Origin of the sequence: Pseudoalteromonas 'SMAR', assembly GCF_048515945.1 — a bacterium.
Lineage (GTDB): Bacteria > Pseudomonadota > Gammaproteobacteria > Enterobacterales > Alteromonadaceae > Pseudoalteromonas.
Window position 1 is genome coordinate 14,360 of record NZ_JBLWMW010000029.1, and the last position, 43,635, is coordinate 57,994.

The 43,635-nt window shown below is 44.9% G+C and carries 39 protein-coding genes and 1 other annotated feature; of the genes, 18 read left to right on the plus strand and 21 right to left on the minus strand.

Going from position 1 to position 43,635, the window contains the following annotated elements:
* Positions 1 to 500: 500 nt before the first annotated feature.
* Positions 501 to 618: a sequence feature (AL1L pseudoknot), on the minus strand.
* 403 nt (positions 619 to 1,021) lie between these two features.
* The 3 genes from ACNKW2_RS12755 to ACNKW2_RS12765 are packed head-to-tail and all read right to left on the minus strand — an operon-like array spanning position 1,022 to position 3,121.
* Entirely contained in the window at positions 1,022 to 1,453 is a 432-nt protein-coding gene (locus ACNKW2_RS12755; RefSeq protein WP_336566312.1) for an acyl-CoA thioesterase, read from the minus strand.
* A complete protein-coding gene (locus tag ACNKW2_RS12760) occupies positions 1,450 to 2,274 on the minus strand; it encodes a M23 family metallopeptidase (RefSeq protein ID WP_419148927.1) in 825 nt (274 codons plus the stop codon). Before ACNKW2_RS12760 ends, ACNKW2_RS12755 begins: the two co-directional genes overlap by 4 nt.
* On the minus strand, positions 2,267 to 3,121 hold the full coding sequence (locus tag ACNKW2_RS12765; RefSeq protein ID WP_419148928.1) for a 6-carboxytetrahydropterin synthase: 855 nt from the start codon (positions 3,119 to 3,121) through the stop codon (positions 2,267 to 2,269). Before ACNKW2_RS12765 ends, ACNKW2_RS12760 begins: the two co-directional genes overlap by 8 nt.
* Before the next feature lie 239 nt (positions 3,122 to 3,360).
* On the opposite strand from ACNKW2_RS12765, the gene fabA reads away from it, so the two are divergent.
* Entirely contained in the window at positions 3,361 to 3,876 is a 516-nt protein-coding gene (gene fabA, locus ACNKW2_RS12770) for a 3-hydroxyacyl-[acyl-carrier-protein] dehydratase FabA (protein ID WP_336566308.1), read from the plus strand.
* 66 nt (positions 3,877 to 3,942) lie between these two features.
* Here fabA and rmf read toward each other — a convergent pair whose 3' ends face one another.
* The 7 genes from rmf to lrp form a co-directional block, all read right to left on the minus strand.
* A complete protein-coding gene (gene rmf, locus ACNKW2_RS12775; RefSeq protein ID WP_336566307.1) occupies positions 3,943 to 4,113 on the minus strand; it encodes a ribosome modulation factor in 171 nt (56 codons plus the stop codon).
* A gap of 459 nt (positions 4,114 to 4,572) precedes the next feature.
* A complete protein-coding gene (gene serS, locus ACNKW2_RS12780) occupies positions 4,573 to 5,868 on the minus strand; it encodes a serine--tRNA ligase (RefSeq protein ID WP_419148929.1) in 1,296 nt (431 codons plus the stop codon).
* A gap of 7 nt (positions 5,869 to 5,875) precedes the next feature.
* On the minus strand, positions 5,876 to 6,256 hold the full coding sequence (crcB, locus tag ACNKW2_RS12785; RefSeq protein ID WP_419148930.1) for a fluoride efflux transporter CrcB: 381 nt from the start codon (positions 6,254 to 6,256) through the stop codon (positions 5,876 to 5,878).
* Positions 6,257 to 7,597 carry a replication-associated recombination protein A gene (locus ACNKW2_RS12790; protein WP_419148931.1) on the minus strand — a complete coding sequence of 447 codons (1,341 nt, stop codon included), beginning with the start codon at positions 7,595 to 7,597 and terminating at the stop codon, positions 6,257 to 6,259.
* Positions 7,590 to 8,228 (minus strand): outer membrane lipoprotein periplasmic chaperone LolA, encoded by a 639-nt coding sequence (lolA, locus tag ACNKW2_RS12795; protein ID WP_419148932.1) that lies wholly within the window; start codon positions 8,226 to 8,228, stop codon positions 7,590 to 7,592. The genes ACNKW2_RS12790 and lolA overlap by 8 nt, the downstream gene beginning before the upstream one ends.
* Positions 8,228 to 10,792: a DNA translocase FtsK gene (locus ACNKW2_RS12800; protein ID WP_419148933.1), complete on the minus strand. Its 2,565-nt coding sequence runs from the start codon at positions 10,790 to 10,792 to the stop codon at positions 8,228 to 8,230. Before ACNKW2_RS12800 ends, lolA begins: the two co-directional genes overlap by 1 nt.
* 115 nt (positions 10,793 to 10,907) lie before the next feature.
* Positions 10,908 to 11,387 (minus strand): leucine-responsive transcriptional regulator Lrp, encoded by a 480-nt coding sequence (gene lrp, locus ACNKW2_RS12805; protein ID WP_336569250.1) that lies wholly within the window; start codon positions 11,385 to 11,387, stop codon positions 10,908 to 10,910.
* Positions 11,388 to 11,526: 139 nt separating this feature from the next.
* Here lrp and ald point away from each other — a divergent pair, with 139 nt between their 5' ends.
* The gene (gene ald, locus ACNKW2_RS12810; protein ID WP_336566300.1) at positions 11,527 to 12,648 is read left to right on the plus strand and encodes an alanine dehydrogenase; all 1,122 of its coding nucleotides are present in this window, start codon (positions 11,527 to 11,529) and stop codon (positions 12,646 to 12,648) included.
* Between the two features lie 63 nt (positions 12,649 to 12,711).
* On the opposite strand, the gene ACNKW2_RS12815 is transcribed toward ald, so the two are convergent.
* A complete protein-coding gene (locus tag ACNKW2_RS12815; RefSeq protein WP_419148934.1) occupies positions 12,712 to 13,677 on the minus strand; it encodes a DUF4382 domain-containing protein in 966 nt (321 codons plus the stop codon).
* Between the two features lie 170 nt (positions 13,678 to 13,847).
* Between ACNKW2_RS12815 and ACNKW2_RS12820 the strand changes: the two genes are divergently transcribed.
* From ACNKW2_RS12820 to ACNKW2_RS12850, 7 genes are all read left to right on the plus strand, one after another.
* Positions 13,848 to 15,722 carry a methyl-accepting chemotaxis protein gene (locus tag ACNKW2_RS12820; RefSeq protein ID WP_419148935.1) on the plus strand — a complete coding sequence of 625 codons (1,875 nt, stop codon included), beginning with the start codon at positions 13,848 to 13,850 and terminating at the stop codon, positions 15,720 to 15,722.
* A gap of 66 nt (positions 15,723 to 15,788) precedes the next feature.
* Positions 15,789 to 16,355: a PilZ domain-containing protein gene (locus ACNKW2_RS12825; RefSeq protein WP_336566296.1), complete on the plus strand. Its 567-nt coding sequence runs from the start codon at positions 15,789 to 15,791 to the stop codon at positions 16,353 to 16,355.
* A gap of 141 nt (positions 16,356 to 16,496) precedes the next feature.
* Positions 16,497 to 17,534 carry an agmatine deiminase family protein gene (locus ACNKW2_RS12830; protein ID WP_419148936.1) on the plus strand — a complete coding sequence of 346 codons (1,038 nt, stop codon included), beginning with the start codon at positions 16,497 to 16,499 and terminating at the stop codon, positions 17,532 to 17,534.
* A 5-nt stretch (positions 17,535 to 17,539) separates the two neighbouring features.
* A complete protein-coding gene (locus ACNKW2_RS12835) occupies positions 17,540 to 18,430 on the plus strand; it encodes a carbon-nitrogen hydrolase (protein ID WP_419148937.1) in 891 nt (296 codons plus the stop codon).
* A 17-nt stretch (positions 18,431 to 18,447) separates the two neighbouring features.
* On the plus strand, positions 18,448 to 21,924 hold the full coding sequence (mfd, locus tag ACNKW2_RS12840; RefSeq protein WP_419148938.1) for a transcription-repair coupling factor: 3,477 nt from the start codon (positions 18,448 to 18,450) through the stop codon (positions 21,922 to 21,924).
* Positions 21,921 to 22,745 (plus strand): CsiV family protein, encoded by an 825-nt coding sequence (locus ACNKW2_RS12845; RefSeq protein WP_419148939.1) that lies wholly within the window; start codon positions 21,921 to 21,923, stop codon positions 22,743 to 22,745. The genes mfd and ACNKW2_RS12845 overlap by 4 nt, the downstream gene beginning before the upstream one ends.
* Positions 22,746 to 22,756: 11 nt before the next feature.
* On the plus strand, positions 22,757 to 23,005 hold the full coding sequence (locus tag ACNKW2_RS12850) for a DUF3862 domain-containing protein (RefSeq protein WP_336566288.1): 249 nt from the start codon (positions 22,757 to 22,759) through the stop codon (positions 23,003 to 23,005).
* Positions 23,006 to 23,123: 118 nt separating this feature from the next.
* Here the strand turns inward: ACNKW2_RS12850 and ACNKW2_RS12855 are convergent, their stop codons facing one another.
* The 6 genes from ACNKW2_RS12855 to seqA form a co-directional block, all read right to left on the minus strand.
* Entirely contained in the window at positions 23,124 to 24,701 is a 1,578-nt protein-coding gene (locus ACNKW2_RS12855; RefSeq protein WP_419148940.1) for a dihydrolipoyllysine-residue acetyltransferase, read from the minus strand.
* Positions 24,702 to 24,710: 9 nt separating this feature from the next.
* Positions 24,711 to 25,688, minus strand: coding sequence for an alpha-ketoacid dehydrogenase subunit beta (locus tag ACNKW2_RS12860; RefSeq protein ID WP_336566282.1), 978 nt, complete (start codon positions 25,686 to 25,688; stop codon positions 24,711 to 24,713).
* Entirely contained in the window at positions 25,688 to 26,905 is a 1,218-nt protein-coding gene (locus ACNKW2_RS12865) for a thiamine pyrophosphate-dependent dehydrogenase E1 component subunit alpha (RefSeq protein ID WP_336566281.1), read from the minus strand. Before ACNKW2_RS12865 ends, ACNKW2_RS12860 begins: the two co-directional genes overlap by 1 nt.
* 264 nt (positions 26,906 to 27,169) lie before the next feature.
* Positions 27,170 to 28,204: a succinylglutamate desuccinylase gene (astE, locus tag ACNKW2_RS12870; RefSeq protein WP_419148941.1), complete on the minus strand. Its 1,035-nt coding sequence runs from the start codon at positions 28,202 to 28,204 to the stop codon at positions 27,170 to 27,172.
* 202 nt (positions 28,205 to 28,406) lie between these two features.
* Entirely contained in the window at positions 28,407 to 30,044 is a 1,638-nt protein-coding gene (pgm, locus tag ACNKW2_RS12875; protein ID WP_419148942.1) for a phosphoglucomutase (alpha-D-glucose-1,6-bisphosphate-dependent), read from the minus strand.
* Positions 30,045 to 30,053: 9 nt separating this feature from the next.
* Positions 30,054 to 30,614, minus strand: coding sequence for a replication initiation negative regulator SeqA (gene seqA, locus ACNKW2_RS12880; RefSeq protein ID WP_336566277.1), 561 nt, complete (start codon positions 30,612 to 30,614; stop codon positions 30,054 to 30,056).
* A 134-nt stretch (positions 30,615 to 30,748) separates the two neighbouring features.
* Between seqA and ACNKW2_RS12885 the strand changes: the two genes are divergently transcribed.
* The 5 genes from ACNKW2_RS12885 to fur all read left to right on the plus strand — a co-directional run bounded on the left by ACNKW2_RS12885 (position 30,749) and on the right by fur (position 33,192).
* Positions 30,749 to 31,516 carry an alpha/beta fold hydrolase gene (locus ACNKW2_RS12885; protein WP_419148943.1) on the plus strand — a complete coding sequence of 256 codons (768 nt, stop codon included), beginning with the start codon at positions 30,749 to 30,751 and terminating at the stop codon, positions 31,514 to 31,516.
* An 87-nt stretch (positions 31,517 to 31,603) separates the two neighbouring features.
* Positions 31,604 to 31,825 carry a DUF2788 domain-containing protein gene (locus tag ACNKW2_RS12890; protein ID WP_336566274.1) on the plus strand — a complete coding sequence of 74 codons (222 nt, stop codon included), beginning with the start codon at positions 31,604 to 31,606 and terminating at the stop codon, positions 31,823 to 31,825.
* Positions 31,825 to 32,103, plus strand: coding sequence for a LexA regulated protein (ybfE, locus tag ACNKW2_RS12895; RefSeq protein WP_010372698.1), 279 nt, complete (start codon positions 31,825 to 31,827; stop codon positions 32,101 to 32,103). The genes ACNKW2_RS12890 and ybfE overlap by 1 nt, the downstream gene beginning before the upstream one ends.
* Before the next feature lie 14 nt (positions 32,104 to 32,117).
* Complete coding sequence (gene fldA, locus ACNKW2_RS12900; RefSeq protein WP_336566262.1) at positions 32,118 to 32,645, plus strand: flavodoxin FldA; 528 nt, start codon at positions 32,118 to 32,120, stop codon at positions 32,643 to 32,645.
* A 100-nt stretch (positions 32,646 to 32,745) separates the two neighbouring features.
* Positions 32,746 to 33,192, plus strand: a complete 447-nt coding sequence (fur, locus tag ACNKW2_RS12905; protein ID WP_336566261.1) for a ferric iron uptake transcriptional regulator — start codon at positions 32,746 to 32,748, stop codon at positions 33,190 to 33,192.
* Between the two features lie 79 nt (positions 33,193 to 33,271).
* Here fur and ACNKW2_RS12910 read toward each other — a convergent pair whose 3' ends face one another.
* Positions 33,272 to 35,098: a protein kinase domain-containing protein gene (locus ACNKW2_RS12910; protein ID WP_419148944.1), complete on the minus strand. Its 1,827-nt coding sequence runs from the start codon at positions 35,096 to 35,098 to the stop codon at positions 33,272 to 33,274.
* 61 nt (positions 35,099 to 35,159) lie between these two features.
* Positions 35,160 to 36,824 (minus strand): glutamine--tRNA ligase, encoded by a 1,665-nt coding sequence (glnS, locus tag ACNKW2_RS12915; protein ID WP_419148945.1) that lies wholly within the window; start codon positions 36,822 to 36,824, stop codon positions 35,160 to 35,162.
* Positions 36,825 to 37,127: 303 nt separating this feature from the next.
* On the opposite strand from glnS, the gene ACNKW2_RS12920 reads away from it, so the two are divergent.
* Together ACNKW2_RS12920 and ACNKW2_RS12925 are read left to right on the plus strand one after the other, a co-directional pair.
* Positions 37,128 to 38,198, plus strand: coding sequence for a DUF3083 family protein (locus tag ACNKW2_RS12920; protein WP_419148946.1), 1,071 nt, complete (start codon positions 37,128 to 37,130; stop codon positions 38,196 to 38,198).
* Positions 38,199 to 38,364: 166 nt separating this feature from the next.
* Positions 38,365 to 39,219, plus strand: a complete 855-nt coding sequence (locus ACNKW2_RS12925) for a hypothetical protein (protein ID WP_419148947.1) — start codon at positions 38,365 to 38,367, stop codon at positions 39,217 to 39,219.
* Positions 39,220 to 39,374: 155 nt separating this feature from the next.
* Here the strand turns inward: ACNKW2_RS12925 and ACNKW2_RS12930 are convergent, their stop codons facing one another.
* Together ACNKW2_RS12930 and ACNKW2_RS12935 are read right to left on the minus strand one after the other, a co-directional pair.
* Positions 39,375 to 40,301, minus strand: a complete 927-nt coding sequence (locus tag ACNKW2_RS12930) for an electron transfer flavoprotein subunit alpha/FixB family protein (RefSeq protein ID WP_419148948.1) — start codon at positions 40,299 to 40,301, stop codon at positions 39,375 to 39,377.
* Complete coding sequence (locus ACNKW2_RS12935; RefSeq protein WP_419148949.1) at positions 40,298 to 41,050, minus strand: electron transfer flavoprotein subunit beta/FixA family protein; 753 nt, start codon at positions 41,048 to 41,050, stop codon at positions 40,298 to 40,300. Before ACNKW2_RS12935 ends, ACNKW2_RS12930 begins: the two co-directional genes overlap by 4 nt.
* A 177-nt stretch (positions 41,051 to 41,227) precedes the next feature.
* On the opposite strand from ACNKW2_RS12935, the gene ACNKW2_RS12940 reads away from it, so the two are divergent.
* Together ACNKW2_RS12940 and ACNKW2_RS12945 are read left to right on the plus strand one after the other, a co-directional pair.
* Positions 41,228 to 42,877 carry an electron transfer flavoprotein-ubiquinone oxidoreductase gene (locus ACNKW2_RS12940; protein WP_419148950.1) on the plus strand — a complete coding sequence of 550 codons (1,650 nt, stop codon included), beginning with the start codon at positions 41,228 to 41,230 and terminating at the stop codon, positions 42,875 to 42,877.
* A 155-nt stretch (positions 42,878 to 43,032) separates the two neighbouring features.
* A complete protein-coding gene (locus tag ACNKW2_RS12945; RefSeq protein ID WP_419148951.1) occupies positions 43,033 to 43,509 on the plus strand; it encodes an acyl-CoA thioesterase in 477 nt (158 codons plus the stop codon).
* Positions 43,510 to 43,635: the final 126 nt, after the last annotated feature.

Genomic DNA, 43,635 nt, shown 5'->3' on the forward strand with positions numbered 1-43,635 from the left:
TTTACATTTTACATTTTACATTTTACATTTTACATTTTACATTTTACATTTTACATTTTACAGGTGAAGCGTGGTTTCAATTTTATGTCAAAAAATAACTCTAACAAATGATCTATGACTAAACCAACGTAAACAAAACCACTCCATATGTCATTGTAGGTGATATCAGCGACCTAAAGTTGATTTTGCTGCTCAGCAATGTTTTAACGATTAACTAAATCCAATATGTTATCTTGTTGCTCATCAGGTATCCTTGTCTTATGTGATTTACTCCGACAAACACCTTGAAATCCCATGACTCACACCAATCTTTCGACTATACAACGGAGGACTTGAGCGTCGTCAAGCTGTAGCTTCTACCATATTTTTCTTGCACCGTAAAATTACATATTATCCTCCCATACTTCGCGAATGAGTATCATTTACTCAGCATCACGTTTTTTGCAGTTGGTCAGTCTCTCAGGCTCTCTCCGAATCTGTTTATGAGAATAATACGTTGATGGTGCAATCGGCAATTCCTTGCAAATTAACTCGACACTATAATGTTCTCGGCAAGCATCAATATAATCAACTATTACTTTTGTTTCGGTCGAGCTCCGCTTGGGCAAAAAAGAAGCGGGTTGTCTCTGGATATCATTCGGTCGCTTGTGCTCTTTATTCTCACGTACTAATGAAGCAAGACGTTGTGCAGTTGATTGAGTGTTAGAAGATAGTTTAGACGGTTGAGCTTGAGACTTCACGACTCAAACTCTAATACCAATTCGCTTAATTAAGTGGTCAATTTGAGGCAAGAAAAAATCTGTCGATAACACCGCTCTCGCGTCCTGCTACCGCCCAGGTCCCTACATCCGTGTAGGCAAGGCGAAAATTTGCTATTTAGTTGTTCTAAATAAGAAAGTTTTAACGCAGTTAGCGTCGAATTTGCTCCCTCAAATTGAGCAAGTATTAATGCGGATTGGTATTAGCAATAGCATTCTCTCTTTGCGGTAATTAAACCCTGAATAATTTAACTGCTAAGCGATCACTTAAAGCCATTGAGCATATTTTCGCACACCACCGGCGTTGGTCTGTGGTTATCATCAACCGCAACAAAAGTGAAGCTGCCGGTAATCGCTAAATGTTTATCGTCTTTATGCATGCGCTCTAGGTAAATCGCTACATCCACTTTTAGACTGGTATTACCGACATGAACCACTTTAGAGACCAGCTCTGCAAAAGTGCCAGCTGGAATAGCTTCTTTAAAATCAACTCGGTCTGATGAAATCGTTACCAAGGGCTTACGACAAAAACGCGTGGCGGCAATAAACGCTACTTCGTCCATCCAAGCTAAGGCATCACCACCAAATAAGGTGTTGTGATGATTCGTTCGACCAGGGAACACGGTTTTAGTAACGTGTGTAATCGAGTCTTGAATTCGTTGCTCTACAATGGCTTGTATTTGTTCGTCTGTCATTTCTTTACTGCTTTATCCGCTAATGTATCAATCATAAGTAAGGCTGGGTCTAAACGCTCCCCAAACCAGTTAAAGCGCCAATCAAGATGCGGGCCGGTGACCCGCCCTGTGGCTCCAATTTCGGCAATTTTATCACCTGTGGTGACCAAGTCTCCTAATGCCACCGTAATTTTACTCAGGTGGATATAAGTGGATGTAATGCCATGGCCGTGATCGAGGATTAAAGTGCCACCGCTGTAATAAAGGTCGTTATCGGCAAACACCACTTTGCCAGATAATGGCGCTAGTACTGGCTCGCCGGTTTTATTCGCAATATCTAAACCATAATGCGGTCGTCTAGGTTCGCCATTAAAATAGCGCTGGCTGCCATATACACCCGAAATGCGACCTACTGCAGGGCGATAAACCGGTTCCTTAAAAAATAGAAAATCGGAATTGTGTTGTCGCGCTTTCGACACCGCTTGGGCTTCCGTTGTTATCCGTTGCAGCACCGCTTTAGGGGGGGAAACGTATTTTTTAGCCACCCCAGTTATTTTGTCAATGTCATATTGGCGCTTGGTGATCACTATGTCTTGGCTGATACGCTCGCCATTTTTATTTTTCCAACTTAAGGTATGGGTAAGCTTGGCATCACGGCCAAAACCAAAAACAAAATCCCCCTGCTCTGACAGCTTTAACGGCTTGTCATTAAAGTGCACAGCAGTAGCGTTTGGTAACTGGCCCATCACTAAGCCGCCTTGGGTCAAATTGCCTTTAAGCTCAAGTGCTTGAGAACAAAAAGACAGGCTAACAAGTAGCGTTGCAGCTAATGTTTTAAGCATAAGCAATGGCTCCTTTCCCCACCCCTTCATACGCTTTTACGGTCACTTTGTCGTTCGGGTGTGATAGTTTGATTTGCCCAGCCAAATACTCCGCAATGCATTCTACGGTGGTATCACATGGCAGAATATCACAACGTGACTTACTTATAGCTAACTCAAAATAACCCTGCGATGAAGTATAGGCAAAGCAATGGTCGTCTGTGTTCGCGGCTACGTATTTAAGCTGGTCTTGTGGGATCAGATCTTCTTCGCTGCCCAAATAGATATCTTGCCACTTGTCAGCCCATTGCTTTTGAAGCCGAGGCATGCTTATATCATTCAACTTAATGCCGATTAAAGAGCGGTGGCCATGAATAATTCGTTGGCAATTGCCGTCGTGTTTTTTCAAGCCATGACTATAGTGATAATAAAAACCATTGGCTTGCTCTGGTCGCAGCGTAATATCAACATCTTTCACATTGCTTGGCATCTTAGGCATGATTTGCGATTTCAGATAAGCAATCACAGTTTGGGTTGTTATTTCTGCCCCTTCAATAACACACACTGCTTGCTCAGGTGCACTCATGGCAATGTGGGTCTGTTGTTGCTGATAGTCAAAACTAAAACGACCTGCTTGGTGTTCACTTTGACAGGCCATTTCACTCGGAATAGCCAGTTTATGATCCAGCGTATCATCAATGATGTGTTTTATCTGTTTTTTTACTTTTGCAAAATCCAACACCATGGACTCATCATTTAAATCGCCATGAAGTTCAATATCAGTGATCCAGCTTTCCCCTACCGCACCACGGCGTGGACAAAGATAAGAAAAGTCAATTACGGTTAACGCGTCAACAAAAAGGATCATAGAGTACCTAACTTAGCCTGCTAAAAAACACTGCTGATTATAAAGTTTTTCACACTATAAATCGCCCCTAACTGGGACTGATTTGCATTTAATTTTGGGAAATCTTTGAATTTTAATTAATTCGACATATCTTTAGCCCATGGTTTACATTTAACCGAGCAGTTTTTAACTGTTCGGAGTTGTTTAGCGTACATCTGTACGCTAAAGTAGCGTCAATTTGCAAGCTAAGAAGAAGAGTTATGGAACCGAAGAACAGCTATACAAAAGAAGAACTTATTCAGTGTGGTCGTGGCGAAATGTTTGGTGAAGGCAATTGCCGCCTACCGAGCGACAATATGTTAATGATGGACCGCATCGTAGAAATCAATGACAACGGTGGCGAGCACGGCAAAGGCCAAATGATAGCTGAGCTCGATATTAACCCTGACCTGTGGTTCTTTGACTGTCACTTTAAAGGCGATCCCGTTATGCCAGGCTGTCTAGGTTTAGATGCTATGTGGCAGCTAGTTGGCTTCTTTTTAGGTTGGTCTGGTGGTCCAGGACTTGGTCGTGCATTAGGCGTTGGTGAAGTGAAATTCACCGGACAGATACTACCAACAGCGAAAAAGGTCACTTATCGCATCGACATGAAGCGCGTGATCAAGCGTAAACTATTTATGGGCTTAGCCGATGGTACGGTTGAGGTGGATGGTCGAGTAATTTATGAAGCGAAAGACTTAAAAGTTGGCCTATTCCAAGATACTAGTGCCTTTTAATCAATACGTTTTTCTTTATAAAACAACAAAGCCCCTAACTGGGGCTTTGCTCTCCTAAATTCGCTATTATGTTTTAAAAACGTTGCGATTATCCATGGCTTCTCGCCATCCGCCTAACCATTCTGATCTGTGTTCTAACTGTTGATAGGGACAATTTTCTTTTGACCGTCCGGCTAATCCTGCCTTAAAACCTTGTGAATGTGCTCTTTCTAAACGGTCTCTCTTCTGTCTCTTCATAGGTAATATCCTCACCTTTTTCTCGATCAGCATTAGTGTAACTAACACGTTGGATTCACTGAGCGAGCCTGAACATGTGCGTCAGCCATTCGCCCTTGCGTCGTTTACTTCGGTTTATTGAGAAAAGTTAAACACCAGCGGTAATTGCACTTAACGTGTACCCGCTTTCCTATGAGATTTGGCCAAACCCATACCTTCAATAAATCACATCTCCTTGAGTCATGCAACGATCAAAAATGTAATTCTTAAATGCAAAGAATCCCAGAACAAAATTTATTTAATGTATTGGCTATAAGTAGAATAACTGATTTGAGTTTGAACTAAGAAGTGTATTGAAACGAGTTTAGAGGCTGTAAAAAAACATTCATCATTTAGTCATAAAAAGAGGCTGGATTAATCCAACCTCTTTTCAATAACTTGCATTTTATTGTGCTGACAAAGGCGAAAACAGCAAAGCAATTAGCTTGCTTTGATTGTCTCGATACCACCCATATACGGTTTTAATGCGTCAGGCACAACAATTGAACCATCTTGTTGCTGATAGTTCTCTAAAATGGCCACCAATGTTCTGCCAACAGCAAGACCTGAGCCATTTAATGTGTGTAATAACTCGGGCTTTTTCTCGCCAGCACGGCGGAATCGAGCTTGCATACGGCGTGCTTGGAAATCCCACATGTTAGAGCAAGAAGAGATTTCGCGGTAGGTGTTCTGCGCCGGTAGCCACACTTCAAGATCGTAGGTTTTGGTTGCGCCAAAACCCATATCGCCGGTACACAGAACGACTTTGCGATACGGTAAATCCAATGCTTGTAAGATCTGCTCAGCATGTCCTGTCAGCTCGTCAAGCGCCGCCATTGAATCTTCTGGCTTTACTAACTGCACAAGCTCAACTTTATCAAATTGGTGCTGACGGATTAAACCACGGGTGTCGCGACCGTAGCTGCCGGCCTCACTTCTAAAACAAGGAGTGTGAGCGGTCATTTTTAATGGCAGTTCTTTTTCATCAAAGATCATGTCGCGTGCACAGTTAGTCAGCGGCACTTCAGCAGTTGGGATTAAGCTAAAGCCATCTTGGTCTTCTGACAACGCCTCAGTATGAAAAAGATCTTCAGCAAACTTGGGTAATTGCCCGGTGCCATACAAGCTGGCTTTGTTGACCAAATAAGGCACATACATTTCGGTGTAGCCGTTTTTCTCAGTGTGGGTGTCTAACATAAACTGCACCAACGCACGGTGCATTCTAGCTATACCACCGCGCATTACGGTAAAGCGCGAGCCGCTTAATTTCACCCCAGTTTCAAAATCCAGACCTTTGTCTAAGGCCTCGCCAAGATCAACATGATCTTTGACTTCAAAATCAAACTGCTTGGGTTCGCCCCAAGTGCTAACTTCAACATTTTGCGCTTCGTCTTCCCCTTCAGGTACGTCTTCAGCCGGTAAGTTAGGTAAAGTCAACGCATAGTCATTCAATTCAGCAAGCACCTTGTCTTGCTCTTCTTTTGCCGCACTCAATTGGTCGCCTAGGTTCGCAACGGCATCCAATAAAGGCTGAACGTCTTCACCCTTGGCTTTCGCTTGGCCAATCGCTTTCGACGAGCTGTTGCGCTCACTTTGCAGTTCCTGAGTTCTTGTTTGTAGCGCTTTGCGCTTTTCTTCTAATTCAGTGATCTTAGCAACATCGAGTTCAAAGCCACGCTTTTTAAGGCGTGCTGCAGCTTCTTCGATGTCTTGACGAAAAAATTTAGAATCTAACATTGTTTAATTAACCTTTTTGCATGATGAGGCAGAGACCAACCCAGGCCATAAAGATACACGTCACCACATTGAGTGTGACGTTAAACGCCATTTTCATATAATGCCCTTGTTGCAACAACAACAAAGAATCCATTGAGAATGTCGAAAAAGTGGTCAGCGCACCTAAAAAGCCAATACCAACAAGGGTTTTGGCCGGTGTCACTGCAATTATTTCTTTTTCAATTAAACCGTAAAGCACACCCATCAATAATGAACCCAGAATATTAACGATCAACGTGCCAAAAGGGAATCCCTTACCTAAGAGTTTTATCGCCATATCGCTGATAAAGTAACGTAACATGGCGCCAATGGCACCTCCTAAGGCCACACTGAGGTAATTTATCACCATTCAGTCATACCTCTTGTGCTTGCTTTGCTGATTAAGGGTGGCTAAATAATTTAACTTTTCGCCAAGCTGCTTTTCTAAACCACGATCACTTGGGAAATAGTACTGTCTTTGCTTAATTTGCTCGGGAAAATAATTTTCACCGGCGGCAAACGCACCGGCTTCATTATGAGCGTAACGATAACCGTCGCCATAACCTAATTCTTTCATTAATTTGGTTGGTGCATTGCGTAAATGTTCAGGTACTGGGTAATTGGGGTCTTCCATGGCGTCTTTTTTAGCCTGATTAAAGGCCATGTACACGGCATTACTTTTTGCCGCACTGGCTAAGTAAATCGTTGCCTGAGCAATGGCACGTTCGCCCTCACTTGGACCCACCCGTTGGTAAATATCCCACGCATTTAACGCCACTTGCATAGCCCGAGGATCGGCATTACCAATGTCTTCTGTGGCAATGGCCAGTAACCTCCTAGCCACATACAGCGGGTCGCCACCGCCGGCAATTATTTTACAATACCAATACAAGGCGGCATTCGGGTCACTACCACGCACCGATTTATGAAATGCAGAGATCAAGTCATAAAATAAATCGCCCTTATTGTCATAACTGGCAAGCTGGCTGGGCAACACTTGTTGCAATACTTGCTCATTTATAACGTGGCGGTTGCTGTCAGCGTCAACGCTTAAATCCACAGCCTGCTCTAGTAAGTTTAACGACTTTCTGGCATCGCCATCGGCCGCTTTTGCCAACAAGCTAATGGCTTCTGTGGAGATTTCAATGGCCAATTCGCTGAGCTGCTTGTCTCGTTTTAGGGCATCCCTTAACACCAACTCAAGCTCATGCTGCTGTAACGGTTTAAGGGTATAAACCCGTGTGCGAGATAAAATGGCGTTATTCAGTGCAAACGAGGGGTTCTCTGTTGTTGCACCAATAAAAATAAATGTTCCGTCTTCAATGTGAGGTAAAAATGCGTCTTGTTGTGACTTATTAAAGCGATGCACTTCATCGACAAACAACAAAGTGCGCCTTTGCTGTTGTGCAAGCCTATTCTTGGCACCTAACACCGCTTCACGCACTTCTTTAATGCCAGCACTGACTGCCGAGAGCTTAATCAGCTCAGCATCGCCATAATGGGCAATAAGCTCAGCAAGGGTGGTTTTGCCAACGCCTGGTGGGCCCCACACAATCAAGCTGTGACAACGACCGCTTGCAATGGCACGGTAAAGCACTGAATCTGGAGCCAGTATGTGGCTTTGGCCGATGTAGTGCTGTAATGAGGTTGGCCGCATTCTTGCGGCCAACGGTCTAACATCTGGTGAAAAATCAAACCCCAAACTAGTCACTGTTACGCTGGTCGTCTACGACCACTCCATCCGGTACAGTAAACTCAAACACACTGTCTTCGACGGGCAGGTTGACTTTGCTGTTATGGAACTCAAAAGTCGACACCTGACCAGAAATATCGTGCACTTGCAGTTGCGATAATCCTTGGTTATTTGCTGCGAATTCTAAAGTGAGTAATTCCACTTGAGAATCCACTTTATTTTTCGGGGCAATGAGGTATTTACCGTCTTTTTGTTCGACCTCATACTTTTGCCACTGCGCCGCAGCTTGGGTCGTCAGTAACACAAATGGCGTAGTATCAATTAGCTTAACGGTATCGAGTAGCGTCACCTGCTCGGCAAATGAATCGTAATAATACGTGGTATCACCACTGGCAATAAACAAGGTTTCATCCGGCATAGATTGTTGCCAACGGATTTTTAACGGTTGCGCTAACGTGATATTGCCCTCGCCACGTTGTAGCTCATTGCCTTGTTGATCCATTACTTGTTGCGAGAATTGCCCTTGGAAAGTTTCTAGGCCTGCTAGCTTGCCTTTTAATTGTTGCAAATCTTCCGGGCTTGCTGCGCTTGGCGCAGCGACCGAGCCAAACAACATGGCTAAAACAGAATACGTAATCAATTTCTTCATTAGTTGGCTCCACCTTTAACTAATACTTCTCGTGCGCCATTATGACCAGGAGCACTCACCACTCCTGACATTTCCATTTGTTCCACCAGTCGTGCTGCACGGTTGTAGCCCACTCGGAGCTTACGTTGCACACTGGATACCGACACCTTGCCAGATTCGATAACAAATGCCACCGCCTCATCATAAAGCGGATCGGACTCATCATCGCCTCCCTCCGAGGCTTCACCTGGCAACAAAATATCTTCTGTGGCCTCACCACAGAGAATTTCTTCTATGTAGTTTGGCTTGCCTCTGGCTTTCCAGTCGCTCACCACAGCGTGAACCTCATGGTCATCAACAAATGCACCGTGAACCCGCACTGGTACACTGGTGCCGGGTGGTAGATAAAGCATGTCACCCATACCTAATAGGTTTTCCGCGCCTTGTTGGTCTAAAATAGTTCGCGAGTCAATTTTGCTCGATACTTGGAACGCCATGCGGGTTGGAATATTGGCTTTAATCAGACCGGTGATCACATCCACCGAGGGTCTTTGTGTAGCCAGCACCAAATGAATGCCGGCTGCCCTCGCCTTCTGTGCGATCCGAGCAATCAGCTCTTCTACCTTTTTACCAACAATCATCATCATGTCAGCAAATTCGTCAATCACCACCACAATACTTGGCAATTTATCCAACTCTTGCGGTTCTTCCGCCATGCCATCGGTGTCTTTAAATAGCGGATCTAAAATTGGATGACCAGCTTCTTTGGCTTCCTTAATTTTTTGGTTATACCCTTTTAGGTTTCGCACTCCCAGTGCTGACATCAGTTTGTATCGCCGCTCCATTTCACCAACACACCAACGTAAGGCGTTGGCAGCTTCTTTCATGTCGGTGACCACTTCACAAAGTAAATGCGGGATCCCCTCGTATACCGATAGCTCCAGCATCTTAGGGTCAATCATGATCATTCGTACGTCCTCAGGGGGCGACTTGTAAAGTAAGCTTAATATCATCACATTAACGCCCACTGACTTACCTGAACCTGTGGTACCGGCCACCAGCAGGTGCGGCATTTTGGCCAAATCAGCCACCACCGCTTGGCCGGCGATATCTTTACCGAGTACCATGGTCAGCGGCGATGGGTTTTGCTCAAATTTAGGCGCATTCATGACTTCTGACAAACGCACAATCTCACGATGTTTATTCGGTAGTTCGAGACCAACATAGGTCTTACCAGGGATCACCTCTACCACTCGCACACTCACCGCGGATAACGACCGTGCCAAGTCTTTTGACAATCCCGTTATCTTCGCCACCTTAATGCCTGGTGCTAGGTCGAGTTCAAAACGGGTAACCACGGGACCGGGATAGACCCCGACGACCTTTGCTTGAACATTAAAATCCAACAATTTGGTTTCAACCAAGCGCGATACTTGCTCCAGCTCTTCTTCTGATATCGGATTTTTTGCTTTATCAGGACGGTCCAGCAAGTCCAAAGAAGGCAATGGATCGCTGGGCGGTTTGGCCTCTAACATGGCCTCAAATTGCTCTTTAGCACTGGGCGGTGGCTGATAACCTGCTTTGGGCTTCTCTTCACCTTTGGCTTTTAATGGTCTTGCCGGTGATACCACTTTGGTCTCGTGCACTGGTGCTTCATCTAACGCATTCAGTGCCGCAACGGTATCCAGAGGTTCATCATCAATGGCAGAAAAATTAATTTCTTGTTCTAGAATGTCATCCAGTTCATCAAATGGCGTTGCGGCTTGCTCAGTGTGCTCTGCACTTGTGGCAACTTCATGCTGTGAAGAGGGCTGCTCTTTTTTGAACAGCTTATCTTTAAGCTTACTGATGTTTGCTTTTTTCTCAGCCGACTGCGCGTCGTCTTCTGCAGCTAGAGGCTGCTGCGGCAGGTTCAGTTCAGGCTCCATTTCTACTGACTCAGAAACTGCTGGTTCAGCTGTAGCATGTGTTTGTATGCTGGCCTCGTCTTGTTGCTCTTTAACGGCAGAGAACTTGGCTATAAGCCATTTAACCCCAGCGACCACCTTTTCACCAAGGTAATCAACAAATTCAACCCAAGAAACACCGGTTAGCAGGGTTAAACCTGCAAAAAAGAAGCACAGTAATAAAATGGAAGTACCAGTGAAGTTAAAGGCAGGCATCATCGCGCTTGCCACAACACTACCGACAACTCCACCAGAGGCAAAGTTATAAATATCATCGAAATTAATATCACTAATGGCGCTGGCCGAGGTGATAAATAACGTCGCGCCAATTAACCTAAGGCCTAAGGTGGTGTAATCAAGTTGCAATAGTTTGTGTGGCTTTTTAAATAGTAAATACCCTAAAAACTGCAAAGCAGCCGGGATTAAAAAAGCTAACCAACCAAAACTTAACAATAATATATCAGCCAGCCAGGCCCCTGCAGCGCCGGTTATATTGTTGACTTTTACGTATTCACCCGATTGCGTCCAAGCAGGATCCGCAGGGTCGAAACTTATCAACGCACACAACATAAATATAGCCGCCGCCGTGCTTACAATCAGACCTGTTTCTAATAGCCGTTGCACACCATTCAAGCGCATTGTAATTAAACCTTTTATCCGTTTTTTATTTGAGCTAGTTTTGCCCAAAACCTCAGCAAATTAGTGATTTGCGTTCGTTTTGCTGTATATAACTACAACCTTACCAAGAAATCCCTCAAGGTGCACAAGGTTTTATTACCTCGCCCTCTTCGCCCTTCACTTCTTCCATAACCACAAAGGTACGACTTTCACTAATATTGGGGAGTTTTAATAGGATGTCGCCTAGCACAGCACGGTATTCAGACATATCGGTTACCCGCGCTGTGAGTAAATAGTCAAAATTACCTGAGACCAAGTGACACTCGATGATTTCATCGTGTTGCTTTACTGCTTGGTTGAATTTATCAAACACATCGGGAGAATTTTTGTTCACCGTCACTTCCACAAACACCAAAAGTCCTTGGCCCAGTTTAGCAGGATCGACTACCGCTTTATAACCGCGAATAAAACCTTCGCGTTCGAGCTTTTTAACCCGCTCAAGGCAAGGCGTGGCGCTTAACCCAATGCGTTTTGCTAATTCAACATTGGAAATTCGACCATCTTTTTGCAGTTCGACTAAAATCTTTCTATCTATTCTGTCTAATTGTTGGTGCATAAGCCAGTTTAACATTCTAAATTTATTCTTATTTTAGTTTATTACACTGGCTTATACCAGCAAAACAGTGAGACACACTGGCTAGTGGCAAATATAATAGTCAAAAATTTTATCCCGTTCTTAAATTGAGGCGAATATTATGATTATTGGTGTACCTAAAGAAATTAAAAACCATGAATACCGTGTAGGTATGGTACCTGCAAGCGTTCGTGAACTAATTAATCACGGCCACGAAGTCGTGGTAGAAACAAATGCGGGTATTGGCATTGGTTTTACCGATGAAGATTACATCCAAGTTGGTGCTAAGGTACTAGACACAGCGGCAGACGTATTCGCAACTGCGGAAATGATCGTTAAAGTAAAAGAGCCTCAAGCAGTTGAACGTGCTATGTTACGTGAAGGTCAGATCCTATTCACTTACCTTCACCTTGCACCGGATTTACCACAAACTGATGACCTAGTAAAAAGCGGCGCAATTGCCATTGCCTATGAAACCGTAACGGATGCTCGTGGCGGTCTTCCTCTACTTGCGCCTATGTCTGAAGTTGCTGGCCGTATGTCTATTCAAGCAGGCGCTCAAGCACTTGAAAAGTCACGTCATGGTCGTGGCATGCTATTAGGCGGTGTGCCTGGTGTTGAGCCAGCTAAAGTAGTCGTTATTGGTGGCGGCATGGTTGGTCGTAACGCAGCGCAAATGGCAGTAGGCCTAGGCGCAGACGTGACGATTCTTGACCGTAACGTTGACGTTCTACGTTCACTTAACGCGCAATTTGGTAGCCAAGCAAAAGTAATTTACTCAACTGCTGATGCCCTTGAAAAGCACGTGTTAGAAGCCGATCTTGTTATTGGTGGCGTACTCATCCCTGGTGCTGCAGCGCCTAAGCTGGTTACCGCTGAACACATCGCAGCAATGAAACCGGGTGCAGCGATTGTTGACGTTGCTATCGACCAAGGTGGTTGTATTGCCACTTCAAAAGCAACAACTCATGACGAACCAACTTACATTGTTGATGAAGTGGTTCACTACTGTGTTGCTAACATGCCAGGTGCCGTACCACGTACGTCTACGTTCGCATTAAATAACGCTACACTACCTTACATCATCAAGCTGGCTAACTTAGGCTATAAAGAAGCATTGCTTTCTGACAAGCACTTCATGGATGGTCTAAACGTATTGAAAGGCCAAATCACGTGTAAAGAAGTGGCAGAAGGTTTTGATATGGAGTTCGTAGACCCACGCGTAGCATTAGAAAACGCGTAAGCTCGCAGAATAACCATTAAAAAAGGGGCGTTATCGCCCCTTTTTAGTTGTTAAGCACTGCCTTTATTCAGCTGTAACGGTAAAACTAACCGTTAAGTCCTGCTCAACAGTAATGTCTTGTTGCTGGTAAAGACTGAAATTCTCGTCCTCACTTTCAGCATCATCAATATGACCAAGACACGAGTAAGCTAATTTATACTCTCCAGTCGCGATGAAAGCCAACTCATAGTTGTTGTCACTATCAACCATCGCTGTTGCCAGTGGTGAATTGCTTTGCTCACTAATATCTCCTGGCTCTGCCACCGAAGCATTGTAAAGATACACGACATGCTTAAATTCTCCTTGCTCTGGCGCCAAGTCAGAATTGTCAGCTATACAAGCTTCTTGCAACTCTGTAGTCACGGTACCAGATACATCAAAGGTAGAAATTACGTTTTCTAGTCGTACCGCTGTTGGTTTTAAATAGACCGTATTACTATTACCACGCTTTAATAGTGCTTTGTTAAGGTCGAACTCTAGCACCAACTCATTGGCGCCCTCATTCAGGCTAAAGTCATTGAGCTGAATTTCGCCTACACCATCGTTTGCTTTTCGAGTCACCGCTAATGGAGCTTGACTGCCATCATTAAAACGAACACTGGAGGTTAAATCAAAGTTTGACCCAGCTTCACCATTGACAATGTCTGCACGGATCCACTCATAATCTCCTGGGTTTATCTGTTGTTCGTCAATTAACTGATAAATAGCATCGCCAGTATAATCCAATAAGTTTACCTTGATCGGATTACCTTGTTCATCAAGGATATCAAACACCACGTCTTCATTATTGGCAGAGCGAAATGTTAGCTGCTCAATCACCAAATTCACTTCGGCTAAGTTGTTCACAGGGGCATCTGAAATGCCAACACTGACCGTGGTCTCAGGGGCAGTAACAGGGGTTTCTGAATTGTTGCTATCATTATTACTAGAGCCACCACACGCTGACAATAATATTGCAGCAGCTAAGGTGGTAAGGGTAAATTTTTTCATACAGGGTTCTCCGTTACTATTTAATATTAACAATAAAACAACCCGCATGAATAGATTATTAATCTGGTAGCAATAATGATGCACTTCATCACTTAACTGTAGAAATTACCACGGCATTTGGCATTTTGCAGTGAAATGGCATAAGTTAAGAGTATGTAATTTATTGGAGTATGGCCGTGAAGTTTAAACACAAAGTCGTTTCCGTGTCGGCGCTAGTACTGTTAATCGCCCTTTTTATTCTGTCAATCATTCAATACTATTCCGTGCAATCGGCGATTAAGACACAAGCTGAGCAAAGCGTTGATGAGATCATTCAAGGGATCAGTAATACCGTTGCCGCACAAATGAATGGCGCTACCGATTTAGCCGCCTTGGCAACCAATTTAGTCGCCGATACCGATACTCTCGACCAAGCCTTCCCTATTTTATCGCAGCCAAAACTCACCGAGTCGTTTATTTTGATTGGTTATGGCGAGCAAAACAGTGGCAAGTACGTTGCTAGTGATCCAAGCTGGAACCCAGGTCCTGATTGGGACCCGCGAAAACGGCCTTGGTATATCGATGCCAAAGCCGCCAATGAAATGATCATCACCGCCCCCTATGCCGACGCCGTCAGTAAAGAGATCCTGGTTTCTATTGGTGCCCCGGTGAAAAAGCAAGGGCAATTTCATGGCGCCATATTCTACGATGTTAGCCTCGCTAAACTTGGCAAAATGATTAACTCATTTAACCTCTTCGATGCCGGTTATGCTTTTATGCTGACCGCAGACGGTACCGTAATATCTCACCCTAACCTCGCGCTAAATGGTGGCAATGCTTCAGAGTTTTTAGGCAATATCCCAATTAAAGAGCAACTACAATACGTTGAACTCGATGGCCAACAGCAAATGGTCTTATTTAAAGAGGTAGAGGGACTTGATTGGTACCTGGGGATTGCCTTAAAACAAGATATTGTGTTCGCAGCATTGTCTGACTTACAGCTGGATGCCATGATTTTTGCTGTGATTGCCGTGATCCTAGCGATTGCCATTCTGTCTATTTTCATCAGTATATTGCTCAGACCACTGGATGAGATCAATGGCGCTATGGCCGCTATTGCCAAAGGCAATGCGGACCTCACAGTGCGCCTGAATACCGGCCATGACCCTGAGTTTTCTCAGCTCGCCACAAACTTCAATGCCTTTACTGCAAGTTTGCAAGGACTGATCGCCAATATACAAGGTTTAGGACACGAGGTGCTCGAGGATGCAGAGCAAACCTCTAGCGTTGCCAACCAAGCAAAACTCTCGATTCAAGAGCAGTTAAATAGCATTAAAGATTTGGACGAGGCCACGACTCATATGTCCAGTACCGAGCAACAAGTAGCGCATTCGGCGCAAGAAGCCGCAGAAGCCATCAAGTCGACAGATAAAGTGGCCATGCAAGGTGAGCAAATCGTCAGTCAAACTACCGCGACCATCGCCTCTTTATCGGAACAAATTAGTTCTGCTATGACGGTTGTGACGGAGTTAGAGAGCTCCTCCACCGCCATTGAACAAATTTTATCTGTTATTAATGGTATTGCCGAACAAACTAACTTACTTGCGCTTAATGCCGCCATTGAAGCGGCTCGAGCCGGAGAGTCAGGCCGTGGCTTTGCCGTGGTGGCCGATGAAGTTCGCTCTTTGGCGCAACGAACCCAAGAAGCCACCACCGAAATTAAAACCATGATCAACCAATTACAGTCGGGATCTGAAAATGCCGTGGTGGTCATGAAGCAAAGTCAGGATTACGTAGAAGAAACGGTCACTAAGGCGGATCAAACCAAGGCTGCGCTTGAAGATATGCGCAGTGCCATCCGCCACATTGTTGAACTGAATTCACGAATTGCCAATATGCTTCATGAGCAAAGTGATATTGTTAGCAACGTAAATAATAGCTCCTCTGCAATCAGGCAAATATCCGAGTCGGTATTCAGTGAAGCCAAGCAAGTTGATAGCACCATGCAATCACAGGTAAAGAAAATAACCAGTCAAGAGCAGCTGTTAGAGCAATTCAAAGTTTGATTCAAGGTGAACTTAGCCGTTACTATAAGGCACTGAGGTAATTGGGCTTGGTGCCAAGAGATTAACATGACAACAAATTTGCAAGAATTATTTACGCAGTACTTTCAAATAGACGAGCAGGTACAAATCAACCTGTATCCAGTTGATGACAACATGGTGCCGCAGAACGAGAACCAACTTGAAGCGGCCATTCCCCCGCTATTTAAGCTGGCTAACGAAATCAATGAACTCGACTTAAAAGCACTTAGGCCCCTGCGTAATCTCGGTGATGTCGCCTCTGAACTGGCAAGCTATTTAGAAGCCCAGTCGCGTAAAGTCGACTTGATAATCAGCCATATTCTTGCCACTGAAGAGCCCGAGGACGATAGCTTATCCTGTGATAGTTATGGTGGTGGGGGGTTAACGGCCACATTAGATGAAGAATTTGCCATCGGTCAGTCTTTTCGCACAAAAATATTTTTACGTAATGAAGCCAGTGCAATCTATTGTTATTCACAGGTCATCGACAAACAAGATAGCCTTTACACTCTAGCGTTCACGGCTATTCGGGCATCGGATCAAGAACTGCTGGTTAGAGCCAGTCTACACGCCCAAACTCGGCAGCTGAAGTTAAAGCAGAAAAGCCAGGATTAATGCTCCTTTTACAACGGCATTTAAGCGAATGAGCCCAGCTGCTCACCTAGCAGCCAATGGCGATGAATTTCTCACAAAATATACTGACACACCAATGGTTAATGATAAACTATAGGCTTATTGTTATATGGCGATAGCTTAATGCGTTTTACTTTACTACCTGAATGGGCACCGCAAGATGCGATAATGCTTACTTGGCCCCACAAAGACACCGACTGGTGCGATAACCTAGCTACTGTAGAGCCTGTGTATGTGACCTTGTGTCAACACATTACTCAAGTGCAACAACTTGTGATAGTTGCCCACGATGCGGCGCTGAAACAGCATATCATCACCCTACTTGAGCATGCTGAAGTGGAGTTAGCCCGATGTCATATTGTTATTGCGCCTTGTAATGACACTTGGGCTCGCGATCATGGGCCACTGTCCACGATGTCAGAGTCTGGTGAGTTAGCAATAAAAGACTTCACCTTCAATGGCTGGGGTAATAAATTTGCTGCGGCGAAAGACAACGCCATTAATCAAGTCCTCGCTGAGCAAGTCATGTCACATCAATGCCATTATCAACGGGTCGACATGGTCCTAGAAGGCGGTGCCATAGAAATTAACGAAGCTGGGGTGTTACTGACCACCTCTGAGTGCTTATTGAACCCCAACCGTAACCCCCATTTGAGTAAAGCTGAGCTAGAGGCTCGTTTAACTGAAGAGCTCGGTGCAACATCTTTCTTATGGCTCGACCATGGCTATTTGTCAGGAGATGACACCGACAGTCACATTGACACCTTAGTCCGGTTTGCACCCGATAATACCCTTGTCTATGTCCAGTGTAACGACAAAACAGATGATCACTATGAAGCCCTTAAGCAGATGGAACAACAGCTCAAACGCTTTACCACTGCAACAGGTGAGCCGTACCGCTTAGTGCCGCTGCCTTGGCCCAGTGCAAAAAAGGATGACCAAGGAGTTAGGCTGCCTGCGACCTATGCAAATTACTTAATTCTTAACAGTACTGTGTTGGTTCCTATTTATGGTGATGAACACGATCAACGTGCACTAGCGCAAGTGGCTGCAGCCTACCCTGATCGCACCATTATAGGGATTGACTGCTTGCCTATTATTCATCAGTTTGGCAGTTTGCACTGTATTACTATGCAACTGCCAAAAGGCTTTTTAAGGTAAACTCCATGGCATCAAAAAATATCAAAGTTGGCATTGTGCAACACAGCAATTGTGAAGACTTAGCTGCCAATTTCGCTAAAACCTGTGAAGAAATTCGAGCTGCTGCGGCGCAAGGTGCACAGCTCATTGTGTTGCAAGAACTTCATCGCAGCCTCTACTTTTGTCAAACTGAAGACACTGAATTGTTCGATTTGGCTGAAACCATCCCAGGGCCAAGTACTGATAGTCTCGGAGCATTAGCCAAAGAATTGCAGGTTGTTATTGTGGCATCATTGTTTGAAAAGCGCGCCACGGGGCTCTATCACAATACCGCGGTAGTACTTGAAAGTGACGGCAGCATCGCCGGAAAATACCGCAAAATGCACATTCCTGATGATCCGGGTTTTTATGAGAAATTTTACTTTACTCCCGGTGACATGGGCTTCACGCCTATTCAAACGTCTGTCGGCAAACTCGGGGTATTAGTGTGTTGGGATCAATGGTTTCCAGAGGGCGCACGATTAATGGCCATGGCCGGAGCCGAGTTTTTAATCTACCCCACCGCCATTGGCTGGGATCCGCGCGATGACCAAGCCGAACAGCTACGCCAACGCGATGCTTGGATCATCTCACAGCGCGCCCACGCAGTGGCCAATGGGGTTCCGGTTATCAGTGTAAACCGTGTTGGTCATGAGACTGACCCCAGTGGCCAAAGCGAGGGCATTCAATTTTGGGGCAATTCATTTGTAGCCGGTCCACAAGGAGAAATGTTGTTGCACGCCTCCGAGCAAGAACAACAAACGGCTGTGGTTGATGTTGATTTAGCTCGCAGTGAATCGGTTCGACGTATTTGGCCGTACTTAAGAGACCGCAGAATCGATCATTATCAAGATCTGTGTAAAATCTATCGCGATTAATTTAATAGGAGTAGTCAATGGCGAATGGGCAGTGGAACAACTTACCATGGGTAAAATCGACAACAGATAAAATAGCATGGGGTAACTTGGTTGGCAGTAGCCTCGCCTTGTGCCTCAGTGAAGCTATTCAACAACACGATAACCTGGTGGTGTTAGTCACTCCCGACACGCCCTCTGCCCTGCGTCTCGAGCAAGAGCTGGGCTTTTTATTGCCAGATATCCCGGTGATGCTGTTTCCAGACTGGGAAACGCTTCCTTACGATCATTTTTCACCGCATCAGGACATTATTTCTCAGCGCTTGGCCAGTTTAAATACCTTAAAGCATGAAAAACAATCCGTGTTGATTGTGCCAGTTGCCACACTGATGCTGCGGACCGCGCCGCCCAGTTTTATTCATGGCATGAGCTTACAAGTGAGTAAGGGCCAAACCATCGATGCCCAAGCGCTGCGGGATAAATTAACCGCAGCGGGATACCGTCACGTGCAACAGGTAATGGAACATGGTGAGTTCGCCGTTAGAGGCTCTATTTTAGATCTCTACCCGATGGGTAGCCCACTGCCGTTCCGACTTGATTTTTTCGACGACGAACTCGACTCTATCCGTCATTTTGATATTGAAACGCAGCGCTCTAGCGACGAAGTCGATGCCATTGACTTACTTCCTGCTCACGAATTCCCAACCAATGCTGAAGACATAGAGCGTTTTCGCATTGGCTATCGAGAAGCGTTTGGTGCCAGCAGTGAAAAAGACAGCGTCTATATGCAAGTCAGTAATGGCAACTGGCCTGCCGGGATAGAATACTATCTGCCGTTGTTCTTCGAGCAGCTTTCCACCATTTATGATTATCTGCCAAGCGATGCCGTAATGATGCCTCTTGGCGACATTGAAGATGCTGCCAAGCAGTTCTGGCAAGATGTCGAAAAACGCTATGAAAGCCGCAAAGTCGATCCCCTACGGCCTTTGTTACCGCCAGGCTCACTATACCAACCAGTGGAGAGTCTGTACGAGGGCTTAAATCAATTTGCTCGGATCAAGCTAAGCCAAGCCCAGCTTGGGACTAAAGCTGGCCATCATAATGTTGCCGCGGAATTAATCACCGATGTGCGCATTGACCATAAACAACAAGCACCGTTTGAGAAAATACTGAACTTTGTGACTGCACGCAAAAAGCAACAATCCAAAGTCCTATTCAGTGTGGAATCGGAAGGTCGCCGTGAGTCGCTGCTAACGCTGTTAAAACCCACCGGTTTAAAGTTACAAGCGTATAAATCCATTCATGACTTTTGCCAAAGTGATGCTGATGTCGGTGTGGTGGTGAGTCCACTGGCTACCAGTGTTGAGCTCCATCAGGGTAAGTCCAGTCTTGCCATTGTCACTGAGCAAGAGTTACTGGGCCTTAAGGTGTCGCAAAAACGCCGCCGCAAACACAAATACGAACAAGGGCAAGACGCTCTTATTCGCAATTTAGCTGAGCTAAAAGAAGGCCAACCCATTGTTCACTTAGATCATGGTGTGGGCCGCTATTTAGGCTTAGAAACCATTGACGCTGCGGGCGTGGCAACCGAGTTTGTCACCATCACTTATGCCAATGATGCCAAGTTGTATGTGCCAGTCTCTTCTTTGCACATGCTAAGTCGTTATTCTGGTGGTGAAGAGGCCAGTGCGCCGCTGCACAAACTCGGTAATGACGCTTGGGAGAAAGCCAAACGTAAGGCGGCTGAAAAAGTCCGCGATGTCGCGGCTGAGCTATTGGACATTTATGCTAAGCGGCAAAGTAAACCAGGCTATGCCTTTAAGCTCGACAGCAACGCCTATCGCGAGTTTTCTGATAGCTTTCCTTTTGAAGAAACCGATGATCAGCGTAATGCCATCACCGCTGTATTGGCAGACATGCAATCGAGCTTAGCCATGGACCGCCTCGTCTGTGGCGATGTCGGCTTTGGTAAAACCGAAGTGGCCATGCGCGCCGCTTTTGTGGCAGTGAATGACAATAAACAGGTAGCCGTGTTAGTGCCCACGACGTTGCTGGCACAACAGCATTTTGAAAATTTTAAAGACCGCTTCGCCGATTTACCCATTGAAGTGGGAGTGTTGTCGCGATTTAACTCGGCAAAAGAACAAAAAGACACCTTAGATAAGTTACAACAAGGTAAAATCGACATTGTCATTGGCACCCATAAACTCATCCAAGAGAACATCAAGTTTGCCGATCTTGGGTTATTAATAGTGGATGAAGAGCACCGTTTTGGTGTCAGACAAAAAGAGAAAATCAAACAGCTGCGTGCCGACGTTGATATTCTTACCCTTACCGCCACCCCTATTCCACGTACCCTGAACATGGCTATGAGTGGCATGCGTGATTTATCGATAATAGCCACGCCGCCCGCGAAGCGCTTGGCGGTGAAAACCTTCGTTCGCGAGCGCAATGATGAGTTGATCCGAGAAGCCATTTTGCGTGAAATTAAGCGTGGTGGCCAAGTTTACTTTTTACACAATAACGTTGAGACCATAGATAAAGTCGCAGCAGACGTCAGTGCCTTAGTACCAGAAGCGAATGTCACCACCGCGCACGGGCAGATGCGTGAAAAAGAACTAGAGCACCTGATGAGTGAATTTTATCATCAGAAATTCAATGTTTTAGTCTGTACCACCATCATAGAAACCGGCATCGATATCCCATCCGCGAACACCATTATTATGGACCGCGCAGATAAACTTGGCCTAGCTCAGCTACACCAGTTACGTGGTCGTGTGGGCCGAAGCCACCATCAGGCGTATGCTTATTTACTTACCCGTAATAGCCAAGCACTAACTAAAGATGCTGTAAAACGTTTGCAAGCCATTGAGCAATTGGAAGATCTGGGTGCAGGTTTTGCTTTGGCAACCCATGACCTGGAGATCCGAGGCGCCGGTGAGCTTTTAGGCGATGACCAAAGTGGTCAGATCCAAACGGTGGGCTTTACACTGTACATGGAAATGCTCGAGCAAGCGGTCGAGGCATTAAAAAATGGCAAAGAACCGACGCTCGATAACCTCTTGCAACAACAAAGCGAAGTGGATCTTAAATTCCCTGCTTTATTGCCGGATGACTTTATTCCTGATGTGAATATTCGTCTAAGTATGTATAAGCGTATCGCCAGTGCCAAAACCTTGGCCGAGCTAGATGATTTGCAAGTGGAGCTGATTGACCGCTTTGGCTTATTGCCAGATGCCAGCAAGAACTTGTTTGCTCTGCAAACGGTCAAATTAAAGGCTACAGAGCTTGGCATCCAAAAAATTGAAGCCAACCCCAAGGGTGGATTCTTTGAGTTTACAAGTCATACTAAAGTTAATCCAACATTCATCATCGGCTTGATACAAAGTAATCCGTCGGTGTACCGTATGGAAGGCGCTAACAAACTTAAGTTTATGATAGAAGAAAAAAATGGCCAAGAGCGACTAAAATTAGTCAATGCCATGATCAGTGACTTCGAGAAAAAGGCAGTAGCATGAGAATAATAAAAAGCCTAGCGTTGTTGAGTGCGGCTGTACTGAGTACATCCGCCCATGCAATTCGCTGGTTTGAAGTGGAAATAATCGCCTTTAAGCAAGCACCTAGTTACAGCATCAAAGAAGATTTTAGCATCGAACCTGAAGCGCTAACTGAGCGTAACCGGCTCAATTTATTGTTAGAGGGCTTTAATCACACCGGTTATGAACTGTGTTTGCAAGGCCGTGCTCGATTTCAGGACCGTTCTTTTATCCGCACGTTAACTCAGGGGAAAAGCTCCCCTTGGTGTGAGCCTAGCCGCGATTATGTCAGCCTATTTGATACTCTGCCTCTGAGCCCAAGTGTTGAGCCGCAAGAGCACATGGACTCCATCTACTTGCTGGATAAAAGCCAATTACAATTTCAAGACAAACTAGCCCAATTGCAACGCAAGGATTTACAGCCGCTGCTTCATACTGGCTGGCGTTTTCCAGAGCAGAGTAAACGTCGTGCACCCAATGTTGTTATTGTTGCAGGTGAGCAATATAAGCAGCCTGCCAGCATCACGGCAGCGATTAATCGCGAGCCACTGGGTTCCCTAGTTTCCCCTTATATCAGCGAGGAAACACGAGCCGCTGCAGAATTTGAACTGCAAGGATTAATTAAAATCCACGTGCGACATTATCTCTATGTCACCACGGATCTCGATTTAAAGTACGAGGATGAAGGTAAGCTTCGTACTGCTCGAATGTCACAGTATACTCGTGTATACAGTGGTGATATTCATTACTTAGATCACCCAAAAATAGGGGTGATTTTCCAAATAAGAAAATATAAGCATTAGGCGAAATCACTATGAAAAAATTAATCACAGCTGCAGCCCTTTTAACTCTTGTTGGTTGTTCAAAAGTAAACTTAGAGAACTACAATAAATTAGAAGTGGGAATGGATAAAACCGAAGTAGAAAAAATCCTTGGCAGTGCAGACAAGTGCGAAGAGAAAACACTTCATACTAACTGCATCTGGGGCAGTGAAGAGAAAAATATCACCGTGACGTTATTATCCAATAAGGTGACGATTTATTCGAAAAAAGGTTTGCAATAATCACCAAGCCACTGAAGTGAATAACTGTAAAACCAAGCTCTAGGGCTTGGTTTTTTATTGCCACAAAAAAGGGCCGTCAAGGCCCTTTACAACAAGTAGAAACTAGCAAAAACAATGGTTAGCGCATGGCCATCATCATTTTAGCCGGTTCCTCTAGGAAGGATTTCCAAAGGTTATTAAAGCGTGCAATGGTGCCACCATCAATAATACGATGATCACCAGACCAACTCACTTGCATGATGGAACGAGAAACCACGTTACCTTGCTCATCAAAACGAGGAAGCTTTTGCACCTTACCTAATGCCACAATGGCCACTTCTGGCTTGTTAATAATTGGCGTTGCTACCGTACCACCTAGTGCCCCAATGTTAGAGATAGAGATTGTGCCCCCTTTCAAAGCATCCGGTGAAACACGGCCTTCTCTTGCGGCATCCGTCAGTTCAGTAACCGATTGCGCAACATCAACAATCGACTTGTTTTGGCACGATTTAATATTCGGCACCAATAAGCCTAATTTACTGTCTACGGCCATGCCAATATTGTGATCGTCATAATACGTCACTTCAGTGCAATCATCATTGACCTTGGCATTAAGAATTGGAAATTCATTAATGGCCAAAGATAACGCCTTAATGAAAAATGGCATCATGGTCAGCTTAATGCCCTGCTTAGCGTACTGCTCTTTCAGTGCTAAACGCAGTTCAATTAACTCAGTCAGGTCAATTTCATCACAATAGGTAAAGTGTGGAATGGTAGAGACAGACGCCACCATTTGTTTGGCCATTGCCGCTTTCATACCGCGCAGAGGTTCAACACGCGTACCGCCTTGCGACACAGGTGTTTGGGTTGCTTGCGCTTCAGCCGCTGCAGGTTGTTCACTGCCTTGAGCTTTGTTGTCACTTTGCAAGAAGTGGTCGATGTCCTCTTTGTACACGCGGCCATTTTTGCCCGAGCCTGGTACTTGCGATAAATCAACGCCGACTTCACGTGCTTTGCGTCTTACTGCCGGCGAAGCAATGGCTTTACCTGACTTAGGTAACTGACGCTGACTGTTATCACTATCATTGTTTTCCGGCTTAGCTTGCGCTTTGCTTTCTTGTGGTTTATGCACATCAGCAATGGGATCGGCGGCTTTGCCACTGTGACTTGAAGCCAGCTTCATCTGGAACAGAGGGCTGTGTACTTCAGCGATTTCGCCTTTTTGATAGTATAATTTTTCTACTACACCATCGTATTTAGCTGGAATTTGCACTAATGCTTTGTCAGTCATTACGTCACAGACTGGCTGATCTTCTTTGATCTCATCGCCTTCTGCAACCAGCCACTCGACAATCTCACATTCCACAATGCCTTCGCCGATATCCGGTAAAATGAAGTCTTCCAATACTGAGCCGGAATTGTCATTAGAGGCGGCAGACTCTTGGCTTGCAGATTGCTCTGCTTCAGCGCTTGCTTCACCTGCGACATCCATCGCAAACAAAGGCTCATGCACCTTGGCTATTTCACCTTTTTGATAATGAAGCTGGGTGATCACGCCGTCATGTACTGCTGGGATCTGTACTAACGCTTTGTCGGTCATGACATCACAAATTGGCTGATCTTCTTTTACTTCATCACCTACTGCAACGAGCCACTCGACTATCTCACATTCAACGATGCCTTCGCCGATATCCGGTAAAATAAATTCTTTTGCCATAACCAGTCCTTAAAACTCCATTGAACGTTTGATTGCTGCAAATACTTTATGGGCATCTGGAACGTATTCTTTTTCCAGTGCCAATGGGTAAGGGGTATCCAAACCACATACTCGCTCAATTGGTGATTCTAAATGTAAGAAACACTCTTTTTGGATGGTGGCAGCAATCTCAGCACCAAAGCCATTGGTGATTGGCGCTTCATGGCTGACCACCAGACGACCGGTTTTAATCACCGATTGTGCAACCGTGTCAACATCCCATGGCAAGATACTACGCAAGTCAATCACTTCACAGCTAATGCCAGCTTCTTCGGCTTTTTTCGCTGCCTGCTCGATGATCTCCATTTGTGCGCCCCAGGCCAGCAAAGTAATGTCTTTACCTTCTGAGATGACCTCGGCTTTGCCTATTTCAATGCTGTAATCTTCTTCTGGCACTTCCCCTACTGAGGCACGGTATAAACGCTTCGGCTCGAAGAATAACACTGGGTTATCGTCTTTGATGCAGGCACGTAATAAGCCTTTTGCTTGATAAGGGTTACGCGGCACCACTATTTTCAGACCAGGGGTGTGAGCAAAGTAAGCTTCTGGTGACTGCGAGTGATATAAACCACCGGCAATACCACCACCGTATGGTGCACGAATAGTCAAATTACCAACATTAAACTCATTACCAGAACGGTAACGGAATTTAGCCGATTCATTCACAATTTGGTCAAAGGCTGGGAAAATGTAATCAGCAAACTGAATTTCTGCCAGCGCTGGCGCACCAAACGCCGCAAGACCGTTAGCAAAACCCAAAATGCCTTGCTCAGTCAATGGCGTATTAAAAACTCTGTGTTTACCGTATTTTTCTTGTAGACCAGAAGTGGCACGGAATACGCCACCAAAGTAGCCCACATCTTCACCAAAGATACACGCTTGCGGATGCTCTGCCATGGTGATATCTAACGCCGAATTAATGGCGTGTAACATGTTCATTTTAGCCATTATTTAATTCTCCCTGCCGTCACTGGATAAGCATCTGGGTATGCTTTGATATGTGATTTGAGTTCTTCGTATTGCTTTTGCAACGCAGGGATAGGCTCGTCATACACATCCGATACTAAATCTTCTAATGCCGGCTTTTGCACTTTTTCAGCTACTTTCAGTGCTGCAAGAATGTCTTCACGGATCTTCTCTTTTTCCGCTTCGTCTTCTTTTTCATCAAGCCAACCTTGGTTTAGTAGCCAAAGTTTAAAGCGATTAACAGGACAATTTGATTTAAATTCCGCCTCTTCATCTTTAGTACGGTAGCCCGATGGGTCGTCTGATGTTGAGTGCGCCCCTAAACGGTAAGCGATGGATTCAATCATCACCGGCTCGCCATTTTCAACCGCAATTTTTCGTGCAGCTTGAGTCGCTGCATACACCGCTAGGGCGTCAGCGCCATCAACACGAATGGTTTTAATGCCATAGCCAACACCGCGAGCGGCGATGCCATCGCCTTTAAATTGTTCATCAGCAGGCGTCGAAATCGCATAACCATTGTTACGAGCGTAAAAAATCACTGGTGCACCGTGAACCGCGGCCATGTTTAGACCGGCATGAAAGTCCCCTTCCGATGCTGCGCCTTCACCAAAGTAGCAAATGGTGACGTTATCAATTTCAGAGTTAAGCTCACCCGACTCTTTATCAACGTGCTTCAGTTTTTGGCCATAAGCATAGCCTGTCGCTTGTGGGATCTGAGTACCCAATGGCGATGAAATAGTAAGGTAGTGCAGGTCTTTAGAACCATAATGCACCGGCATTTGGCGGCCTTTACCTAAATCTTTCTCATTAGAGAACAGTTGATTCATAAACTGCTCTAATGAAAAGCCACGATAATGGATCGCCGCTTGTTCGCGGTACTGTGCCATTATCATGTCATCTTCTTTTAACGCTGCCGTACTTGCCGTTACCGCAGCTTCTTCGCCAAGGCATTGCATATAGAAGCTGATCCGCCCTTGACGCTGAGCGCCTTGCATACGTTCATCTAACAATCGGATAAAACGCATGGTGGCGTAAATTCTTAGCGCCGTTTCTTTATCTATTTCAGGTGCCGTTGCACCATCAAGCACTTCGCCTTGGTCACTTAAAATCTTTAACGTAGGGATATTGAGTGCATGACCATCAATAAATTCCAGCGCATGGCTGATATTTAGCGATATATTATTGGGGTTAGTCATAACCTACCTTCTCTTGTTGTCATAACAAACTTACCAAAGCTGGAAGCTGTCCTGCTTTTATTCGCGGTTTTAATTGTGTTGGCGCGCGTTAATGGCTACCAGGATAATATTTGCGAATTTAGTAAGTAAATTAAATTAAAGCGTTTCAACTTTACGTTAACGTAAACGGTTATTCAACTAATCCTAGATGAATAACCGTTAAAATGCACTAACGAATTTGGAAAGTTTTTGATACGAATGGTGGACTTAAGTTACACCATTGTTTTAAATAAAGTTTTCTTGAGACTCTAACGGAAGAACGGTTAACAATGCGCGCTGGCCCAAAGCCACATTGGCATTGGGGAAAATAATCGCCTCGCCATCCACTTCCGCAAAATATTCTTTGTCTCCGTCTCTTGCGAGTAACTCGCCTTGCTTAAATCCGGTAAAGTTTACTGCGGAGTCAGGGAAAGAAAACGAGAAATCCGTGTTGGTACGGTTTATGGTGCGGTGTACGGTGAAGATTTCGAAGTCCTCTGCATTATATTCCTTATATTCTACCGATTCCTGGCTAATTAATGCTTTCAGCGTGGCCTTGGTTTTAGCAAACTTGGCCATGTCATTTTCACCAAATGGCTTAACCTGACCCAGCTCAATGGTAAAGGCATCGGCACCGAATTGTCGCGATGAATAGTAACTAAAAGTGGTGGCCGCACTGCTCATCATTAACACGGTATTGACCCCACACGAGAGTAAAAACTGTAATTGAGATTTCTTCCACGGTTTACCATGCAAATAAGGATACACCGCGAACTTTTCATTTTTAGAGCCGCGTATCGCCGTATGTAGGTCGTAATGACAGCGGTAACGTCCTTCTTCCTCTGCGTTGAAAAAGTCACTGACGTACTGCTCTAGTTTTTGCGCTCGAACTTGTTCTGGGTTGTCTGATTTATTTTGGTGCGCGCCGTTGAACAAACGATTAAGATTTTCATCGACAAAACGCTTACCGATGTTAATTGATTTCGGGTTGCCAAAAATAAATAACACGCGCTGTGTAAGCTTTAGTTCGCCAGCGATGATCTGCTGAATTAACTCGTCACAAATCTCGATAGGTGCTGTTTCGTTGCCGTGAATTGCGCTAGAAAGCACAATATCTTTTGTGCCCTTATCAACGGGAGTAAACTGGATAACGCCAGTATCCAGAACCTCAACATGGGTACCGTTTTCAAGGGTAAAGCTAGCTGCAGGCAATGAAAACTCGTTACTTCTGGTTATGCTAAGAAAATCACCGGTTTGTTTTAAATTTTGTAAGTACGTCATAATTCCAATTACAATTGCTTGTGGTTAGTTAATCGCTTTCTTGCCGCCTCAGTTAGGATGTGTTGCGTTGGTTTCATGGCTAAATACCGACGCAGTTTTAAACGTAACACCAACAAAGTGAGTCAATAACGCAAGCTCGATCACGAGTTAATATTAACTTTGCTACAAAAAAGCCATACAAGGTGTATGGCTTTTACGATTTCTACTGGATTACAGTGTCGACTAGCGATTTAGCGGCTTGTTCTAACTCAGCTAAATGGCCTTCGCCTTTGAATGACTCAAGGTAAATCTTATATACGTCTTCTGTGCCAGAGGGACGGGCAGCAAACCAGCCATTGCTGGTGACCACTTTCAGCCCCCCAATCGCAGCGCCATTACCAGGAGCATGGGTTAAAATGTCAACAACCTTATCACCAGCTAATTCCGTTGCACTAATGTTGTCTGCGCTTAGCTGTTTTAATTTGGCCTTTTGCTCTGGGGTTGCCGGAGCATCAATGCGTTTGTACACAGCAGTGCCGTGCGACTGTGTCAGTGCGTGGTAATATTGAGACGGTGTTTGACCTGTAACTGCCAAAATCTCTGCCGCTAACAGCCCCAAAATAAAGCCGTCTTTGTCAGTGCACCAGGTACTGCCATCTTTACGAAGGAAAGCCGCGCCAGCACTTTCCTCTCCACCAAAGGCAAGTTCGCCACGACTAAGGCCATCAACAAACCATTTAAAGCCCACCGGCACTTCGTAAAGTTCACGCTCATTAGCCGCCACGATTTTATCGATAATGGCGCTAGAAACCAGCGTTTTACCAATTTTGACCTGTGCCGGCCAATCGCGATGCTTAATTAAATAATCAATCGCCACCGCTAAAAAGTGATTGGGATTCATCAAACCATCAGCGGTGACAATTCCATGGCGGTCAAAGTCAGGGTCGTTACCAATGGCAATATCATAATCTTGTTTTAACGCCAGTAAATTGGCCATGGCATATTCAGAGGAACAATCCATGCGGATCTTGCCGTCTTTATCCAGTGGCATAAAGGCAAAGCTAGGATCGACAACATCGTTCACTACTTCCAAGTTAAGGTCGTAGTGTTTGGCAATCACCGGCCAGAAATTAATCCCCGAACCACCCAATGGGTCAACCCCTATTTTAACCCCTGCGCGCGCGATGGCAGCCATATCGACAATGCTGTCAAGCTCTTTGACGTAAGGCGTAATAAGGTCTTGGTATTTAATAAAGCCAGAGCGTTTCGCCTTGGCGTAGGGAAATAACTCTACCGCAACCAAGTCTTCAATCAGTAATTGATTGGCGCGGTCCTCAATCCACTTAGTCACCTCGCCGTCGGCAGGTCCTCCATTGGGCGGATTGTATTTAAAGCCGCCATCTTCTGGCGGGTTATGTGACGGTGTCACCACAATACCATCGGCGAGCTCATTAGGGTGCTGGCGGTTATGATTGACAATCGCATGGCTTATCACCGGCGTTGGCGTGTAATCATCGTTTTCCTGAGTTATGACTTGCACTTCATTAGCAACCAATACTTCAATGGCTGAATTGAATGCGGCTTCCGACAGAGCATGGGTGTCTTTGCCTAAAAAAAGCGGACCAAAAATGTCATTTTTTTTGCGGTAATCACAAATGGCTTGAGTGATGGCCAAAATGTGCGATTCATTAAACTTAAAATGTAACGAGCAACCGCGGTGTCCACTGGTGCCAAAGGCAACACAATGCTCTGGGTGTTCTTCTAGATCGGGTTCATTCAGGTAATAAGATGAAACTAACTTTGGTACATTAACCAACAGTGCACGGTCTGCCTGTTTGCCAGCTTGCGGGTGGATTGCCATAAGATTTCCTTATAGGTAGTCTCGGATTTTTTCAGCCGCTTCATCGGTATAACCTAACACCTTAGCTACCTCATGAAGCATCATTTTTTTGCGCGTAGTATTGGAGTTGGTCATCACCCAGTATTCGCTGTCGACGATGTTTTTTGGGTTCATACTGCTACCGCTTTCCAATAAGGCTTCTTTGCTCGTTGCAAAGTATATGCGGTCACGACCTTTAATGTCTAAAACATTACTAAAATCTTCTTTGTGCGTACGGTGGAAGGCGGCCAAAATAAATAAGAAGCGACCAACCACTCCTTTTTGCATTGCTAATTCTTCTTTGTTGAGAATATTAAATACATTAGCAGCGGGTTTGCTTGGCTCAGGAGTCGCTTTGGGCTTTTCTTTTGCAGTGTTATTTTCGCTACTCGTACTTGCTGCAGTGTCCGGCTTAACAGGCTCAGGTGCTTTGCTAACGCCAGGAGTCAGTTTTAATAAACGACGCAATATCTCCGAAGCACTCTCACCGATGCTCTGGGTGTTGCTTGCAATGTATTGATAAAGCTCGTCATCTATTTCTATTTTTTTCATGCGTTTCCTGTCATCTGTGCTAATTAGGAGCAACTTATCTAATTAGCCTAAGTATATCCAAAATTAACTTATTACTCTACGGCTTTGCATTTTTACCTAGCAATGTCACAATTAGCGCCAATTTTGGAGGGCACATGCTGTTAAATTTTCAACAAAGCGGCGATCCAAACAACCCTTGCGTAGTGGTGATGCACGGGTTATTTGGTTCATTAGAAAACCTAAACGTGGTCGCAAAAGCGTTAGCACCAGACTTTTATGTCATCAACATTGACTTACGTAACCATGGTCGTTCATTTCACCATGTTGATATGTCCTATCCCGATATGGCCAATGACGTTAAAGCCCTGCTTGATCACTTAGCGATAACCAAAGCACACCTTGTGGGTCATTCCATGGGCGGCAAAGTGGCGATGCAAGTGGCACAAAGCTACCCTGATTTGGTTGCTAAATTGGTGGTGCTCGATATCGCCCCTGTAGCGTATCACAGTCGTCATGACGCCATTATTGCAGCCTTAACAGAAGTGCAAAATGCCAGCATAAACAGTCGCGCAGAAGCCGATACCATAATGGCGAAACACATAGAAACCCTTGGTGTGCGCCAGTTTCTATTGAAAAGCCTGGCCAAATCCGACGCTGGCGAATTCAGTTTTCGTTTCAATTTGGACGTGATTGCAGAAAAATACAATGCTATTACAGCAAACATTAATGAAACGCATTCTTGTTTGTGCGATACTTTGTTTATTAAAGGCAGTGAATCAGATTATATTTTGCCTGAGCACAGAGAAGCCATTACTCAGGCTTTCCCTAATGCCAAAGCAAAAATAATCCAGGGTGTGGGTCATTGGCTCCATGCAGAAAAGCCACAAGCAGTCAATCGCTCTATTATTGATTTTCTTCAATAAATGGCGTTGATTTTAGCCCGATACGCTTAAATTAACCGTGCTGGTTATGTTATAGTAGCCGCCGTTTAAGTATTGAGTAGAGCTCAGATGGTCAGTCAATTTATAAATGAATTTGAAACGCTGGGGCTGTGGTTTGCTTTGGCTGGTATATTCTTTTTCATCGGTATGGCAATTCAGGACGTACTTAAGAAAGGCGATGTACCAAAGTTTGGACGCTACACGGTGTGGCTCGTACTATTTCTTGGTTGTTCTGGGTTCATTGCCAAAGGCTTAATCCAAGTATTCTGGCAAGGTGCAGGTGTAGGATAATGGCCAAGGCTGAAACAGATAGAACCACTATCGACCTGTTCGAAAACGAAAAGCGACCAGGGCGTCCAAAAACAAATCCACTTCCCCGCGAAGTGCAGTTAAAAGTCAATAAGCGCAATCAGATCAAACGCGATCGCGCCCGTGGACTTAAAAGAGTTGAATTTAAGGTTTCATCAGAGTTGTATCAAGCGCTAAGTGATATGGCAGAGTCACAAAACATCAGTCGTAGTGCACTCATCGAGACCATTTTACAAGAAAAGTTAGCGGTTAATAGATAGAAGGTAAGCAATTAATGGCAAGCGTAGGTATTTTTTTCGGCAGTGACACTGGTAACACAGAACACGTCGCTAAAATGATTCAAAAAGAATTGGGCAAAAAGCTTGTAGATGTCAAAGACATCGCAAAAAGTAGCAAAGAAGAAATTGCAGAATTCGATTTACTGCTGTTTGGTATTCCGACTTGGTACTATGGCGAAGCACAGTGTGATTGGGACGATTTCTTCCCAGAGCTGGAAGAAATTGACTTCGACGGCAAGCTGGTAGCCATTTTCGGCTGCGGCGATCAAGAAGATTATGCTGAATACTTCTTGGATGCCATGGGCATGATCAATGATATTGTGACTGAGCGCGGAGCTATCGTCATCGGTAATTGGTCGACTGACGGCTATGACTTTGAAGCGTCAAAAGCGTTGGTTGATGACAATAACTTTGTCGGCCTTGGCATTGATGAAGACCGCCAACCGGAACTGACTGAGCAGCGGGTTAAGCAGTGGTGTGCACAGGTATACGATGAAATGTGCCTGAGCGAGCTGGAAGATTAATTGCAATTGTTTTGCACTTGCTGCCCGAGCAAGTTATTCTTAGGACATGCGTCGTGATATTCCTAAGACGAATTATAACTAACAGATTGAGACAGATTTAATGACTGATCACAACTTAGAGCTTAAAAAGGCTGGTTTAAAAGTAACACTTCCACGCATCAAGATTCTAGAGATCTTACAGTCTCCAGACAACCAACATATCAGTGCTGAAGACGTTTATAAAATTCTGCTTGATAAAGGTGAAGAAATTGGTCTAGCTACCGTTTACCGGGTACTTAACCAATTCGACGATGCCGGAATTGTCACTCGCCACCATTTTGAAGGCGGCAAATCTGTTTTTGAATTATCAGGCAGCACCCACCATGATCACCTTGTTTGCCTAAAATGCGGTAAAGTGGTTGAGTTTGAAGACGATGTTATCGAACGTCGCCAAGAAGAAGTAGCCACCGCAAACGGCATCACACTAACCAACCATTCACTGTACTTGTATGGTGAGTGTGAAGACAAAGAAGCGTGTAAGAAATTTGCAGAGCAAAACGGCAATTAACTAAAATTGCATGCCCTATTAAGCATTAAGCCAGCATTTGCTGGCTTTTTTTTTGCCGAATACCTAGGCTGGCTTTAGTTTATGTATTGCCAGTATACTCTTTCGGGTTTTTCGGAAAGTAAAACGCTTCATGCTTATCACACAAAGAAAATTCTCGGGTATTTTTGTACGGCAGCTTCATAAAGCCTGCCACCCCATAATCTTGAATACTCACGGCGTACTGCATAATGGTTGTCAGTAGTTGCTGAAACTGTTGCTCTTTACTGGCATCAAGTAAGCGGTAGTAATAGTGTATTTTCATCCTGTCTTGTAAGGATTCGAAAATAATACAGCCGGTATGGTGGATCTGATTGAGCTCAAAGACACATTGGATGATTTGCTTAGGTAACTGTAATTGCTCATCGGGGTCTTTACCGTCTTCAAAATAAGAGTGCGGGCGAGTTATTTCACTGCTGGTAATGTCACTGACCGTGTATTCGAGTTGCGGTAAATGCTCGAAATCAAACGCCCCGGTGTCATCGCGATTGAGCTGAATAGACTGCCGAGCATCAAATAAGCAACATTTAAACAGCCCCTTTTGCTTTATCCCCTGTGCCAACATCACAGTGGCATTAACGGAATCTTTAAATGCTTTGTCGAGCGATTCATCGTGCAGGATCAAGCTAGATTCAACAAATAATTGCGTTGCTTTCCAATGGAAACTCAGCCCCCCTACTACTGGAAATTGAGCCAAACGGCTGATAGAAGCTAAAAACGCTTTTTCGGTATCGCCGGTATCAAATAAAAACTCTTTATAATAGCGGTCAAGTTGTGCGTCATTGACGTCTCTTAAATTATGGTTTTCATCGGCACGGCGAAGAAACTGTTTACGTGAGCTGTAGACAACGGTTTCGGGTTTTACCGCTGCCGTGGTTGACCAAAAAGGAATGCGTGATTTTGCTTCACTTAAGTCCAAAGGCGGCAACAACAACTTGGCCATGGCTGGCATATTGCGAATAAAGTAATCGCCAGCTTGATCACGAGTCGCTTTGTCTTTACTCAACATGCCATCAAGCACCTGAGCAAACACTTTTGGTAAGCCAAGGGCACTGGCAGGTAGTACTTGAGCCCCAAAGCGACAAGACTGGGCGCTGGCCAAAGCATAAATGGTGGAGGCCACGCCTTGTTCATCAAACCGCGGGGACGATTGCGCGCCAGACATTTGTTCATCGCCAATGAAGTAAACATCCCCCATGCGGGCATTGGTGGAACTGACGTCTGAAGACATTAAATCCATTATATTACTGGCTATGGGCTCGCCATGAATATCGATTTGGGCATACACAGAGCTTCCCCAATCCACTAAGGAAAAGCGGTTATGCTCTTCATCCCAGACAATATTTGAGGGTTTAATATCACCGTGAACAATAGGTTGTGGTGACATGCCCACCCGACGTTCCCGTAAATCTACCAGCACGTTACGAAGGTTAAGTGCAAGAGTAACCAGCTCATGGGCTGTGAAACGGCCTTTACGCAAGGAGATCTTTTCTAAATCTGCCCCGGGAGCCCGCTCCATCATTAAAATACCTTGTTTTTTTACCCTTTCAAAGGCATAAAACTTAGGCACCATGGCATTATTGATCTGCGAGAGCATATAGGCTTCGTCTTCTAACCTATCTCTCACACTTTGGGCTAAGGTGATCCGAGAAAATTTGAAGACCCAATGGGCTCCTGTTTCACTGGTGCCTGAAAAAACGAAACCAAAAGCCCCGGAGCCTATCACTTCCACGTCACGGTAACCCAGTAGGCTAAGCTGCTTTTTACATATGTTCAGCCATTGCCGGTGTTTTTTCGCGTCGTGATGGGACAGCAAATAAATAGATTGCTGCTCATTGATGTAAAAGTGCTGGATGGATTTTTCAGACATAACAAATGCGTGTGATCTTGGCCGCAACAAAAAAGGCCGGTATCAACCGGCCTTCTTGGTATTACCCTTTTTGTTCGATTTTAGCCCACGAGTCACGTAAGCCAACCGTTTGGTTAAATACTAATTCCGTGCTTTTATTATCACGACAGAAATAACCTAAACGCTCGAATTGATACCCTTGCTCAGGCTCAGCATTCGCCAAGGCTGGCTCTAACTTAGCGTGTTCAATAACAACCAGTGACTCTGGGTTTAAGGTCGCCGTGAAGTCTTCTGCTGCAGCAGGATTTGGCACGCTAAACAAACGGTCGTACTGGCGCACAGGAGCATCAATACAGTGCGTGGCCGACACCCAATGGATCACCCCTTTTACTTTACGACCATCGCTTGGGTTCTTGCCCAAGGTTTCTGGATCATAGCTACAGTAAATGGTGGTGATTTCACCGTTGTCATCTTCTTCAATGCGCTCAGCTTTGATAACGTAAGCATTACGTAGGCGCACCTCTTTACCTAGCACAAGACGTTTGAATTTTTTATTCGCTTCTACTCGGAAATCTTCTTTTTCAATGTAGATTTCACGCGTAAACGGCAGCTCTCGTGTGCCTTTGTCAAGGGTTGGATGATTTGGTGCAGTGAGCATTTCCACCTCACCTTCAGCAAAATTCTCAATGACAATTTTCACCGGATCCAACACGGCCATGGCACGGGGAGCATTCTCGTTGAGGTCATCACGAATACAGGCTTCCAACATGCCCATCTCAACCATGTTGTCCATTTTGGTTACACCAATGCGCTTACAAAATTCACGAATGGCCGCTGGCGTGTAACCGCGACGACGTAAACCTGCAATGGTTGGCATACGCGGGTCATCCCAGCCTTCAACGAAGTTATTTACCACTAGGTCATTGAGCTTACGCTTTGACATAACGGTGTATTCAAGGTTTAAACGAGAAAACTCAATCTGCTGTGGATGGCAATCAATGCTGATGTTGTCCAGTACCCAGTCATATAAACGGCGATTGTCTTGGAACTCTAAGGTACACAGTGAATGCGTGATCCCTTCCAAGGCATCCGAGATACAGTGGGTGAAATCGTACATTGGGTAGATGCACCACTTATCACCGGTTTGATGGTGATGAGCAAATCTAACGCGATAAATGATTGGGTCGCGCAGCACCATAAATGAGCTTGCCATGTCAATCTTAGCACGGAGCACACATTCGCCTTCTTTAAACTCGCCGTTACGCATTTTTTCAAATAAGGCCAGGTTTTCTTCTGGTGAAGTGTCACGGTACGGGCTGTTCTTACCTGGCTCAGTTAACGTGCCGCGATACTCACGTGCTTGCTCTGGGGTCAAGAAACAGACATACGCCTTGCCGTTTTCAATGAGTTCAACGGCATATTGGTACAATTTATCAAAGTAGTTTGATGAATAGCAGATCTCACCATCCCACTGGAATCCTAACCAGTTTACGTCTTCTTTAATCGACTTAACGTAGTTGATGTCTTCTTTTTCTGGGTTGGTGTCATCAAAACGTAAATTACACTTACCATTGTAGTCTTCTGCAATACCAAAATTTAGGCAGATAGACTTAGCGTGGCCAATATGTAAAAAACCATTTGGCTCAGGTGGAAAACGGGTATGGGTAGACGCGTGTTTACCACTGGCCAGATCCGCATCGATTTTATTGCGGATAAAGTTTGTTGGGCGATTCTCAGTTTCCGCCATAGGAAATCTTTCCTCTGAATTATGCTCTTAGTTAACCTCGGCATTATTACAAAAACGAGCACGAACTTACAGCAAATATCTCCACCAACGGCGGATTTATTTATCGCTCTAAAGTTTTGATTAATTTTTGTGACAAATTTTGTTCTAGCGCAATATTAGCGTCATAACAACCTCCTATAGTGGCGGCATAAACGAGGAAATTGCAGTGCTCTTGTCTTACTACCTCACCATGAAGTGATATAAAAGACTGAGACTCACAATCTGCGATTTCAACCTGTTAATTTACCGAGGAAGGGATCCAACATGGCTTCGATGAACTTAAACCGCGTCTATATTTCCACCAAAGCACGTAACAATCACTATATTTTGGCTGAGTTCAAACCCGATGATGCGTTTTATCGCTGCTTTGACTCTGTCACTGCGTGTTATGAGCGTTTGTCACGACAACTGTTTGCACTGTGCGATGAATACGAATTGCACAATGTCCATGTGATTGCTAACGATAAACTGCCAGTAGTGCGATATCACGATGAAGCGTATACCATGCAAACGCAAAAACAGATTATGTTTTTCTATAATCCTAAGTTTCATGAAGCCCATAAAACCTATGTAAACGAGGACTACCAAGCACGCAAAATTCGCTTATTATTTTTAGCCACGGGCGACGAGCTGCGTGCCAATGCGGCCGATTTTCACAACAAAGTGAAAAAAGTACTCGATGAAATGAAAGAAAGCTTCAAGGACAACCAACCAGAATTTAGAGTACGAGATCACCAGCATTTAACCTATGATTTGTTTGCTAAAGCCAAAGGTGACAAAGAATCCTATGGTTATAAGCTCAGAGCACTCTACCCGCGCTACCAAGCACGCAACTGCAGTTTGCCAGATCACTATAATGAAATGACTTACGTCACCTTTAATATTCCCGTTTCCAGAGCGATGAAAACCCATTACCAGAGTCAAATGCGACCGGGGGATTACAGCCAATTTTATCGCCAAGTTGAAGACAGCTTTTTGTCGGCCTGTGCAGATAAGCAATTGAATATGGTGGCTATGGTAGCCGATGGCCGCTTACCGATTGTACGCAGTGCCAAAATCGATAAAACCGATACCAATCGCGAGTTACAAAAGTTGAGCTTCGATACTGGCAGTGGCGAAAATCAAATTTATTCGCTGTTCGACGACGCTAACTTAGTCGACACGATCCGCTTTGTGGTGGTGGCCAACGACAAAGACAAAAAAGACATGGGCTATGGCCGCTTTATGAACCATGTTGAAAGTGTCATTAAGCGCTTTGTCTCTGAGCTGCCTGTGAATATTGAGAAGCAAGACGTTAATGTGCGCTTTTTCCAGCATATTAGCTACGACTACTAAATACCTTTTAGCCACAATGGTATAACTTCCATGCCCCTGCATTCTTGTAGGGGCGTTGTAGCCCTGCCTTTTTAAATGTTATCTGTTCAAATCTATTCATGTCGGATCAGTTAAATTATCGCTGTGGATTGACTATAGTTAACGATAACCCTACTTGGTTCGATGTATGAAAAAGATAAGTTTACTGTACCTATTCGTGATCTTGCCTGCCATTGCCAGCAGCCATAATGTCACTTTGCTCAGTGATGATCCGAATGACCTAACCTTATTTAACCAAACAGGCTCTAATGACTTAGCCAGTGATACTTACCGCCTGCTATTCGCCCGGTTAAGTGATATCAATTTTGAATTAGAAATCGCGCCCAGTGCACGAATTGCCGCTCTATTAAAACAAGATAAAACCATGTGTGCCCTAAACAGAATTAAAACCGCGCAACGCAGCTTAGTTAATCTTTATTCCTACCCAATTCACCTATACCCGAGCCATCGACTTTATTATTACCAAAATAACACGCCAATATTGCCCACTATGAAGACAAAGCAAGGAGCACTTAAAGATTTGTCGGTGTTATTTGCACGCTACCCTAAAGCCATTATTGCTGTTGAGCAAGGTCGCTCTTATGACAAAGTGATTGATGAGCAATTGTCTCAGTTAGCTGTAGAAAATGTGGTTAGACGCTCCGGTGGTGATGCCTACCGAGCCTTAATTGATATGTTTAGCCGCCAACGCGTCGACTTTATTTTGACTTATCCAACGGTGTTTAAGCATTATTTTAATGAATTAGATAACACAGTTAGTGCTATTGCTATAGCCAAACACCCAGAGTTTGTTGCAGGTCACATAGCCTGTACTGATACTCGTGAGTCACGGGCCATTATCAACAAAATTAATCAGGCAATGATGTCAATATACCGACAACAGGAATATCTTGATATTTACTTTAATCACCTACCAAAAAGTGACCATGACTTAGTGACACGGCGGATATCAGACCTGTTTGTCAGAATCAAAAGTAATTGAGGCCGACTCACTTTATTTTTTCAAGTCTCTAGAGAAAACACAAAGTGGTTAATTGGATCACTTAGGCTATAACGAAAAAAGCCGCGGCACAAGGCTCAACGGCTTTAACAACCAGAATACATATACTCAATACCATGGCGGTATTGAGTAGAAAATTATAAGGCTTGTTCTAGCTCTGGCAGCGCATCAAACAAGTCAGCCACTAGGCCATAATCCGCCACTTGGAAGATAGGCGCTTCTGGGTCTTTATTGATTGCAACAATGACTTTTGAATCCTTCATCCCAGCTAGGTGTTGGATAGCGCCACTGATCCCAACGGCAATATACAGATCCGGTGCCACGATCTTACCCGTTTGACCTACTTGCATGTCATTTGGCACAAAGCCAGCATCAACCGCCGCGCGTGACGCGCCAATTGCGGCACCAAGCTTATCTGCAATACCATTCAACAGTGCAAAATTATCGCCATTTTGCATCCCGCGGCCACCAGAAATAACCACTGGCGCTGCCGTTAGCTCTGGGCGCTCTGATTCGGTTTGTTCAACGCTGACAAATGAGCTTAGCGACGACGACATGCTTTGCGAACGGTTTTCAACTTCACAAGCGCCTTGAGTCGCTGCAGCATCAAAAGCAGAGGCACGAACCGTGATCACCTTTTGGCTCTCAGCAGATTTTACCGTAGCAATGGCGTTGCCCGCATAAATGGGGCGCTTAAAGGTATCGGCGTCAATAACATCAACAATTTCTGAAATTTGCGATTTATCTAATAATGCCGCCACTCGAGGAGCAATGTTTTTGCCTGTTGTCGATGCGGCAAATAGAATGTGGCTGTAGTCGCCAGCCATATCCACAACCAGATCCGCCATGTTTTCTGCCAGTTGATGCTCAAAGGCACTGTCATCGATGGCAATTACTTTATTTACTCCGGCAATCTCGGCACTGCTAGTTGCGACGTCGGCAATGTTTGCACCCGCAACCAGTACGGTTATGGCGTCTGCAATTTTGCTTGCCGCTGTAATTACCTTCGCGGTTTCTGGCTTTAGAACGCCATTTTCGTGCTCAGCAATAACTAATACGCTCATGAGATCACCTTTGCTTCTGTTTTTAATTTTGTCACTAATTCGTCAATGCTTTCTACCATTACACCACCAGAGCGCTTCGCTGGCTCTTCTACTTTGACCAGTTCAACTCTTGGGGTTAAATCCACACCTAAGCTGTCAGCGGCAACAACATCTAGTGGTTTGCGCTTAGCTTTCATGATGTTAGGTAACGAAGCGTAACGTGGTTCGTTTAAACGTAAGTCGGTCGTGATAACGGCCGGTAATGCCAGAGCAACGGTTTGTAGGCCGCCATCCACTTCACGAGTAACCTGTACCTTATCGCCTTCAATGCTTACCTTTGAAGCGAAAGTACCCTGCCCGCGCTGGGTCAATGCAGCCAACATTTGCCCAGTTTGGTTATTGTCAGAATCAATAGACTGCTTGCCTAAAATAACCAGCTCAGGATTTTCCTGCTCAACGAGTTTCGCCAACAGCTTAGCAACATGAAGCGACTCAAGTTTGGCGTCGGTTTCAATGTGAATGGCTTTGTCAGCACCTAAAGCCAATGCGGTACGCAACTGCTCTTGGCAAGCTTTATCACCAATTGAAACGGCAATCACCTCTGTAGCCGTGTTTGCTTCTTTTAGGCGAACCGCTTCTTCAACGGCAATTTCACAAAATGGGTTCATCGCCATTTTGACATTGCTGAGATCCACATCACTGTTATCCGGTTTGACTCTTGCCTTGACGTTGTAGTCAATCACGCGTTTGATTGGCACAAGTACTTTCATGGTTACTCCATCATCTGGTTATTCTTCAGGCTGACGTCTACGTCAACAAAATTATTTTATTGGATTCAGACTACTTCCTGTTGACGTAAACGTCAACCTCAAATAACCTTAGTTTAACGAAAATCAAACTAAAGCCTCTCTTTAGTTAATCTACCGTCAAATAGTGTGAGGTTAAAAATGGTCGAACGCGAAACCATGGAGTTTGATGTTGTGATAGTTGGTGCGGGCCCAGCAGGCTTATCGTGCGCTATCCGACTCGCTCAACAGGCACAAGAACAACAACAAGAATTAATGATCTGCGTCGTCGAGAAAGGCTCTGAGGTCGGCGCACATATTCTCTCTGGCGCTGTTTTCGAGACCAAAGCCTTAGATGAATTAATCCCAGATTGGGCTGACAAAGGCGCGCCTGTTACCACTAAGGTAGCCGCTGATGACATCTATTTATTTAAAAACGAAAATGATGCGACTAAGTTGCCACATGCTGTGGTACCTAAGACATTTAAAAATGATGGCAATTACATCGTCTCTATGGGCAATGTCTGTCGCTGGCTTGCTGAGCAAGCGGAACAACTAGGCGTGGAGATATTCCCAGGCTTTAGTGCGCATTCATTGCTAGTCGAAGAGGATGAAGTCAAAGGGATTATCACCGGTGACATGGGACTCGACCGTGATGGCCAACCCAAAGACAGTTACATGCCCGGCATGGAGCTGCGCGCCAAATACACCGTGTTTGCAGAGGGCTGTCGCGGCCATTTAGGTAAAGAGTTAATCAGTCAGTTCGAATTAGACAAAGACGCCTCACCGCAACACTATGGCATTGGCTTTAAAGAAATTTGGCAAGTGGACCCCAGTAAACACCAAGAGGGCTTAGTGGTTCATGGCACCGGGTGGCCTTTGGATAACGACACCCATGGTGGCTCGTTTATGTACCACGCCGAAAACAATCAAGTGGTGGTGGGTCTTATTATTGACTTAAATTACAGCAATCCGCACTTGAGTCCGTTTGACGAGTTCCAGCGCATGAAGCACCACCCTACGTTTGCTGAGGTCTTAAACGGAGCTGAGCGTGTTGCGTATGGCGCCAGAGCCATTGCCAAAGGTGGCTTCCACAGCTTACCTAAAATGCACTTTCCAGGCGGCCTATTAATAGGCTGTGATGCCGGCACGCTTAACTTTGCCAAAATCAAAGGCAATCACACTGCGATGAAATCCGGTATGCTAGCCGCCGACGCCATTATTGAAGCCTTAGCTGAAGAGAACCCAGCGCCAGAATTGCACAGCTTTGCCGACAAGTTCAAAGCCAGTTGGCTGTATGAAGAGCTTTATCAGTCACGTAACTTTGGCCCCGCAATGCACAAATTTGGGCGCATTTTAGGTGGCGCCTACAACATGATCGATCAAAACATCTTCTCTGGAGCACTTCCCTTCACCATTAAAGATGAACACCAAGATCACACGCAATTAAAACCGGCTTCTGAGGCTGAAAAAATCAATTATCCAAAGCCCGATGGCAAGCTCAGCTTTGATAAGTTGTCGTCGGTGTTTTTATCTAACACCAATCACGAAGAGGTGCAGCCTTGCCACTTAAAGCTCACAGATGCGGATATACCAATTAAGGTGAATTTAGCCAAGTATGATGAGCCTGCGCAGCGCTATTGCCCAGCTGGTGTGTATGAAGTGAATGAAGATGAACAAGGTGACAAACAGTTTGTCATCAACGCGCAAAACTGTATTCACTGTAAGACGTGCGACATTAAAGATCCCAGTCAAAACATCACCTGGGTGACGCCTGAAGGGGCTGGTGGACCAAACTACCCCAATATGTAGGCTATTTGTTTTATCCTAAATTGCACAAGGGGCTTACGGCCCCTTTTTTGTTGCCTACAATCACTCGTTAGGTAATGATTTATCGCCGTAATTTAGCCAAAAGCTGTTTTCCTTTCTATAGTTAGCTTAAGACGCCAGAATATGGAACAACAACTATGTCACAACAATCTGTCACTTTTCGATTTCTTGCTGAACCCACTGACGTGAACTTTGGTGGCAAAGTCCATGGCGGCATGGTGATGAAATGGATAGATCAAGCTGGCTACGCTTGTGCTGCCGGTTGGAGTGGTAGCTACTGTGTTACCGTTTCAGTAGCCGGTATGCGCTTCCACCGTCCAATTTTAGTGGGGCAAATTGTTGAGGTGTCTGCTCGTATTGCCCACACCGGCAACACCAGTATGCAAATATTTATTCAGGTTCGCTGTGGCGATCCTAAAACACAGCGCTTAGTGGAAACCAACCATTGCATTATCAGCTTTATCGCTATGGATCAGGCCGGTTACCCCATTCAGATCCCACAATTTAAAGCCAAAACAACGGAAGAGAAAAAACTCGAAGCGTATGCGGTGAAAATGAAGGAAATAGCGATCCAAACCGAATCGCTATTAGAAGAAACGCTGGATGGCAGTTAACCTGCTTGCGCTTTAATCTCTGCTAAACGGAATTGACTATTGGGCTCACCAAACACCACCACTGAGCACTCGCGGTAGTGTTTAGAAATCTGTGTCATTTCACTAGAATACACAAAAGAGGAATGA

Bases quoted from the DNA above. Each gene is read 5' to 3' on its own strand.
- ACNKW2_RS12755 (WP_336566312.1), bottom strand. From the start codon at position 1,453: ATGACAGACGAACAAATACAAGCCATTGTAGAGCAACGAATTCAAGAC.
- ACNKW2_RS12760 (WP_419148927.1), bottom strand. From the start codon at position 2,274: ATGCTTAAAACATTAGCTGCAACGCTACTTGTTAGCCTGTCTTTTTGT.
- ACNKW2_RS12765 (WP_419148928.1), bottom strand. From the start codon at position 3,121: ATGATCCTTTTTGTTGACGCGTTAACCGTAATTGACTTTTCTTATCTT.
- fabA (WP_336566308.1), top strand. From the start codon at position 3,361: ATGGAACCGAAGAACAGCTATACAAAAGAAGAACTTATTCAGTGTGGT.
- rmf (WP_336566307.1), bottom strand. From the start codon at position 4,113: ATGAAGAGACAGAAGAGAGACCGTTTAGAAAGAGCACATTCACAAGGT.
- serS (WP_419148929.1), bottom strand. From the start codon at position 5,868: ATGTTAGATTCTAAATTTTTTCGTCAAGACATCGAAGAAGCTGCAGCA.
- crcB (WP_419148930.1), bottom strand. From the start codon at position 6,256: ATGGTGATAAATTACCTCAGTGTGGCCTTAGGAGGTGCCATTGGCGCC.
- lolA (WP_419148932.1), bottom strand. From the start codon at position 8,228: ATGAAGAAATTGATTACGTATTCTGTTTTAGCCATGTTGTTTGGCTCG.
- ACNKW2_RS12800 (WP_419148933.1), bottom strand. From the start codon at position 10,792: ATGCGCTTGAATGGTGTGCAACGGCTATTAGAAACAGGTCTGATTGTA.
- lrp (WP_336569250.1), bottom strand. From the start codon at position 11,387: ATGCACCAACAATTAGACAGAATAGATAGAAAGATTTTAGTCGAACTG.
- ald (WP_336566300.1), top strand. From the start codon at position 11,527: ATGATTATTGGTGTACCTAAAGAAATTAAAAACCATGAATACCGTGTA.
- ACNKW2_RS12815 (WP_419148934.1), bottom strand. From the start codon at position 13,677: ATGAAAAAATTTACCCTTACCACCTTAGCTGCTGCAATATTATTGTCA.
- ACNKW2_RS12820 (WP_419148935.1), top strand. From the start codon at position 13,848: ATGGCCGTGAAGTTTAAACACAAAGTCGTTTCCGTGTCGGCGCTAGTA.
- ACNKW2_RS12825 (WP_336566296.1), top strand. From the start codon at position 15,789: ATGACAACAAATTTGCAAGAATTATTTACGCAGTACTTTCAAATAGAC.
- ACNKW2_RS12830 (WP_419148936.1), top strand. From the start codon at position 16,497: ATGCGTTTTACTTTACTACCTGAATGGGCACCGCAAGATGCGATAATG.
- ACNKW2_RS12835 (WP_419148937.1), top strand. From the start codon at position 17,540: ATGGCATCAAAAAATATCAAAGTTGGCATTGTGCAACACAGCAATTGT.
- mfd (WP_419148938.1), top strand. From the start codon at position 18,448: ATGGCGAATGGGCAGTGGAACAACTTACCATGGGTAAAATCGACAACA.
- ACNKW2_RS12845 (WP_419148939.1), top strand. From the start codon at position 21,921: ATGAGAATAATAAAAAGCCTAGCGTTGTTGAGTGCGGCTGTACTGAGT.
- ACNKW2_RS12850 (WP_336566288.1), top strand. From the start codon at position 22,757: ATGAAAAAATTAATCACAGCTGCAGCCCTTTTAACTCTTGTTGGTTGT.
- ACNKW2_RS12855 (WP_419148940.1), bottom strand. From the start codon at position 24,701: ATGGCAAAAGAATTTATTTTACCGGATATCGGCGAAGGCATCGTTGAA.
- ACNKW2_RS12860 (WP_336566282.1), bottom strand. From the start codon at position 25,688: ATGGCTAAAATGAACATGTTACACGCCATTAATTCGGCGTTAGATATC.
- ACNKW2_RS12865 (WP_336566281.1), bottom strand. From the start codon at position 26,905: ATGACTAACCCCAATAATATATCGCTAAATATCAGCCATGCGCTGGAA.
- astE (WP_419148941.1), bottom strand. From the start codon at position 28,204: ATGACGTACTTACAAAATTTAAAACAAACCGGTGATTTTCTTAGCATA.
- pgm (WP_419148942.1), bottom strand. From the start codon at position 30,044: ATGGCAATCCACCCGCAAGCTGGCAAACAGGCAGACCGTGCACTGTTG.
- seqA (WP_336566277.1), bottom strand. From the start codon at position 30,614: ATGAAAAAAATAGAAATAGATGACGAGCTTTATCAATACATTGCAAGC.
- ACNKW2_RS12885 (WP_419148943.1), top strand. From the start codon at position 30,749: ATGCTGTTAAATTTTCAACAAAGCGGCGATCCAAACAACCCTTGCGTA.
- ACNKW2_RS12890 (WP_336566274.1), top strand. From the start codon at position 31,604: ATGGTCAGTCAATTTATAAATGAATTTGAAACGCTGGGGCTGTGGTTT.
- ybfE (WP_010372698.1), top strand. From the start codon at position 31,825: ATGGCCAAGGCTGAAACAGATAGAACCACTATCGACCTGTTCGAAAAC.
- fldA (WP_336566262.1), top strand. From the start codon at position 32,118: ATGGCAAGCGTAGGTATTTTTTTCGGCAGTGACACTGGTAACACAGAA.
- fur (WP_336566261.1), top strand. From the start codon at position 32,746: ATGACTGATCACAACTTAGAGCTTAAAAAGGCTGGTTTAAAAGTAACA.
- ACNKW2_RS12910 (WP_419148944.1), bottom strand. From the start codon at position 35,098: ATGTCTGAAAAATCCATCCAGCACTTTTACATCAATGAGCAGCAATCT.
- glnS (WP_419148945.1), bottom strand. From the start codon at position 36,824: ATGGCGGAAACTGAGAATCGCCCAACAAACTTTATCCGCAATAAAATC.
- ACNKW2_RS12920 (WP_419148946.1), top strand. From the start codon at position 37,128: ATGGCTTCGATGAACTTAAACCGCGTCTATATTTCCACCAAAGCACGT.
- ACNKW2_RS12925 (WP_419148947.1), top strand. From the start codon at position 38,365: ATGAAAAAGATAAGTTTACTGTACCTATTCGTGATCTTGCCTGCCATT.
- ACNKW2_RS12930 (WP_419148948.1), bottom strand. From the start codon at position 40,301: ATGAGCGTATTAGTTATTGCTGAGCACGAAAATGGCGTTCTAAAGCCA.
- ACNKW2_RS12935 (WP_419148949.1), bottom strand. From the start codon at position 41,050: ATGAAAGTACTTGTGCCAATCAAACGCGTGATTGACTACAACGTCAAG.
- ACNKW2_RS12940 (WP_419148950.1), top strand. From the start codon at position 41,228: ATGGTCGAACGCGAAACCATGGAGTTTGATGTTGTGATAGTTGGTGCG.
- ACNKW2_RS12945 (WP_419148951.1), top strand. From the start codon at position 43,033: ATGTCACAACAATCTGTCACTTTTCGATTTCTTGCTGAACCCACTGAC.